Annotated in this window: 48 protein-coding genes, 4 tRNA genes, 2 rRNA genes and 1 pseudogene (2 of these 55 running past the window's edge); 18 read left to right on the top strand and 37 right to left on the bottom strand. The window is 67.8% G+C overall.

What is annotated here, in order from left to right:
• Both J2S53_RS00955 and pdxR read right to left on the bottom strand, forming a co-directional pair.
• Positions 1–47: the beginning of a D-alanine--D-alanine ligase family protein gene (locus J2S53_RS00955; protein WP_456239346.1), read on the bottom strand. It extends 1,045 nt beyond the left edge of the window; 47 of the gene's 1,092 nt are visible here — the first part of the coding sequence; its start codon is at positions 45–47; its stop codon lies beyond the left edge, outside the window.
• Positions 48–94: 47 nt separating this feature from the next.
• On the bottom strand, positions 95–1,507 hold the full coding sequence (gene pdxR, locus J2S53_RS00950) for a MocR-like pyridoxine biosynthesis transcription factor PdxR (protein ID WP_456239345.1): 1,413 nt from the start codon (positions 1,505–1,507) through the stop codon (positions 95–97).
• Positions 1,508–1,603: 96 nt separating this feature from the next.
• On the opposite strand from pdxR, the gene J2S53_RS00945 reads away from it, so the two are divergent.
• Complete coding sequence (locus tag J2S53_RS00945) at positions 1,604–2,047, top strand: GNAT family N-acetyltransferase (protein ID WP_456239344.1); 444 nt, start codon at positions 1,604–1,606, stop codon at positions 2,045–2,047.
• On the opposite strand, the gene J2S53_RS00940 is transcribed toward J2S53_RS00945, so the two are convergent.
• The 4 genes from J2S53_RS00940 to J2S53_RS00925 form a co-directional block, all read right to left on the bottom strand.
• A complete protein-coding gene (locus J2S53_RS00940; protein ID WP_092981245.1) occupies positions 2,048–2,494 on the bottom strand; it encodes a cysteine dioxygenase in 447 nt (148 codons plus the stop codon).
• Between the two features lie 325 nt (positions 2,495–2,819).
• Positions 2,820–3,923, bottom strand: coding sequence for a cystathionine gamma-lyase (locus J2S53_RS00935; RefSeq protein WP_456239343.1), 1,104 nt, complete (start codon positions 3,921–3,923; stop codon positions 2,820–2,822).
• Between the two features lie 32 nt (positions 3,924–3,955).
• Positions 3,956–4,993 (bottom strand): NAD(P)H-dependent glycerol-3-phosphate dehydrogenase, encoded by a 1,038-nt coding sequence (locus J2S53_RS00930; protein ID WP_456239342.1) that lies wholly within the window; start codon positions 4,991–4,993, stop codon positions 3,956–3,958.
• On the bottom strand, positions 4,986–5,765 hold the full coding sequence (locus J2S53_RS00925; RefSeq protein WP_456239341.1) for a lysophospholipid acyltransferase family protein: 780 nt from the start codon (positions 5,763–5,765) through the stop codon (positions 4,986–4,988). Before J2S53_RS00925 ends, J2S53_RS00930 begins: the two co-directional genes overlap by 8 nt.
• A gap of 102 nt (positions 5,766–5,867) precedes the next feature.
• Here J2S53_RS00925 and cofC point away from each other — a divergent pair, with 102 nt between their 5' ends.
• The 3 genes from cofC to J2S53_RS00910 all read left to right on the top strand — a co-directional run bounded on the left by cofC (position 5,868) and on the right by J2S53_RS00910 (position 9,957).
• On the top strand, positions 5,868–6,539 hold the full coding sequence (cofC, locus tag J2S53_RS00920) for a 2-phospho-L-lactate guanylyltransferase (protein WP_456239340.1): 672 nt from the start codon (positions 5,868–5,870) through the stop codon (positions 6,537–6,539).
• 109 nt (positions 6,540–6,648) lie between these two features.
• Complete coding sequence (locus J2S53_RS00915) at positions 6,649–8,913, top strand: RNA degradosome polyphosphate kinase (RefSeq protein WP_456239339.1); 2,265 nt, start codon at positions 6,649–6,651, stop codon at positions 8,911–8,913.
• 102 nt (positions 8,914–9,015) lie between these two features.
• The gene (locus J2S53_RS00910; RefSeq protein ID WP_456242663.1) at positions 9,016–9,957 is read left to right on the top strand and encodes an NUDIX hydrolase; all 942 of its coding nucleotides are present in this window, start codon (positions 9,016–9,018) and stop codon (positions 9,955–9,957) included.
• A gap of 18 nt (positions 9,958–9,975) precedes the next feature.
• Here J2S53_RS00910 and J2S53_RS00905 read toward each other — a convergent pair whose 3' ends face one another.
• The 3 genes from J2S53_RS00905 to leuC all read right to left on the bottom strand — a co-directional run bounded on the left by J2S53_RS00905 (position 9,976) and on the right by leuC (position 13,592).
• Positions 9,976–11,034 (bottom strand): HU family DNA-binding protein, encoded by a 1,059-nt coding sequence (locus J2S53_RS00905; protein WP_456239338.1) that lies wholly within the window; start codon positions 11,032–11,034, stop codon positions 9,976–9,978.
• Positions 11,035–11,488: 454 nt separating this feature from the next.
• Positions 11,489–12,091 (bottom strand): 3-isopropylmalate dehydratase small subunit, encoded by a 603-nt coding sequence (gene leuD / locus J2S53_RS00900; protein WP_092981234.1) that lies wholly within the window; start codon positions 12,089–12,091, stop codon positions 11,489–11,491.
• 100 nt (positions 12,092–12,191) lie between these two features.
• Positions 12,192–13,592: a 3-isopropylmalate dehydratase large subunit gene (leuC, locus tag J2S53_RS00895; RefSeq protein WP_092981233.1), complete on the bottom strand. Its 1,401-nt coding sequence runs from the start codon at positions 13,590–13,592 to the stop codon at positions 12,192–12,194.
• Positions 13,593–13,679: 87 nt separating this feature from the next.
• Between leuC and J2S53_RS00890 the strand changes: the two genes are divergently transcribed.
• Positions 13,680–14,381 (top strand): IclR family transcriptional regulator, encoded by a 702-nt coding sequence (locus J2S53_RS00890; protein WP_165400580.1) that lies wholly within the window; start codon positions 13,680–13,682, stop codon positions 14,379–14,381.
• A 174-nt stretch (positions 14,382–14,555) separates the two neighbouring features.
• On the opposite strand, the gene J2S53_RS00885 is transcribed toward J2S53_RS00890, so the two are convergent.
• The 5 genes from J2S53_RS00885 to gltX form a co-directional block, all read right to left on the bottom strand.
• Positions 14,556–14,628 (bottom strand) — tRNA-Glu (locus J2S53_RS00885).
• A gap of 163 nt (positions 14,629–14,791) precedes the next feature.
• Positions 14,792–14,864, bottom strand: a tRNA-Glu gene (locus J2S53_RS00880).
• Between the two features lie 27 nt (positions 14,865–14,891).
• A tRNA-Gln gene (locus tag J2S53_RS00875) sits at positions 14,892–14,963 on the bottom strand.
• Between the two features lie 380 nt (positions 14,964–15,343).
• The gene (locus J2S53_RS00870; RefSeq protein WP_456239337.1) at positions 15,344–16,135 is read right to left on the bottom strand and encodes an HAD family hydrolase; all 792 of its coding nucleotides are present in this window, start codon (positions 16,133–16,135) and stop codon (positions 15,344–15,346) included.
• Positions 16,136–16,294: 159 nt separating this feature from the next.
• Positions 16,295–17,806 (bottom strand): glutamate--tRNA ligase, encoded by a 1,512-nt coding sequence (gene gltX / locus J2S53_RS00865; protein WP_456239336.1) that lies wholly within the window; start codon positions 17,804–17,806, stop codon positions 16,295–16,297.
• 232 nt (positions 17,807–18,038) lie between these two features.
• On the opposite strand from gltX, the gene J2S53_RS00860 reads away from it, so the two are divergent.
• The gene (locus tag J2S53_RS00860; protein WP_456239335.1) at positions 18,039–19,277 is read left to right on the top strand and encodes an FAD-dependent oxidoreductase; all 1,239 of its coding nucleotides are present in this window, start codon (positions 18,039–18,041) and stop codon (positions 19,275–19,277) included.
• Positions 19,278–19,399: 122 nt separating this feature from the next.
• On the opposite strand, the gene J2S53_RS00855 is transcribed toward J2S53_RS00860, so the two are convergent.
• The 8 genes and pseudogenes from J2S53_RS00855 to J2S53_RS00820 all read right to left on the bottom strand — a co-directional run bounded on the left by J2S53_RS00855 (position 19,400) and on the right by J2S53_RS00820 (position 29,361).
• Entirely contained in the window at positions 19,400–20,182 is a 783-nt protein-coding gene (locus tag J2S53_RS00855; RefSeq protein WP_092928960.1) for a fumarylacetoacetate hydrolase family protein, read from the bottom strand.
• Between the two features lie 68 nt (positions 20,183–20,250).
• Positions 20,251–21,936, bottom strand: a complete 1,686-nt coding sequence (gene cimA, locus J2S53_RS00850; protein ID WP_456239334.1) for a citramalate synthase — start codon at positions 21,934–21,936, stop codon at positions 20,251–20,253.
• A gap of 300 nt (positions 21,937–22,236) precedes the next feature.
• Positions 22,237–23,280, bottom strand: a complete 1,044-nt coding sequence (locus J2S53_RS00845; protein ID WP_092981220.1) for a 3-isopropylmalate dehydrogenase — start codon at positions 23,278–23,280, stop codon at positions 22,237–22,239.
• A gap of 403 nt (positions 23,281–23,683) precedes the next feature.
• Positions 23,684–25,279 carry a phosphoglycerate dehydrogenase gene (gene serA / locus J2S53_RS00840; RefSeq protein ID WP_092928954.1) on the bottom strand — a complete coding sequence of 532 codons (1,596 nt, stop codon included), beginning with the start codon at positions 25,277–25,279 and terminating at the stop codon, positions 23,684–23,686.
• A gap of 233 nt (positions 25,280–25,512) precedes the next feature.
• Positions 25,513–25,758, bottom strand: coding sequence for a DUF397 domain-containing protein (locus tag J2S53_RS00835; protein WP_092632193.1), 246 nt, complete (start codon positions 25,756–25,758; stop codon positions 25,513–25,515).
• Between the two features lie 217 nt (positions 25,759–25,975).
• Positions 25,976–26,974: pseudogene (gene ilvC / locus J2S53_RS00830) on the bottom strand (ketol-acid reductoisomerase); the annotation flags it as partial.
• A gap of 42 nt (positions 26,975–27,016) precedes the next feature.
• Entirely contained in the window at positions 27,017–27,523 is a 507-nt protein-coding gene (gene ilvN, locus J2S53_RS00825) for an acetolactate synthase small subunit (protein WP_092632302.1), read from the bottom strand.
• An 8-nt stretch (positions 27,524–27,531) separates the two neighbouring features.
• Complete coding sequence (locus J2S53_RS00820; protein WP_456239333.1) at positions 27,532–29,361, bottom strand: acetolactate synthase large subunit; 1,830 nt, start codon at positions 29,359–29,361, stop codon at positions 27,532–27,534.
• Positions 29,362–29,691: 330 nt separating this feature from the next.
• Here J2S53_RS00820 and J2S53_RS00815 point away from each other — a divergent pair, with 330 nt between their 5' ends.
• Both J2S53_RS00815 and ilvD (J2S53_RS00810) read left to right on the top strand, forming a co-directional pair.
• Positions 29,692–30,339 carry a PH domain-containing protein gene (locus J2S53_RS00815; RefSeq protein WP_456239332.1) on the top strand — a complete coding sequence of 216 codons (648 nt, stop codon included), beginning with the start codon at positions 29,692–29,694 and terminating at the stop codon, positions 30,337–30,339.
• A 158-nt stretch (positions 30,340–30,497) separates the two neighbouring features.
• Positions 30,498–32,342: a dihydroxy-acid dehydratase gene (gene ilvD, locus J2S53_RS00810; RefSeq protein WP_456239331.1), complete on the top strand. Its 1,845-nt coding sequence runs from the start codon at positions 30,498–30,500 to the stop codon at positions 32,340–32,342.
• 41 nt (positions 32,343–32,383) lie between these two features.
• Here the strand turns inward: ilvD (J2S53_RS00810) and J2S53_RS00805 are convergent, their stop codons facing one another.
• Positions 32,384–33,136 carry a DoxX family protein gene (locus J2S53_RS00805; protein WP_456239330.1) on the bottom strand — a complete coding sequence of 251 codons (753 nt, stop codon included), beginning with the start codon at positions 33,134–33,136 and terminating at the stop codon, positions 32,384–32,386.
• 124 nt (positions 33,137–33,260) lie between these two features.
• Between J2S53_RS00805 and J2S53_RS00800 the strand changes: the two genes are divergently transcribed.
• Positions 33,261–34,454 (top strand): PQQ-dependent sugar dehydrogenase, encoded by a 1,194-nt coding sequence (locus tag J2S53_RS00800; protein ID WP_456239329.1) that lies wholly within the window; start codon positions 33,261–33,263, stop codon positions 34,452–34,454.
• 71 nt (positions 34,455–34,525) lie between these two features.
• On the opposite strand, the gene gatB is transcribed toward J2S53_RS00800, so the two are convergent.
• The 4 genes from gatB to gatC are packed head-to-tail and all read right to left on the bottom strand — an operon-like array spanning position 34,526 to position 38,071.
• Entirely contained in the window at positions 34,526–36,034 is a 1,509-nt protein-coding gene (gene gatB / locus J2S53_RS00795; RefSeq protein ID WP_456239328.1) for an Asp-tRNA(Asn)/Glu-tRNA(Gln) amidotransferase subunit GatB, read from the bottom strand.
• On the bottom strand, positions 36,031–36,225 hold the full coding sequence (locus J2S53_RS00790) for a hypothetical protein (protein WP_092928938.1): 195 nt from the start codon (positions 36,223–36,225) through the stop codon (positions 36,031–36,033). The genes gatB and J2S53_RS00790 overlap by 4 nt, the downstream gene beginning before the upstream one ends.
• Positions 36,225–37,772: an Asp-tRNA(Asn)/Glu-tRNA(Gln) amidotransferase subunit GatA gene (gene gatA, locus J2S53_RS00785; RefSeq protein WP_456239327.1), complete on the bottom strand. Its 1,548-nt coding sequence runs from the start codon at positions 37,770–37,772 to the stop codon at positions 36,225–36,227. The genes J2S53_RS00790 and gatA overlap by 1 nt, the downstream gene beginning before the upstream one ends.
• Entirely contained in the window at positions 37,772–38,071 is a 300-nt protein-coding gene (gene gatC, locus J2S53_RS00780) for an Asp-tRNA(Asn)/Glu-tRNA(Gln) amidotransferase subunit GatC (protein WP_092981317.1), read from the bottom strand. The genes gatA and gatC overlap by 1 nt, the downstream gene beginning before the upstream one ends.
• A gap of 418 nt (positions 38,072–38,489) precedes the next feature.
• Between gatC and J2S53_RS00775 the strand changes: the two genes are divergently transcribed.
• On the top strand, positions 38,490–39,143 hold the full coding sequence (locus J2S53_RS00775) for an ACT domain-containing protein (protein WP_092981196.1): 654 nt from the start codon (positions 38,490–38,492) through the stop codon (positions 39,141–39,143).
• A 95-nt stretch (positions 39,144–39,238) separates the two neighbouring features.
• Here the strand turns inward: J2S53_RS00775 and J2S53_RS00770 are convergent, their stop codons facing one another.
• From J2S53_RS00770 to J2S53_RS00750, 5 genes are all read right to left on the bottom strand, one after another.
• A complete protein-coding gene (locus J2S53_RS00770; protein ID WP_456239326.1) occupies positions 39,239–39,739 on the bottom strand; it encodes a GNAT family N-acetyltransferase in 501 nt (166 codons plus the stop codon).
• A 55-nt stretch (positions 39,740–39,794) separates the two neighbouring features.
• Positions 39,795–42,014, bottom strand: a complete 2,220-nt coding sequence (gene ligA / locus J2S53_RS00765) for an NAD-dependent DNA ligase LigA (protein WP_456239325.1) — start codon at positions 42,012–42,014, stop codon at positions 39,795–39,797.
• Positions 42,015–42,071: 57 nt separating this feature from the next.
• Complete coding sequence (locus tag J2S53_RS00760; protein WP_456239324.1) at positions 42,072–42,779, bottom strand: hypothetical protein; 708 nt, start codon at positions 42,777–42,779, stop codon at positions 42,072–42,074.
• Positions 42,779–43,429 carry a DUF6461 domain-containing protein gene (locus J2S53_RS00755; RefSeq protein ID WP_456239323.1) on the bottom strand — a complete coding sequence of 217 codons (651 nt, stop codon included), beginning with the start codon at positions 43,427–43,429 and terminating at the stop codon, positions 42,779–42,781. Before J2S53_RS00755 ends, J2S53_RS00760 begins: the two co-directional genes overlap by 1 nt.
• Positions 43,430–43,520: 91 nt before the next feature.
• Positions 43,521–44,663 (bottom strand): L,D-transpeptidase, encoded by a 1,143-nt coding sequence (locus J2S53_RS00750; RefSeq protein WP_456239322.1) that lies wholly within the window; start codon positions 44,661–44,663, stop codon positions 43,521–43,523.
• Positions 44,664–45,249: 586 nt separating this feature from the next.
• On the opposite strand from J2S53_RS00750, the gene J2S53_RS00745 reads away from it, so the two are divergent.
• Positions 45,250–45,322: transfer RNA gene (locus J2S53_RS00745), tRNA-Lys, on the top strand.
• A 306-nt stretch (positions 45,323–45,628) separates the two neighbouring features.
• Positions 45,629–46,462, top strand: a complete 834-nt coding sequence (locus J2S53_RS00740) for a phosphatase PAP2 family protein (RefSeq protein WP_456239321.1) — start codon at positions 45,629–45,631, stop codon at positions 46,460–46,462.
• A 55-nt stretch (positions 46,463–46,517) separates the two neighbouring features.
• Here the strand turns inward: J2S53_RS00740 and J2S53_RS00735 are convergent, their stop codons facing one another.
• A complete protein-coding gene (locus tag J2S53_RS00735) occupies positions 46,518–47,339 on the bottom strand; it encodes a DUF1295 domain-containing protein (RefSeq protein ID WP_456239320.1) in 822 nt (273 codons plus the stop codon).
• Positions 47,336–48,613, bottom strand: coding sequence for a class I SAM-dependent methyltransferase (locus J2S53_RS00730; RefSeq protein ID WP_456239319.1), 1,278 nt, complete (start codon positions 48,611–48,613; stop codon positions 47,336–47,338). Before J2S53_RS00730 ends, J2S53_RS00735 begins: the two co-directional genes overlap by 4 nt.
• Positions 48,614–48,926: 313 nt before the next feature.
• On the opposite strand from J2S53_RS00730, the gene J2S53_RS00725 reads away from it, so the two are divergent.
• The 6 genes from J2S53_RS00725 to J2S53_RS00700 are packed head-to-tail and all read left to right on the top strand — an operon-like array spanning position 48,927 to position 54,331.
• On the top strand, positions 48,927–49,640 hold the full coding sequence (locus tag J2S53_RS00725) for an alpha/beta hydrolase (RefSeq protein ID WP_456239318.1): 714 nt from the start codon (positions 48,927–48,929) through the stop codon (positions 49,638–49,640).
• The gene (locus J2S53_RS00720; protein WP_456239317.1) at positions 49,640–50,920 is read left to right on the top strand and encodes an NAD(P)/FAD-dependent oxidoreductase; all 1,281 of its coding nucleotides are present in this window, start codon (positions 49,640–49,642) and stop codon (positions 50,918–50,920) included. The genes J2S53_RS00725 and J2S53_RS00720 overlap by 1 nt, the downstream gene beginning before the upstream one ends.
• A 5-nt stretch (positions 50,921–50,925) precedes the next feature.
• Entirely contained in the window at positions 50,926–51,666 is a 741-nt protein-coding gene (locus J2S53_RS00715) for a DUF1365 domain-containing protein (protein ID WP_456239316.1), read from the top strand.
• Complete coding sequence (locus J2S53_RS00710; RefSeq protein WP_456239315.1) at positions 51,663–52,943, top strand: class I SAM-dependent methyltransferase; 1,281 nt, start codon at positions 51,663–51,665, stop codon at positions 52,941–52,943. The genes J2S53_RS00715 and J2S53_RS00710 overlap by 4 nt, the downstream gene beginning before the upstream one ends.
• 21 nt (positions 52,944–52,964) lie before the next feature.
• Complete coding sequence (gene sigK / locus J2S53_RS00705; protein ID WP_456239314.1) at positions 52,965–53,585, top strand: ECF RNA polymerase sigma factor SigK; 621 nt, start codon at positions 52,965–52,967, stop codon at positions 53,583–53,585.
• The gene (locus J2S53_RS00700; protein ID WP_456239313.1) at positions 53,582–54,331 is read left to right on the top strand and encodes an anti-sigma factor; all 750 of its coding nucleotides are present in this window, start codon (positions 53,582–53,584) and stop codon (positions 54,329–54,331) included. The genes sigK and J2S53_RS00700 overlap by 4 nt, the downstream gene beginning before the upstream one ends.
• Positions 54,332–54,489: 158 nt before the next feature.
• Here the strand turns inward: J2S53_RS00700 and ilvD (J2S53_RS00695) are convergent, their stop codons facing one another.
• From ilvD (J2S53_RS00695) to J2S53_RS00685, 3 genes are all read right to left on the bottom strand, one after another.
• A complete protein-coding gene (ilvD, locus tag J2S53_RS00695) occupies positions 54,490–56,157 on the bottom strand; it encodes a dihydroxy-acid dehydratase (protein WP_456242662.1) in 1,668 nt (555 codons plus the stop codon).
• Between the two features lie 186 nt (positions 56,158–56,343).
• Positions 56,344–56,461 (bottom strand): 5S ribosomal RNA (rrf, locus tag J2S53_RS00690).
• Positions 56,462–56,599: 138 nt separating this feature from the next.
• A 23S ribosomal RNA gene (locus J2S53_RS00685) occupies positions 56,600–57,671 on the bottom strand (it continues 2,032 nt past the right edge of the window).

The following is a 57,671-nucleotide window of genomic DNA, read 5'->3' as shown; positions in this document are numbered from 1 at the left end:
CTGCGTCCGCCGAAAACAACCGCCACCCGGATCTTGCGTTCAGCCATACGCAGCACCATACCTCGCGTACGGGGGCCGCACCGTAAGCGGCGGATCAACCGCCGACGATCTCCGAGACCAGGATCGGCAAGGTCTCACGCAGTTCCCGTCCGCCGCACACGGCGTAGCCGAGGGCCAGTCCGTACCACTGCTGCTCGGCCTGATGGTGCCTGCGCAGACCGTCGGCGAGCACTCCCCGCCGGCGGAGGGAGGCCATGATGCGACGTTCGGTGTCACCGTCCGACAGCGGAACCACGACGTGTGCCCCGGCACGATCACCGAACAGTTCGACACCCGCCCCTTCGAAGGCGTCGACGACCAGCTCCCTGCGTCCGGAGAGCTCGCGACGCAACCGCCGCAGATGCCTGCCCAGATCCCCGTTCGCGGCGAACTCGGTGAGCAACCACTGCCCCGCCGGTGCGGGACGGGTGCCGGTGCGTTCGCGGTACTCCAGCACCGCGGTGGTCACCCATTCGGGAGCCAACAACCAGCCGACACCGAGCGTGGGAGTGAGGATCTTGCTGGTGGTCCCCAGATGCACGACCACGTCCGGTGCCAGGGCCGCCAGCACGGGCAGCGGAGCCACGTCGTAGCGCAATTCGCCGTCGTAGTCGTCCTCGACGATCAACCAGTTCGCCGTGCGTGCCCGTTCGATCAGCGCGGTTCGCCGCTGGGCGGGCATTCTGCCACCCAGCGGGTACTGGTGCGCGGGTGAGCAGTAGACGGCGTCGACGTGCTCGGGAATCCGCTCGACCAGCAGACCGGAGTGGTCCACGGGAACGGGAAGCACCTCGATGCCGCCGGCACGCAGCGCACCCACCGCTCGCTGATATCCGGGTTCCTCCATCGCCACGGTCGCACCGGAGGGCAGCACGGCGGCGGCCAGTTCGGCGAGCGCGGCGGTGGTTCCGGCCGTTGCCAGTACCGAGTTCTCGGCCGGACCTTCGACCACCAGACCGCGGTGGCGCAACAGGTGCTCGACGATGACCGCGCGGTACTCCGGCACGCCGGCCCGATAGGGCATGGTGGACGGTGCCTTGTCCCCGGCCGCACGCCAGGCGCGCCGCCAAGCGGCTCGGTCTATCCCCTGTGACCACGGCGCTCCCGGTGCCAGCAGCACTCCCCGCGTCGCGTCCGCGTCGCTCTCGACGACCGTTCCGGCCTGCGCCACCCCGTCGACTCCCGGCGGAGCGGCGGTGACGTAGGTGCCGGAGCCGTGCCTGCCCGCGATCCAGCCCTCCGCGTGGAGCTGTTCGTAAGCGGCCGCCGTGACCGTACGGCTGACGTCGAGATGCCGGGCGAGTGCGCGGGTGGACGGCAGCCGATCACCACGTCGTAGCTGGCCCCTCGTCGCGGCCCCACGCAGTCCCTCGGCCAGCTGAACCGCCAACGGCCGGGCGCTGGTGCGGTCCAGCTCCACTGCCAGTTCCAGCGGTGGCGCTCCGGACGCGGAAACCCTGGGTGGCATTTTCGAACACTCCTCGATTGGCACTTCAATGATGCCACCGCTCGGGAGAAGCTGCGGATGCGGCCCACAGGGCACTGATGCGGGAAAGGTGCTGCGTTGCTGATCAGAGAACTCGACCAGGCGGAGACGAGCACGGCGTACCCGGTACTCCGGGAACTACGCCCTCGGTTGAGCACGATGGCCGACTTCCTGGCCGCGGTGGGCAGGCAGCGGCAGCACGGGTATCGACTGATCGCGGCTCTCGACTCGCAACAGCGGGCGGTGGCAGCGGCGGGATTCCGCTCCGGTGAATGCCTGGCCTGGGGCAGCTACCTGTACATCGACGATCTGTGCACGCTGCCGCGAGCCAGGGGAAACGGGTACGCGAGCGAACTGCTGCGCTGGATCGCGCGTGAGGCGGCGGCGTCGGGGGTGGGCGAGATCCACCTCGATTCGGGAAACGGGCGTCACGCCGCGCACCGGTTGTACGCGAGCAGCGGGTTCACCGCCCCTTCCACGCACTTCGTCCGAAAGCTCTCGACCGCGAACGCGGAGTCCTGATCAACCGGTCGGGTTGAGCGCCCTGCCGGGTCGGTACACGTGAATGCTGATCGCGGGGTCCGGCCCCTCGTTGTGCACCTGATGGGCGTAGTTGGGGCCGAAGACCCGGGACTGGCCCGCGACGAGCGTGTGCAGCGCCTCGGCCTGGTGGTGCCCGGAGTCGGAGCGCACGGCGCGTTCGGTCAGCACACCGGAGACCACGGTGAAGGCACCGTCGGCACCTCCGTGATCGTGCAGCTCGGTGTGCTGGCCGGGCAACCAGCTCAGGATCCAGACCTCGTGGTCGTCGGTGCGCCGCAGCAGCGCGGACCAACGTTGTTCCCGGTCGTAACGCACCAGGTGTGCCCAACCGCGGCGATCGGTCGCGACATCGCGGGCTATCAGAGCCGGATGCGGCCGGGTACGTTCGGGCGCGTGGAGAACAGTATTCGGTGGAACAGCGAACACAGCGGAGGGTCCTTCGCGATAGTACGGGAGAAGAGCGGAAAGCGGGATCGGCGGATCAACGATCCGTGATCACGGGGAAACTCACCGCGAAGGACACAGCGCGCTCGCTACCAGGCGCAGCTCGACATGGCGGTACTGACCGGCCGGACGCCGGACCGCCGTCGGGTTCGCCTTCGTAGCGCGCAAAAACACGACGACCAGTCAACCAGGAACGAGACGCTACGGCAAGGAAATCCCCGGGGACTCGCAAGATCTCACACTGTCGTGCGACACCGACTCACGTCGCGGCGAGAGCTCTCGCCGCGCGAACCGGAACAGGGCGCCACTACCGCCGCAGTGCGGCGAGGACGTCGGCCACGAGATCGGCGGGATCCTCACAACCGGCCGAGAACCGCACGAAACCGTCCGGAACGGGATCGCCCCACTGGGCACGCCGGTCCACGGTGCTGTGCACCCCACCGAAACTGGTCGCTCCGGAAACGAGGTGACTGCGGTTGACGAACCGTTCCACCGCCTCGGCGTCCCGCAGTTCGAAGCGCAGCACACCGCCCCAACGGCGCATCTGCCGACTCGCCACTTCGTGCGCGGGATCGCTCGGCATGCCGGGCCAGCGAACTCCCTTGACGTCCGCGTGCCCGGACAACGCCTCGGCGAGCGCCGCCGCGTTCTCGGCCTGCCGGGCGAGACGCAGGTCGAGCGTCGCCATGCTGCGATGCGCCAGCCAGGTCTCGAACGGTGCCGGGATCGCACCGGAGAGGGTGCGTACCCGGCCGAGGCGTCGCGCGAGTTCCTCGTCACGCACACTGACGTGGCCGAGCAACAGGTCGCTGTGCCCGCACAGGGCCTTCGTGTCACTGGCGACCACCGCGTCGGCGCCGAGTTCCAGCGGTCGCTGGCCCAGCGGCGTGGCGGTCGTGTTGTCCACGGCCAGCAGCGCGCCGGCGGCGTGGGCACGCTCGGCAAGTGCCGCGATGTCGCAGACGTCGAGACCGGGATTGGAGGGAGTCTCCAGCAACACCAGACGGGCGTCGTCGAAAACGTCGTCCGGGAAGGGGCCCGCGGTCGGAACCTCCCTGACCCGCAGATGCAGCTCGGCGAGTTCGGTCCGCACGAACTCCCTGGTGGCGTAGTAGCCGTCGGTGGGCAGCACCAGCACGTCACCGGCGTGCAGCACGGCCCGCAGCAGAGTGCCGATGGCCGCCATCCCGGAGGGCAGCAGCAGGCACGTTCCGCCGTCGAGATCCCCGACGGCGGTTTCCAGCGCCCGCCAGGTGGGATTCCCACCCCGACCGTAGAAATCGGTGTCACCGAGGCGATCGGAGCCACCCAGGTGGTACGGGGCCGCGAACACCGGACCGGGCATGAACGACTCCCCGGCGGCCGGTTCGGTCTCTCCACCGTGTACGCAGCGCGTCCCGTCCCCGTACAACGGGTTCTCCTTCCTGTGCGACGTCTCGATCGCTATTCCGGTTTGCGGTCCCGTCCCAGCAGCTCGGCCGCGGCGGGTACCGGGTCCAACCCTTCGTGGCACACCCGGTGGACCACTTCGGCTATCGGCATCTCCACGCCGTTGGCGGCAGCGAGTTCGCACAGCGACCGGCAGGACTTGACGCCCTCCGCGACCTGCCCGTGCGCGGCACGCTGCGCCTCGGCGACGGAATCACCGCGCCCCAGCCGCTCCCCGAACGTGCGGTTGCGGGACAGCGGCGACACACAGGTGGCCACCAGATCGCCCATTCCGGCCAGCCCGGCGAAGGTCATGGGCTCGGCGCCCAGCGCTGTTCCCAACCGGGTCGTCTCGGCGATGCCCCTGGTGATGAGAGTGGACATGGTGTTGGAGCCGTACCCCAGGCCGGAGGCCACCCCGCAGGCGAGCGCGATCACGTTCTTGCAGGCACCGGCCACCTCCACACCGACGATATCGGTGTTGGTGTAGGGCCGGAAGTACCCCGTCGAACAGGCGCGCTGCAGCGCGACGGCGCGCTCGTGGTCCGGACAGGCGACCACTGTGGCGGTGGGCTGCTCGTCGGCGATCTCCTTGGCGAGGTTGGGCCCGGAAACGACGGCCACCCGAGCGGCGGGCACATCGGCCACCTCGGCTATCACCTGGCTCATCCGTTTCAGGGTGCTCAACTCGACCCCCTTGGCCAGACTGACCAGCGTGACCCCCGACGGGAGGAGGGGTTGCCATCCGGTCAGGTTCTCCCGCAGGGTCTGACTCGGAACCGCGAGCACCACCGCGTCGGCCCCGTGCAGCGCCACCGCGGCGTCGTCGGTGGCACGCAGCCCGTCGGGAAGCGGGGTGCGCGGGAGGTACTCGGTGTTGACGCGGTCACGCTCGATCGCCTCGGCCACGTGGCTCCTGCGGGCCCACAACCGCACCTCGGTGCCCGCGTCGGCGAGCACCTTGGCGAACGCGGTTCCCCAGGAACCGGCCCCCAGCACTGCCACGCGCCGCAAGGCACCGCCCTCCGGCCCGGGAACCGCGGTCTCAGACATGGTCGTCGTTCCGCTCCGCACGCCTCGAACCGGAGTAGAACGAGGACGGTGCGGGTTCCTCCCTGATCTCGGCCAGCTGATCGCGCACCCGACGCATGAGCAGCTCGGTGACCTCACGCAACACCCTGGTGTCGGCTTCCCGCTCGCGGTACTCGGAGAGGTCCACGGGGGCGCCGAACCGCATCGTGACCCGCTTGCGCGGGAAGGGGCGAAAACGTTTGTGGTACCCGTCGAGGATTTCCCTGGTGCCCCATCTCGCCACCGGAATCACCGGGACCTCGTGCTCCAGGGCGAGCCGGGCCACTCCCACCTTGGGGGTCATGGGCCAGCCCTCGGGGTCCTTGGTGATGGTGCCGTCGGGGTAGATCAGCACCACCTTGCCCTGTTCCAGAGCCCGGTGCGCGTCCCGAAGGCTCTGCTGGGCGTTCACACTGCCGCGATACACCGGAATCTGCTCGACGCCACGCAGCACACCGCGCAGCACCGGATAGTTCCAGAGCGTGTGCTTGGCCAGGAAGCGGGGAAGCCTGCCCGCCCGATGCACCGACACCGCGTCGTAGATCGGATCCAGATGTGAGATGTGGTTGAGCACCAACAGCGCGCCGCCCCGCGCGGGGACGTGCTCCAACCCGATCAGCCTGGTCCGCGCCAGCAAAGCCTTGAGCGGATAGAACACGACGATGGCGATCGCCAACCAGATTCTGCCGACCACACCGTTTCCACGCTCTTTGGTGGCGCCGCGGGAACGTCGCAAACTCCTCGGCTCGGCCACGCCAACTCCTTCCGTTTGAGCGGCTGCCAACATACCCGTTGGGGTGGGCACCGCCGATTGACCGGTCGCTGGAACCCTCCCCGCGAGGCGCAGAATGGCGGGGTGACCGTGGGAGTCCAACTGCTCGTACCGATCAAACCACTGCACCTGGCCAAGACCCGGTTGCGTACCGAGCGAACCCTTCCCGAGGAGCACGCCGAGCTCGTGACCGCACTCGCGATGGACACCGTCCTGGCGGCGGCAACGGCCGAACGAGTACGGGAAGTGCTCGTGGTCACCTCGGACCCGGCGCTGACGCACCGGTTCCGGGAGCTCGGGATCGAGGTACTGCCCGATTCACCGCGGGCCGGGCTCAACGCGGCGCTGCGACACGGTGATCACCTCCTCGACGAGCGGGGCACGAAGATCCGGATCGGCGCGCTGCAGGCCGACCTCCCCGCGTTGCGCGGCACCGAGCTGGACAGTGCGATCGCGGAGGCGGACTCGGAACGCTCCTACTGCGCGGACCGCCAGGGCACCGGGACCACGCTGTTGCTCGCGTCCGTCGGCGAAGAGCTACGCCCCGCCTTCGGCACGGACTCGGCAGCGGCTCACCGCGAGAGCGGCGCGAAGGCGCTCCTCGGCTCGTGGGCCTCGCTGCGCTGCGACGTGGACACCGAAACCGACCTGCGTGCGGCGGAGGAGCTGGGGCTCGGCGCCCACACCCGGAAACTGCCGCGGGTAAACGAATCGAAACCAAACCGTCCCGAAATCGGCTGTTCGGGAGTGATGTAGCACCACCGAAACCACTGCCGTCCGGGTGACCCCCCGGCCGGGTTGTGTAACCTCCGTCACCATCCGATCGGATGAGCGGAGCCCCCACCTCATGCGTGACAATAGTGGTGTGAGTACGGACGGCGACGATCGGCTTTCCGAATCGATGCGAGGGAACAGCCACGAGACGGTTCCCGAGAAGGTGGCTCGGAACGCGCCCGAAGCCATCACGCCCGAGGCCGAAACGGCGCCGGACGAAACGGTCACGCGTGGCGGCGAATCGGACGGCGCGCGCGTACCGGCTGCTCCTCCCGCCGTCACCAGGGCCGTGGCCAGCACGGACCTGCCGGAGAATCGGTACCTCAACCGCGAGCTGTCCTGGTTGGATTTCAACGCCCGGGTACTGGCCGTGGCCGAGGACCGGTCCCAACCGCCGCTGGAACGGGTGAAGTTCCTGGGCATCTTCGCCTCGAACCTGGACGAGTTCTACATGGTGCGCGTGGCGGGGCTGAAACGGCGCGAGGAAACGGGGCTCTCGGTACGCAGCGCCGACGGCCTATCGCCGCACGAACAGCTGACCCGCATCTCGGCACGGAACCAGGATCTGGTGGAACGGCTCGACCGCGTCTTCCTCGACGAGCTGCTGCCGGAGCTGGAGGCCAACGGTATCCGCATCCTGAGCTGGGCGCGGCTCGAGAAACGGGACCGGGAGAACCTGACGCGCTACTTCGAGGACCACGTCTTCCCGGTACTGACCCCGCTCGCCGTCGACCCGGCGCACCCGTTCCCCTACATCTCCGGGCTGTCGCTGAACCTCGCGGTGATGGTCACCGACACCGAGGCAGGGATCAAGCGGTTCGCCAGGGTCAAGGTGCCCGACAACGTGGCGCGACTGATCCGGGTGGAGGACGAGCGAGACCAGCTGCAGAGCACGTTCATCCCGCTCGAAGAGCTCATAGCCGCGCATCTGGACAAACTCTTCCCCGGCATGGAGGTCACCGAGCACCACATTTTTCGCGTGACCCGCAACGCGGACCTGGAGGTCGAGGAGGACCGCGACGAGGACCTGCTGCAGGCAATGGAGCGTGAGCTGGCTCGCAGGCGGTTCGGCCCGCCCGTACGGCTGGAGATAGCCGACACGATGAGCCGGACAATGCTCGACCTGCTGTTGCGCGAGCTTGACGTGGACCCGCACGACGTCGTGGAGGTGCGTGGCCTGCTGGATCTGTCCTGCATGTTCCAGCTGGGCAAACTACAACGCCCGGACCTGAAGGGGTCGCCGGTCGTACCCGCCACTCATCCGGCCTTCGCGGAGGGCAACACGTCCAAGAGCATCTTCGCGACGTTACGCGAGGGGGACGTGCTGTTACACCATCCCTACCACGCGTTCTCCACGTCGGTGCAGCGCTTCATAGAGCAGGCGGCCGTGGACCCGCAGGTGCTCGCGATCAAACAGACGTTGTACCGGACCTCGGGTGACTCGCCGATCGTCAACTCGCTGATCGACGCGGCCGAGGCGGGCAAGCAGGTGGTGGCGCTGGTCGAGCTCAAGGCACGGTTCGACGAGCAGGCCAACATCCAGTGGGCACGTGCCCTGGAACGCTCCGGGGTGCACGTGGTCTACGGCCTGGTGGGGTTGAAAACCCACTGCAAAACGGCACTCGTGGTGCGTCAGGAGGGGGCGACGCTGCGGCGTTACTGCCACCTGGGAACCGGCAACTACAATCCGAAAACCGCTCGAACATATGAGGATCTGGGCCTGCTCACCGCCGACGACGACATCGGCGCGGATCTGACGGATCTGTTCAACGTGCTCACCGGATACGCGCGGCACGACACTTATCGCAGGATTCTGGTCTCACCTCAGGGCATCCGAACCGGGATAGTCGAACGAATCGAGGGTGAAATAGCACTGGCGCGAACGGGAAAACCGGCAGGTATCCGGATGAAGGTCAATTCGCTGGTCGACGAACAGATCATCGATGCCCTCTACCGGGCATCGCTCGCCGGAGTTCCCGTTCGGATCGTGGTACGCGGTATTTGTGCCTTGCAGGCGGGAGTCGACGGACTGAGCGAGAACATCGAGGTCCGCTCGATTCTCGGCAGGTTCCTGGAGCATTCCAGGGTGTTTCATTTCCAAGGCGCGGACGAGCACTGGATCGGAAGTGCCGACATGATGCACCGGAATCTGGATCGGCGGATCGAGGCGCAGGTGCAGGTGACCGATCCCAGGCTGACCTCGGAACTGGACTCGCTACTGGATTCGGCACTTCACCCGCAGACGCGTTGCTGGGTGCTCAACTCGAAGGGTGATTGGGAAGCATCACCGCGACAGGACCAACAGGTGCGGGACCACCAGACGGAGATGCTGCGCCTGCACGGCGCTAAGGTATGAGCCGAGATGTCCGACACCGAACCCGCTTCCGAGATCGATTCACCCGCGACGTCGAAATCCGCGACGATTCACGGCGATCCCGCCGGTCAACGGCCCACGGTAATGGCTGCCGGGGCGGTGCTGTGGCGGCAGGGTTCGACCGAGGACACGGAGATCGCCGTGGTGCACCGCCCGCGCTACGGGGACTGGTCGCTTCCCAAGGGCAAGCTCGACCCCGGTGAGACTATCCCGCAAGCAGCCGCGCGGGAGGTCACCGAGGAGACGGGGGTGAACTGCGTACTGTCCCGTCACCTACGCAGGATCTGCTACGAGGTTCCCCACGGGCGGGACGGCCGTGTCGCCAAGTCCGTGGACTACTTCGCCGCGCGTGCGCTTCCCGGGGAGTTCGTCGCCAACGAGGAGGTCGACGAACTGCGTTGGGTTCCCGCCGCACGGGCTCACGAGTGGTTGACCTACGCGGACGACCACCACGTGGTGGACTCGTTCCTGAGCCTGCCCACCACGATGAGCACCGTACTGCTGGTACGGCACGCCGAGGCGGGCAAGCGCACGGAATTCCACGGTGACGACAACCTGCGGCCGCTCAGCGAAGCAGGATGGCGGCAACGGAATCAGCTGCACAGCCTGCTGTCGCTGTTCGGCCCCGAACGTGTCCACTCCGCGCCGAGGCTGCGCTGCGAGCAGACGGTGGGTTCCGTCGCCGGGAGTCTACGGACGAACATCGAATCCGAGCCCGCACTTTCCGAGGAGGCGTATCGAGCCGATCCGGAAGCCGGGAGGCGACGACTGCTGCGCATCGCCGCCGAGCCGGGAACCGCGGTGGTGTGCAGCCAGGGCGGTGTCATTCCAGATCTTGTGGGCTCACTGGCTCGCTCGGACGGGCTGCCGCTCGGTGAGGTCAACAGCCGTAAGGCCAGTGTCTGGGTTCTCTCCTTCCTCACCACGACGCATTCCGGCGACGGGCATTCCGGCGACGGGTCGCGTCCGGCACCGCTGTTGGCAGCCGCCGACTACTTCCCCGCTCCAACGCCGGAAAACGCGTGAAGGGTACGGCCACCGGCGTCACTTCCTGCTGTTACGTCCGGAAGTGGACTTCTTGGTCGATGTCGTGGAGGCCTTGGCCTGTTGAGTCCTGCCGGTGCCGGACTTGGAGCTCGTCGTCCTGGCGGTACCCGTCGACTTCGTGCTCCCCGACTTGGCGGTGCCGGTGGACTTCGCCGAGCCGGTCCCGGTCGAAGATTTCGTAGTGCCCGACTTGGCGGTGCCCGCCTTCGCCGCGCCCGCCTTGGTCGTGCTCGCCTTCGCCGCCGTCCCGCTCTTGGCAGTGCTCGCCTTCGCCGCCGTCCCGCTCTTGGCAGTGCCCGACTTGGCCGCCGTCCCGCTCTTGGCCGCCGTTCCCGTCTTCGCGGTGCCGGCCTTCGCGGTACTGGCCTTCGCGGTACTGGCCCTGGTGGCGGTGGCAGCGCTCGTCCGGCTCGTCGCCGTTTTCGCGCGGGTTCCACCCGTGGCACCACTCTTGGCCGTCGTCGAACGAGCGGTGGTGGACTTGGAGCTCGTCGTCCTGGCGGTACCCGTCGACTTCGTGCTCCCCGACTTGGCGGTGCCCGCCTTCGTCGCCGTTCCGGTCTTGGCGGCCGTTCCCGTCTTGGCGGCCGTTCCCGTCTTGGCGGTGCCCGTCTTCGCCGTGGAGGTACGGCTGCTCGTCCCACTCGTGGTGGCAGCGGTGGTGCGGGATCCCGTCCTACCGGCACGGGTCGTAGTTCCGGTACGGCTGGCACCGGAAGTGCTCGTGGTGGTGCTACGACTCGCCGTACCGGTCTTGGCCGCCGCCGCGCGGGGAAGTTTTCGTTGGCCGCCCACTACTTCCTTGAACTGTGTACCGGCCCGGAAAGCGGGCACGTTGGTCTTGCGGACCTTCACCGCCTCACCGGTACGCGGATTGCGGGCGGTGCGGGCGGCACGAGCTCGTTTCTCGAAAACGCCGAAACCGGTGATATTCACCTTCTCGCCTTTGTTGACGTTGCGGACGATGAGATCCACGACGTTGTCCACTGCCTGACTCGCGGTTTGTTTGTCACCGAGGCGTTCGGCCAATGCCTCGATTAGTTGCGCCTTGTTCACGTCAGTCCCTCCCAGGACAACTACGGCCCGTCCGGGCCGACTCAGGGGCCACGGTAAATCTCCGCGGGAGTGGATGCCATTCGCCACGCCCGCTTTTCGCGTGGTGGCGCGCCATTGGCAGCCGGAGAAAACCGATGTGGCCCCGGCAGGGCTTTGTAGCCCGGTTTTCCGTGGGGGAACGACGGACGGAAACCACAACCCGCTCCCGGCCGCGGTGAACCGACATCGAGCGTGCTTCCGTACCGCGTAGCGGTGAGTCCCGGGAGGGAACGATGCGGGAACACGAGGCGGGGAATGCGCCGGGGCGGCGCCCCGCGGGCCCGGGCGCATCGAGCACCGATTCCCGGATGTGCCTCGTGGCCTCGCGGTGCGTCCGAACCGCGTCCTCGGGGACGAGTCCGCCCGTCGCCCGGAACCGAACGGCCGAGTTACGACGGAACTCGAACGGACAACCTCAAACGGTGGGAGCGGGCTGCGTGTTGGGCAGAAAGCCCGGCCTGGTTCGTTCGAAGGCGTCGATGCTGTCCTCCGAACGCATCGTCAGGCCGATGTCGTCGAAGCCCTCCAGCAGTCGCCAGCGCGTGTACTCGTCGACCTCGAAACCGATGGTGAGTTCCTTGGCGCTCACGGTGCGGGCCTCGAGATCCACCGTGACCTCGGTTCCGGGCTCGGACTCGAGCAGCTTCCAGAGCAGTTCCACATCGGACTGCTCGCACCGCGCGGCGAGAAGCCCCTGCTTCCCCGCGTTACCTCGGAAGATGTCGGCGAACCGGGAGGAGATGACGACCCGGAAACCGTAGTCCTTCAGCGCCCAGACGGCGTGTTCCCTGGAAGAACCGGTCCCGAAATCGGGGCCGGCCACCAGCACGCTCCCCCGGTTGAACGGTTCGGCGTTGAGGATGAAGTCCTCGTCGGCACGCCAGGCCGCGAACAGGGCGTCCTCGAAACCTGTTCGCGCCACACGCTTGAGGTAGACGGCGGGGATGATCTGGTCGGTGTCTACGTTGGACCGCCGAAGTGGCACTCCGATGCCGGTGTGCGTGGTGAACGGCTCCATGAGGTACTCCGTATCTCGGGTTGGTTGGGTGGCTTCCCGACTGGTCCGGGCTTCCGCGAACCTGCCGGGCCGAGCGCACCGGTGTCGCGACGCGGCTCGGTTACAGGTCCTCCGGCGAGGAGAGCGTGCCGCGCACCGCCGTCGCCGCCGCGACGACGGGCGAGACCAGATGAGTGCGCCCGCCCTTGCCCTGTCTGCCTTCGAAGTTGCGGTTGGAGGTCGAGGCCGAGCGTTCCCCGGGGGTGAGCTGATCGGGGTTCATCCCCAAGCACATCGAGCACCCCGCCTGGCGCCATTCGGCACCCGCCGCCTCGAACACCTCGTGCAGCCCCTCCTCCTCGGCCTGCTCGCGTACTCGCATGGACCCCGGAACGACCAGCATCCGCACGTCGTCGGCGACCCTGCGATCGCGTAGTACCCCCGCGGCGCTGCGCAGGTCCTCGATCCGCCCGTTGGTGCAGGAGCCGAGGAACACGGTGTCCACCGCGACATCGCGGAGCGGAGTACCGGCGCGCAGCCCCATGTACTCCAGCGCCTTCTCGGTGGCGGCCCTGCTCTCCTCGTCGGCGATCGACTCCGGATCGGGAACCCGCTCCCCGAGCGGCAGTCCCTGCCCGGGATTGGTTCCCCATGTCACGAACGGCGTGAGTGAGTCCGCGTCGATCGTCACCTCGGCGTCGTAGACCGCGTCGGAGTCCGTGCGCAACGATTTCCAGTGCTCCACGGCGGCGTCCCAGTCCGCTCCGGCGGGCGCGTGCGAACGTCCCCTGAGGTACTCGAAGGTGGTCTCGTCGGGGGCGATCATGCCGGCCCTGGCGCCGGCTTCGATGGACATGTTGCACATGGTCATGCGTGCTTCCATCGTCATGGACTCCACCGCCGAACCGCGGTACTCCAGCACGTAGCCCTGACCACCACCGGTTCCGATCTTGGAGATGACGGCGAGGATGACGTCCTTGCTCGTGACTCCCGGACGCAACGTCCCCTCGATGTTGATCGCCATAGTGCGGAAGGGGCGCAGCGGCAGTGTCTGCGTGGCCAGTACGTGCTCGACCTCGGAAGTACCGATGCCGAACGCGAGCGCGCCGAAGGCACCGTGGGTCGAGGTGTGGCTGTCGCCGCACACCACGGTGGTTCCGGGCTGGGTCAGCCCCAACTGCGGTCCGACCACGTGGACGATCCCCTGCTCGGCGTCGCCCATCGGGTGGAGCCGCACCCCGAAGTCGGCACAGTTCTTGCGCAGTGTCTCGACCTGTGTGCGCGAAACCGGATCGGCGATCGGCAACTCCACGCCCTCGGTGGGCACGTTGTGGTCCTCTGTCGCCAGCGTCAGATCCGGACGGCGTACGGCACGGTCGGCCAGCCGCAGACCCTCGAAAGCCTGCGGACTGGTCACCTCATGCACGAGATGGAGGTCGATGTAGAGCAGATCCGGTTCATCGCCCTCACCGCGACGTACCAGATGCTCGTTCCAAACCTTCTCGGCGAGCGTGCTACCCATCGCTCCTCCCCATCGAAGTCGTGGGATCCGAGTGGTACGGCTCCCACGTTGTGGACTTCCCAGATAACGAGACGTTAGTATCGCCCCGTGGGAGAGCATAGCGGTATCGGAGTTCTGGACAAAGCGGTGGCCGTGCTACAGGCCGCCGCCGAGGATCCGTGCGGGCTGGCGGAGCTGTGCGAGCGTACGGGATTGCCCAGAGCAACGGCACACAGACTCGCGGTCGGCTTGGAAACGCACCGGATGCTGCGACGCGGCTCGGACGGACGCTGGCGTTCCGGTCCGGCGCTGGGAGAGCTGGCGGGTGGCGCGGTGGATCCTCTGCTGGAGGCGGCGGCCGCGGTGCTGCCCAAACTTCGCGACATCACCGGCGAGAGCGTGCAGCTCTATCGCCGCGACGGGATGCAACGTACCTGCGTGGCCACCGCGGAACCGCCCAGCGGACTGCGTGACACGGTCCCGGTCAACACCGCGCTGCCGATGACGGCCGGATCCGGCGCCAAGGTGCTGGCCGCGTGGTCCGATCCCGCCACCCAGCGAGCCGTGCTGGCAGAGGCCGTCTTCGGGGAACGCACTCTGATGGAGGTGCGCCGCCGGGGATGGGCGCAGAGCGTCGCCGAGCGGGAATCCGGAGTGGCCAGCGTCTCGGCGCCGGTGCGGGACTCGGCGGGCACCGTGGTGGCCGCCATCTCGGTATCCGGACCGATCGATCGGATGGGACGCCGTCCCGGAAGTCGTTGGGCCGCCGATCTGCTCGCGGCTGCCGACGGGCTGCAGAACAGACTCTGACACCGGGCGAACACGTGGACGAGGGCGGTACGGTCCCGATGAGCACGGGAAGCCGTACCGCCCGGGGTCCTTCCGCACCGGACACGAGACGATTCGGCGCTCGTCGGAGCCGGTAAGACCGCGTGAATACGAATAAAGCCGGTGTGCGAGCACACCGGCTTCGTATCTCTCGTGTAGTCCCGATGGGATTCGAACCCACGTTACCGCCTTGAGAGGGCGGCGTCCTAGACCACTAGACGACGGGACCGCGTAAGCTATCGAACGCTTTCGAGCGGACCATAACCCACGAACATGCCGATTGATAACCCGATGAGACACGAAACACGGCCTCCAAGGGGCGCACAACGCTGTCAACACCAGCGTCGGCCACAACCGGGCACCACCGGAAAGCGGGAACTCTCCGGTTATCGTAGTCCCGATGGGATTCGAACCCACGTTACCGCCTTGAGAGGGCGGCGTCCTAGGCCACTAGACGACGGGACCATAAGAGAAGCATCGAAGCTTCCTCAGCTGGGGTACCAGGATTCGAACCTAGACTAACTGAACCAGAATCAGTCGTGCTGCCGATTACACCATACCCCACCGGCACCGATGAACATCGTATCATTCGGCGGTTTTCTCTTTTCCGCTTCGATGACCTCTGTTCATCGCGTTGATGAATATACTAGACCATGCCCGCGAACGGCTTCGCACCACCCCCCTGCTCGAGGCGATTCAGCAGGTGAGCGGGCCTTCCACCGAAGCTATCGGGCCGTTGCCCCGATTCCGCCCCGACGGGGACCGAACAGCCGCCGGAAACTCCCGCACCACGTTCGTGGGGCTCCCCGCACCGATGCTGTCGGAATCCCACGCGAGGAGGACGGCCCGCGACGAAGCACCACGGGGATTCCACCCGGGGAACGACCCGTCGAAGCGAACGAGCCCGCTCCGAACGGTTCCATTCCCCGAACGGACAGCATCGATCAGGCAGAGCCGGCCATGCTCGCTTGGCACGCGGGCAGTTCGTCGTCCGCGCCGCGGAAGGGAAGATCACACACCAGAACTTCGGGCAACTCGTACAGACTCGTGATCACCGACACCCCGTCGGCGGGAACCACCGCACTCGTCGAACCGCCGCTGTCCCGGTCCAGCCAGATGCCGTGCATGCCCGCGCAAGCGGCCCCGTTGGCGTCGATCTCCAGGTTGTTGCCGACATGAGCCACTTCCGCGGGCGAGAACCCCAGCGCGTCGCAGGCAGCCGCGAAGATTCCGGAGGACGGCTTGGCCACCCCGCACTCGCCCGATATCACCGTCGCGTCGAAGGTCGCGGCCAACCCGGTGACGGCGAGCTTGTGTCGCTGGTACCCACCCGGGGCGTTGGTTATGGCAGCGACGCGCAGTCCACTGGCGCGCAGCCATTCCAGGCAGCCGGTGGCGTCCTCGAAGAGTTCCCAGGAATCGCGCAACGCCACCATTCGCCGGTGCTCCCTGGCCAGCACCTCGTCCTCGCTGAGCCGTTCACCGAAGGCGGCGAAGAAGTCACGGGTGCGGCTACGACACATCGTCTCGAAATCGATCTCACCCGCCATCATGCGCGCGTTGTACTCGTCGGTTATCCGCCGCCACACCGGCCATGCCGCATCGTTGCCGGTCAATGACGCGAAAGCCCGTCGAGCCGAGCCCCGACTGTCCAGCAGTGTGTCGTCGATATCCAGGCAGACAGCTCTGATGCCGCGAGGCCGTTCCGAGGCGGATACTTCAAGTGCGGATTTCACTCCGTGAGGCTAGGACTCCACCCGGAGTGGCCGACTCGTCCAACATGGTGATACTTACATCACTGACACGGTTTAGCTCGCCGCGTGCAACAGCACATGAACACACGTGCCGTGCCGGCCGCCCGACTTCCGTCGTGGCGACCGACACGGCCGTGGTGCTCACTCCTCAGATGCGTTCCGCAGCGCCGTGCGCAACCGATCCAGGCAGGACCGCCTGTCGAGCAGTTCCATCGACTCGAACAACGGCGGTGAGACCGTACGCCCCGTGATGGCCACACGGACCGGCGTGAACGCCTTCCGGGGCTTGATGCCCAGCCCTTCGACAATCGCCTGTTTCAGGGCGTTCTCGATGTCGGCGGCACGCCACTCGGGCAACGGATCGAGAACTTCCAGGGCGGCCGAAAGCACCGGCCGCGCGTCACTGCCCAGCGCCTTGGCCGCGGCCGCTGGTTCCGGTTCGAAGTCCTCGCCCGCGAACAGGAAGCCCATCATCCCGACCGCGTCCGACAGCACGGTCAATCGCTCCTGCACCAGTGGAGCGGCCGCTCGCACCGTCTCCAGCTGCCGCTCGCTCGGATCGGCGGGCAGTACATCACCGGCGACCAGGTACGGCACGACCCTGTCGACGAAATCGTCGAGCTCCAACGCGCGCAGGTGCGCGGCGTTGATGGCATCGGCCTTCTTCTGGTCGAACCGCGCCGGATTGGCACTGACCCGGCGAATGTCGAACGCACTGACCATCTCGTCGAGGTCGAACACGTCGCGGTCGTCGGAGATGGACCAGCCGAGCAGCGCCAGATAGTTGAGCAGCCCCTCGGGAAGGAAGCCACGCTCGCGATGGTGGAAGACATCGGACTGCGGATCCCGTTTGGAGAGCTTCTTGTTTCCCTCTCCCATCACGAACGGCAGGTGTCCGAACTCGGGCGTGAAGTCCGTCGTGCCGATCCGCCGCAGCGCCTCGTACAGCGCGATCTGGCGCGGCGTGGAGGACAGCAGGTCCTCACCGCGCAGCACGTGAGTGATCCCCATGAGGGCGTCGTCGACGGGATTCGTCAGCGGGTACAGCGCGTCCCCGTTGCCACGTACCAGGACGGGGTCGGGCACGCTGCCCGCGGGGAAGGTGACTTCGCCGCGAATCAGGTCGGTGAATCCGATGTCGCGGTCCGGCATCCGCAACCGCAGGACCGGACTGCGTCCCTCGGCGCGCAGCTCCGACTTGCGCTGCTCGGTCAACTCGCGGTCGGCGTTGTCGTACCCCAGTTTGGGGTCCCGACCGGCGTCTCGGTGGCGCTGTTCGACTTCCTGCGGCGTGGAGAAGGACTCGTAGAGTTCACCGGCCTCCAGCAGTCTGGCGGCCACGTCCGCGTAGATCTCACGCCGTTGGCTCTGCCGGTAGGGACCGTACTCACCTCCCACGTCCGGCCCTTCGTCCCAGTCGAGGCGCAACCAGCGAAGAGCCTCCAGCAGTGCCTGGTAGGACTCCTCGCTGTCCCTGCTCGCGTCGGTGTCCTCGATGCGGAACAGCAACGACCCGTTGTTGTGCCGGGCGAACGCCCAGTTGAACAGCGCGGTGCGGATCAGTCCGACGTGTGGCGTGCCGGTGGGTGAGGGGCAGAACCTGGCTCGTACCGGACGGTCGGACTCGGCGGTGGTGACATCTGACGTGCTCATGACTGATTCAGCTTATCCCGCGCGCCGCCCCTCTTGACCGGCGCGTCCCTTCGGCGCATGCTGGCGTTATTCAACGTTTGTTGAATTCTTCTGCGGCGGTACTCCTCGGCTCGCGAGGTCCCCGTTCCGACCGCCGGAGCGGGAAGTCGTTCGGCGCGGCTCGCGCCGAGTGGCCACCCACGCGAGCGACAGGACGGCCGAGCCGAAGAGTTCCTACTCGGGAGGGATCGCGATGAAGCGGACCACCTGCTGCGTCGTCGGTGGCGGCCCCGCGGGGATGGTGCTGGGGCTGTTGCTCGCCCGCTCCGGGGTATCCGTGACGGTGCTGGAAAAGCACGCGGACTTCCTGCGGGACTTCCGCGGTGACACGGTGCACCCCACGACGTTGGCGCTGCTGGACGAGCTCGGCCTCGCCGAGCGGTTCGCCGAACTGCCGCAGCGAAGGGTCAGCACGGTGATGTTGCCGGTCGGGCCGGACGGCGAGTTCTACACGCTGGGTGATTTCGGTCGGCTACCGATCAGGTACAACTACATCGCCATGGTGCCGCAGTGGGACCTGCTCAATCTGTTGGCGGCGGAAGCGGCGAAGGAGCCGAACTTCGAGCTGCGCATGAACACCGAGGTGAACGGACTGATGCGGGAGCACGGCCGGGTGACGGGGGTCGACTACCGCGCCGCCGACGGGGAGCACGGTCGACTCCGGGCCACCATCACGGTGGCCTGTGACGGCAGGGACTCCCTGGTCCGGCGTGAACTGGCCGACCAGCTCCGGGTCCGGGACTTTCCGACCCCGATGGACGTGCAGTGGTTCCGGATTCCACGGCGGGAGGAGGATCCCGCCGGAGCCGTGGGCAACATCGGGAACGGCGCGTTCACCGTGCTGCTGGACCGGGGGGACTACTTCCAGGTCGCCTCGGTCATAGCCAAGGGCTCCGACGCCGCCGAGCGCGCCAACGACATCGGGAGGTTCAACGAATCGCTGCGGGCACGACTCGGCTGGCTCGACGACGGACGGGAACTCGTCCGGAGTTGGGAGGAAGTGAAGCCGCTGCACGTCACCCTGGACCGGCTGCGCCGCTGGCACGTTCCGGGACTGCTGTGCATCGGGGACGCGGCACACGCGATGTCACCGGTCGGCGGGGTCGGTATCAACCTGGCGGTGCAGGACGCGGTGGCCGCCGCTCGTCACCTCGCGAAACCGTTGCGGCGTGGCGGACCGCGGCGCAGGCACGTCGCGGCGGTCCAACGCACCCGCTGGCCCACGACCGCGCTCATCCAGGGACTGCAACGCACCATCCACGCCAACGTGGTCGAGCCCGCGCTGCGAGGGGAAATCGACTTCGGTCGACGCGCCGGACTGCCCTGGTTGCTCAAGCTGCTGCCGAGACTTCCCTGGCTGCGCGTCGTTCCGCCGTACATCCTCGCCTACGGGGCCCGGCGGGAGCGCCCGCCGAAGGAGGCACTCCGCTGATTCCCGGAGAAGCTCGTTTCACCCGCGGTTCGGTCGACTCGCGGGTGAAACGAGCGCACTGCCGGTGGCGCCGTCGACCGGGGCCGAAACGCGCGGATCGCGCCGCGACTCGACAGCGGGAGTCAGGCCTGCTGCACCGGGTTGGTGAGTGTGCCGAGGCCGTCGATGGAGACCGAGACCTTCTGTCCGGCCCGCATCGGCCCCACCCCGGAAGGGGTTCCGGTCAGGATCACGTCACCGGGCAACAGGGTCATGACCCGGGAGACGAACGAGATCAGCCCGGCCACATCGTGCGTCAACAGCGAGGTGCGGGACTCCTGGCACAACTCGCGGTCGAGTTCGGTGCGCAACCCCAGGTCGGAGGGATCGACAGTGGTGTCGATCCACGGCCCCAGCGGACAGAAGGTGTCGTAGCCCTTCGCCCTGGTCCACTGGCCGTCGGCCCGTTGCTGATCCCTGGCCGTGACGTCGTTGGCGATCGTGTATCCGAGCACCACGTCGGTTCCCCTGGCCTCGGGCACGTCCTTGCAGGGCTGGCCGATCACCGCGGCCAGCTCGCCCTCGTAGTCGACCCGTTCGGAGTTCGGCGGCATCTTGATCGGGGCGCTCGGGCCGATCACTGATGTCGAAGGCTTCATGAACAGCACCGGATTCTCCGGCACCTCTCCACCCATCTCCCGCGCGTGCTCGGCGTAGTTCTTACCCACGCAGATCACCTTGGTCGGCAGAATGGGCGCCAACAGCCGCACGTCGGCCATCGGCCACTTACGACCGGTGAACGTCGGCTCCCCGAACGGATGCTGGTCGATCTCGACGGCGAGCACCTTCTCACCGGGGGATTTGGGGTCCGGCTCCAATGCCACGAACGAGACCCCTTCGGGCTGAGCAACACGTGCCAGGCGCAAACGAAACCTCCGTCATCAACTGTCCGCCGAACAGCTTACGTGCGGGGGGACCACGCCCCAGTTCCTGGTCACCTCGTATTGGAGGTGCCGACCTCCGCCGTCTCACCCCGGTGGATCGCCTTGTGGGCGAACGCGTCGCACAGCGCGTACCAGCTCGCTTCCACGATGTTGCCGTGCACACCAACGGTGCTCCACTCACGGTGTTCGTCCCGCGACTCGACGAGCACCCTGGTGACGGCATCGGTCCCGGAGGCGTCGGTGAGAATCCGCACCTTGTAGTCCACCAGTTCGACCTCGTCCAACCACGGCAACCGAGGCACCAGTGCCTTGCGCAGTGCGGCGTCCAGCGCGTTGACGGGACCGTTCCCCTCGGCGGTGGCGATGACGCGTTCCCGCAACACGTGCAACTTGACCGTCGCCTCCGAGACCACCTGACCGTCGGGACGGTGGTCGAGCGATACCCGGTAGGACTCCAGCTCGAAGGGAGCGCCGAACGACACGTCGTCCGAGGCGTCGACGTCCGCTTCCGCCGCGGTGCCGTCGGCCAGTTCCATCTCACGACGCAGCATCAGTTCCAGCGAGGCGTCGGCCCCTTCGAAGGACCATCCCCGTGCTTCCAGTTCCTTGACCCGCCGCACGGCACCGGTGATGGCGTCCGGAGCCGCACTCAGGTCCAGTCCCAGTTCGGCTGCCTTGAGCTCCAGGCTGGCGCGCCCGGACATCTCGGTGACGAGCACGCGCATTCCGTTGCCGACGCGCTCGGGGTCTATGTGGTTGTACAGTTCGGGGTCCACTTTGATCGCGCTGGCGTGCAGCCCGGCCTTGTGGGCGAAGGTGGAGCCTCCCACGTACGCCTGGTGCGTGTCCGGCGCGATGTTGGCGATCTCGGCGAGCGCGTGCGATACCCGGCTGAGCTCGGACAGGTTTCCCTCGGGCAGCACGGGCAGTCCCAGTTTCGTCTCCAGATTGCCGATGACGGGGAACAGGTCGGCGTTGCCTGCCCGCTCTCCGTAACCGTTGGCGGTGCACTGCACGTGCGTAACCCCCGCCTGCACCGCGGCGAGCGTGTTGGCGACGGCGCAACCGGTGTCGTCCTGGCAGTGGATCCCCAACCGGAAACCGGTACGACGGCCGATCTCCTCCACCGTTTCGGCCAGCGCTGTCGGCAGCTGCCCGCCGTTGGTGTCGCATAGGCACACCAGATCGGCCCCCGCGTGCACGGCCGCGTCGAGCATCCGCAGGGCGGTGTCCGGATCGTGGGCGTAACCGTCGAAGAAGTGCTCGGCATCCAGGAACACGCGTCTGCCGTGCTCGGTGAGGTACCGGACCGTGTCGGCGATCATGGCACCGTTCTCGGCCACGTCGGTACGCAACGCGCGTTCGATGTGCCTGCTGTCGGACTTGGCGACCAGCGTGACCGCGGGAGCTCCCGATTCGAGCAACGCGGCTACCTGGTCGTCCTGCTGCACGGGAACCCCGGGGCGGCGTGTGGAGCCGAACGCGGTGAGCACGGCGTGCCGAAGGTCGAGCTCGCCGGCGGTGGCCCGGCGAAAGAACTCGGTGTCCTTCGGCAACGCACCGGGCCAACCGCCTTCGATGAATCCCACGCCGAGACTGTCCAGGATGCGGGCGACCGCGAGCTTGTCGGCCACCGAGTAGGAGATGCCTTCGCGCTGCGCGCCGTCGCGAAGCGTCGTGTCGTAGACGTGAAACGTGTCCGCCTGTGGGGTCCCTGCCGGGCTGGTGCGGGTCACTGTCCCTCCAGAAGGGCGGTGATGATCGGGCCGGTCGGGGCTGGAACGGCCCGTTGTGGCTGTCGTGGACATAAAAAAGACCCCCCGCGAATGCGAGAGGTCTGCGCGCCGGGTCCGCGGAGTCGAGTCACCCGGCGCGCTTGCCAATAATGCCCGTCGTGTACTGGAGCATGCCGCAATGCTCGCACATCGCGGACACACTCCAAGCAGTGGGCCTTTCTTCCCACGATACGGACAACCGGGGTGTCCGTGCCACGGTCCGTCAGCGGCGCGGCCGATCCGGCCGGACGTTGCGGGGAATCACGCCTGCTGCACGACTTCCCGCGCCGAAACCAGCGCGGCGAGCCGATCACCGATGGCGTGCGTGGCCCCCGGCGCGGAGTGATCGCGCGTGGCCAGATCGAAGGCGACCGAGGCCTGCACCCTCCTCGCCGCCTCCGCGTAACCGACGTGGTCGAGCAGCAGCGCGACGGACAACACCGCCGCGGTGGGGTCCGCGATGGCCTGCCCGGCGATGTCGGGCGCACTGCCGTGCACCGGTTCGAACATGCTCGGATTGCGCCGCGTGGCGTCGATGTTCCCGCTGGCGGCCCTGCCGATACCACCGGTCACCGCACCGGCCAGATCGGTGATGATGTCGCCGAAGAGGTTGTCGGTGACGATCACGTCGAACCGGGCGGGATCCTGCACCAGATGGATCGTGGTGGCGTCGACGTGCTCGTAGTTCACCGTGACGTCCGGGTACTGCAACGACAGCTCCTCGACCACCCGGGACCACAGTGATCCGGCGTGGCTGAGCACGTTGGTCTTGTGCACCAGGGTCAGATGCTTGCGCGGACGCGCCGCGGCCCTCGCGAACGCGTCGCGGACCACACGCTCCACGCCGAAGGCCGTGTTGAGGCTCACCTCGGTCGCCACTTCCTGTGGCGTGTCCTTTCGGAGCAGACCCCCGTTGCCCGCGTAGGGGCCTTCGGTGCCTTCCCGGACGACGACCATGTCGACCTCACCGGGATCGGCGATCGGACTCTGCACTCCCGGATAAAGCCGCGCCGGACGCAGATTCACGTGGTGGTCGAGTTCGAAACGCAGCCGCAACAGCAATCCGCGTTCCAGAATCCCGCTCGGCACCGACGGATCACCCACCGCACCGAGCAGAATCCCGTCGTGCTCGCGCAACTCACCCAACACGGATTCCGGAAGTAGCTCCCCGGTGTTGTGCCAGCGAGCGGCGCCCAGATCGTACCGAGTGATCTCGGTTTCGGGGACCACTTCCCCGAGCACCTTCAGCGCCTCGGCCACCACTTCCGGCCCGATCCCGTCACCTGGGATCACAGCGAGCCGCATGCACACCTCCCGAGTCCTACCCCCGATTTGGGGCTGAAACGTTGTGCCGCAGGCTACCGTGCTTCGATGTCGCTCAGGCACGCCGGACCCCAATACTGGACGTCACCTCCCGAACAGTGGGACACCCGATCGGGTGATTGTCACCCGCACAGGGGGTGTTCGGAGGTCGAAAGCGTGCCGCTGACCAGCCGGTACAACCTTCGGACACCGTGCCGAGAACTCGTTCCGGGCTGTTGTCCGCGCCCCGCGCGCACAGCTTCCGCGCCCCGGAGAACGAGAAACGGGGGCCGCCGCGTGCAGCGGCGACCCCCGGAGGATCCAGCGGAAGGGCCCACCGGTCACACGAGGTGATCCGGTACGGAACCCGGGTGATACGCGGCCCGAACGGGACCGCTGAACCGGCTCACTCGAAACTGACGGTACGCACGGTCTTGGCTCCGACGGCGGCACCGATCGGCTCGAGCACGCCCGCGTCGACCGGACGGTCCACGCGCAGCAGCATGATCGCGTCCGAACCGTCCGAGGTCTGGCTGATCTGCGCGGCCTCGATGTTCGTCCCGACCTCGCCGAGCAGCGTCCCGACCTTGCCCATGACACCGGGCCGGTCCGGGTACTCCAGCAGTAGGACGCTGCCCTCGGCGCGCAGGTCGAAGTGCCTGCCGTTGACCTCGACGAGCTTCTCCACCTGGTTCGGACCGTCCAGGGCACCCGAGACGACACCCGTACGACCGTCGGACAGCACGGCGCGCACCGAGACCACGCTGCGGTGGCTCGCGCTCTCCGGAGCGGTCTTGACGTCGATGTCCACCCCGAGGTCCTCGGCGAGTTGCGGAGCGTTGACGAAGGTGACCTGGCTCTCCACCGCACCGGAGAAGACACCGCGCAGCGCGGCCAGCGGCAGCACGGAGACGTCCTCGTCGGCGAGCTCGCCCCTGGCCTCGACCGTGACGGAGGTCGGCGTGCTGCCGAGCACCGCGGCCAGCAACGAGCCCAGCTTCTGGGTCAGCGGCAGGTAGGGACGGACCTCCTCACCGACGGCACCGCCCTGCACGTTGACCGCGTCGGGAACGAAGTCACCGCGCAGCGCCTGCAGCGTGGAATGGGCCACGTCGGTACCGGCACGGTCCTGGGCCTCGGCTGTGGAAGCACCCAGGTGCGGGGTCGCGACCACGTTGGACAGCTCGAACAGCGGGCTGGAGGTGGTGGGCTCGGTGCTGTAGACGTCGATACCCGCACCACCGAGGTGCCCACTGCGCAGGGACTCGGCGAGCGCGTCCTCGTCGATGAGCCCACCGCGCGAGGCGTTGACGATGATCGCGCCCTGCTTGGTCTTCTTGAGTTCCTCCGCACCGATGAGGCCGAGCGTCTCGGCGGTCTTCGGCAGGTGGATCGACATGGCGTCGGCGCGCTGCAGCAACTCCTCGAGGCTGACGAGCTCGATGCCGAGCTGGGCGGCACGCGCGGCCGAGACGTAGGGATCGTAGGCGATCAGCTTGGCGCCGAAGGCCTCCAGCCGCTGCGCGACGAGCTGGCCGATCTTGCCGAGACCGATGACACCGACGGTCTTGTCGTTGATCTCCACGCCGCTGAGCGCACTGCGCTTCCACTCACCGGCACGCAGGCTGGCATCGGCCACGGCCACGTTGCGGGATACCGCCAGCAGCAGCGCGATCGCGTGCTCGGCGGCCGAGACGATGTTGGAGGTGGGGGCGTTGACGACCATGATGCCGCGTTCGGTGGCGGCGGGAACCTCGACGTTGTCCAGTCCCACTCCCGCACGAGCGACGACCTTCAGCCGCGTGCTGGCCGAGTAGACCTCGGCATCGACTTTCGTCGCCGAACGGACCAGCAGCGCGTCGGCGTCGGCAACGGCTTCGAGCAGTGCCGGGCGGTCGGTGCCGTCGACGTGACGGATCTCGACCTCGTCTCCGAATGCTTCCAGCACCGAAGGGGCCAGCTTCTCGGCGATCAGGACGACAGGACGGCTTGCGTTGGTCACGGGCGCGCTCCAGTAACAGAGATCAGGGTCGAAGCAAGGCACGCCATTGTGCCGGGCTGGTGCAGCAGTTTAACGCTGATATGAGAATCCGTTCACACAAGTGTTGGACGTATCACCGTAACGCTACGGCATCCCAACACGACCGTGTAGCGGAAACAACACCGAAACAGCCGCACACGGGCTCCGTGGACGGTTCGGGACCCCACCGCCTCGCGGCGGAGCGGGTCGACGGCTCACGGTTCGTCGAACTCGCCGTCCTTGGCACCCGCCACGAAGGCGTCCCACTCCTCCGGGGTGAACACCAGCACGGGCCCCTCCGGATCGGCTCCGTTGCGCATGCCGATGTAGCCGTCCACGAAGGCGATCTCCACGCCCGGTTCGTCATCGTCGTCGGTACTGGTGATCCACTCGGCGTTGGTGAAGTCGAGCTCGTCCCTGATGTGGGCTTTGTCGTCGACCGGTTGCGTTTCCTCACTCACGGTGTGGATATTAGCGCGCCGCGCGAGTTCCCCGTGACGCCCGGGATCCCTCCGGAAAAACCGTGGGGCGGCCCCGAGTCGCTTCGGGGCCGCCCCACGAGGCGGCGAATCGCCCGAACGGCCCCTCATCGGGGTTCTCCGGTCGGGTCGTCGAGCTACTCGCTCGGCGGAACCTCCCGACGGCTCTCGCCGCGGGGGCCCGGCATCGGATGAGCACTCAGCCCTTGGTCCAGGACATCAGGGAGCGAAGCCGCTTGCCGACCTCTTCGATCTGGTGCTCGTTGCCCGCGGCCTGCAGCTTGTTGAACTCGGGCCTGCCCGCTTCGTCCTCGGCCACCCACTCCTTCGCGAAGGAACCGTCCCGGATCTCGGAGAGGACCTGCCGCATCGAGTCCTTGACGTGCTCGTCGATGACCCGGGGACCGCGGGTGAGGTCACCGTACTCGGCGGTGTCACTGCAGGAGTACCGCTGTCCGGCGATACCGCCCTCCCACATCAGGTCCACGATCAGCTTCAGCTCGTGCAGCACCTCGAAGTAGGCGATCTCCGGCTGGTAGCCGGCCTCGACCAGAACCTCGAAACCGGACTGCACCAGCGCGCTCGTTCCACCGCAGAGCACGGCCTGCTCACCGAAGAGGTCGGTCTCGGTCTCCTCGGTGAAGGTGGTCCTGATGACACCGGCCCGCGCGCCGCCGATACCGGCGGCGTAGGCGAGTGCCAGCTGCTGCGCCTCGCCGCTGGGATCCTGCTCCACCGCGATCAGGCACGGCACTCCCTTGCCGTCCACGAACTGGCGGCGCACCAGGTGGCCGGGCCCCTTGGGGGCGACCATGGCGACATCCACGTCGGAGGGCGGCTGGATCAGCCCGTAGCGGATGTTGAACCCGTGCCCGAAGAACAGCGCGTCCCCGCTGTTGAGATTGGGCGCGATGTCGTCGGCGTAGATCCGACGCTGCTTGGTGTCCGGCGCGAGGATCATGATCAGATCCGCCTCGGCGGCCGCCTCCGAGGGAGTGACCACCCGCAGCCCCTCCTCGGCGACCTTCTCGCGCGACTTCGAGTTCTCCGGCAGGCCGATCCGGACGTCGACACCGCTGTCCCGCAGGCTGAGCGCGTGCGCGTGCCCCTGGCTGCCGTAGCCGATGATGGCGACCTTGCGCGACTGCACCCGGCCGAGGTCGGCATCCGCCTCGTAGAAGATCTCAGTTGCCATTACCGTTCGTGTTCCTTTCTGTAGCGAATCCGCGCCGTACGCGGGTCAACGCACCGCGGTTGCCGTGATGGAGCGCGCTCCCCGACCGATGGCGACCATGCCGGACTGGACCATCTCGCGGACGCCGTAGGGCTCGAGCATGCGCAGCAGGGCGTCGAGTTTGTCGGTGTCCCCGGTGGCCTCGATGGTCAGCGCCTCCGGGGAGGCGTCGACGACCTTGGCCCGGAACAGCTGCACGGTCTCCAGGACCTGACTGCGCACCGAGGCATCGGCCCGCACCTTGACCAGCAGCAGTTCGCGCTGCACCGAGGACTCGGGCTCCAACTCGACGATCTTGATGACGTTGATCAGCTTGTTGAGCTGCTTGGTGACCTGTTCCAGCGGTTGCTCCTCCACCGAGACCACGATGGTCATCCGGGAGATCTCCGGGTGCTCGGTGGGGCCGACGGCCAGGGATTCGATGTTGAAGCTGCGCCGGGAGAACAGTCCGGAGACTCGGGAGAGCACACCGGGGACGTTTTCCACCAGCACGCTGAGTGTGTGTCGACTCATCGGTGTGTTCACCCCTCGTCGTCGAACAGTGGGCGGATTCCGCGAGCGGCCATGATCTCGTCGTTGCCGGTGCCGGACGCGACCATCGGCCAGACCTGGGCGTCCTTGCCCACAACGAAGTCGATGACCACGGGTCGGTCGTCGACGGCCATGGCCCGCTCGATGACGCTGTCCACGTCGGAGGCGGCCTCACACCGCATTCCCACCCCGCCGAGCGCCTCGGCCAGCATCGCGAAATCGGGAATCCGGTGGTTGTGGGTGCCGAGGTCACTGTGTGAGTAGCGCTCGGCGTAGAACAGGTTCTGCCACTGCCGAACCATACCGAGATTGCCGTTGTTGATGACGGCGACCTTGATCGGCAGCTGTTCGATGGCGCAGGTGGCCAGTTCCTGGTTGGTCATCTGGAAACAGCCGTCGCCGTCGATGGCCCACACCTGCCGGCCGGGGCTACCGGCCTTCGCTCCCATGGCAGCGGGCACCGCGTAGCCCATCGTTCCCAGGCCGCCGGAGTTGAGCCAGCTGCGGGGCCGCTGGTAGCCGATGAACTGGGCGGCCCACATCTGGTGCTGTCCCACACCCGCGGTGTAGACGGCCTCGGGCCCCGCCAGAGCACCGATGCGTTCGATCACGTACTCCGGCGACAGCGTGCCGTCCTCCGGCCAGTCGTAGCCCAGCGGGAAGCGGTCCCGCCAGTCGCCGAGCTGGCTCCACCACTGCGCGAGGTCCGGGGCGCCGTGCTCCGCTTCGGCGGTGTCCACGGCGTCGATGAGTTCGGAGATGACCTCCTTGCAGTCCCCGACGATGGGCACGTCGGCGACCCGGTTCTTGGAGATCTCCGCCGGATCGATGTCGGCGTGCACGACCTTGGCCTCCGGAGCGAAATCCGACAGCCGACCGGTCACCCTGTCGTCGAACCGGGTTCCCAGCGCGAGCAGCAGGTCGGAACGCTGCATCGCGGCGACCGCCGAGACGGTGCCGTGCATACCGGGCATGCCGAGGTGCAACGGGTGCGTGTCCGGGAAGACCCCGCGCGCCATCAGCGTGGTCACCACCGGAATGCCGGTGCGCTCGGCGAGCTTGGTCAACTCCTCGGCGGCGTCGGCCTTGACCACACCGCCCCCCACGTACAGCACCGGCCGCTGCGCCGAGGCCATCAGCCGTGCCGCTTCCCTGACCTGCTTGCCGTGCGGTTTACCGACCGGGCGGTAACCGGGCAACCGCTGCTCGGGGGGCCAGGAGAAGGAGGTGGCGAGCTGCTGCACGTCCTTGGGGACGTCGACCACGACGGGGCCGGGACGACCGCTGGAGGCGATGTAGAACGCCTCCGCGATGGTCCGCGGGATCTCCTCGGGATCGGTGACCAGGAAGTTGTGCTTGGTGACCGGCAGCGTGATGCCGCAGATGTCGGCTTCCTGGAACGCGTCGGTACCGATCTGTCCGGTGGACTGCTGTCCGGTGATCGCCACCAGCGGCACCGAGTCCATGTGCGCGTCGGCCAGCGCGGTGACCAGGTTGGTCGCCCCGGGACCGGAGGTCGCCATGCAGACCCCGGTCTTGCCGGTGGCCTGGGCGTATCCGGTAGCGGCGTGTCCGGCCGCCTGCTCGTGCCGAACCAGTACGTGACGAACCTTCGTCGAGTCCAGCAGTGGATCGTAGGTGGGCAGGATCGTACCGCCCGGGATACCGAACACCACTTCGCAGCCCACCGCTTCCAGCGAGCGGACGAGGGACTGCGCACCGGTGGCTCTTACCGGCGCCCCGTTGGGCGGAGCTGGTTTCGGACGCTGCCCCGGTGATGCCTCCGGGGCTGGATTCTGCCTGGTGTTGGCGCTGGTCATCGATTCTGCCTCGTGGTCGATGAATGGGGCCGGGCACGAAAAAACCCCCGCCGGCACAGGGCCGAACGAGGGTTGGCGCGTCGACGTTTCGTACTCCTCAGGCGTCGACGCGCCCGGAAAGTACGAGAATGTCGTTACTGCGCTGCATGGCTCGAACATTAGACCCGGCACGACAGTCACGTCAAACCTACGGGAAGAACTTCCCGCATGGTGGACACCAACGGGTGACAGGGCGCGCGAAACGAGCGGTCCCGGCGCACGGACGGAAGGGCTCCACCGGTAGCACCCACTCCCCGGAAAGGCTAACTGCGCAGCTGAGACCATCGAACGGTGAACGACTCCCAGGAAAACGACCGACCTTTCGGCCCTGAGGCACGGGAGGAACCGCCCCGGCCGGAAACCACCGGGGCGGAGGAGCAGCGAGCGGACTCCCCGAACGAGTCCCGGACCGAGTCCGAAGCCGGACACGAGGCCGACTCCGAGACTGAGAGCGCCGGCGGGACCGCGGCAGCGGCACCGGACGCCACGACCGAGCGGGAACCGGAGCCCACCGAGAGCGACCTCGACCCGGCGGAGCACTCCGAACTACCGCCTCGCCTGGTTTTCCGGATCACGCGGGTGAGTCTGCTGGTGATCCTCGTGGTCGCGTTCTGCATCAGCCCGATGGCGGCGTCGCTGCCCCCGCTGTCGGTGCTGTACCTGATACCGCTGGGCCTGATCGTCTGGTTGGTTCGGACGCGCACCGTCGTCGACGAGTCCGGCATCACGGCGCGGAGCCTCACCGGAACAACTCGGATGGACTGGTCCGACATCAGGGCGCTGCGACTCGACGAACGACACTGGGTGCGCGCGGTGACCACTTCGGACCGCGAGGTTCGGCTGCCCGCGATTCGGGTCCGGGACGTCCCCCGGCTGGCCGTGATGAGCCGCGGCCGGATACAGGACCCGAGCCGCCCCAAGGACGCCGACGGGGATTGACGCCGTACGGCTTTCTCACTCTGCGGACACAACCAGGGCGCTCACGAACACGAGCGGCACCGGAGTAGTGTCGTGCTCACCGCGAACTCCCGGCGCCCACAAGGCGTGACCGCGTCCGCCCGCGCGGCGGCATTCCCATGAAGTGAGAGCTTTCAATCATGCCCGAGTTGCGTTCCCGAACGACGACACACGGTCGAAACGCCGCAGGCGCCCGCTCGCTGTGGCGTGCCACCGGAATGACCGACGACGACTTCGGCAAACCGATCGTGGCGATCGCCAACTCCTTCACCCAGTTCGTACCGGGCCACGTCCACCTCCGCGACCTGGGCGAGGTGATCGCCGGAGCGGTCCGCGAGGCGGGCGGTGTCCCTCGGGAGTTCCACACCATCGCGATCGACGACGGCATCGCCATGGGACACAGCGGAATGCTGTACTCGCTGCCTTCCCGCGAGATCATCGCGGACTCGGTGGAGTACATGGTCAACGGGCACCAGGCGGACGCGCTCGTCTGCCTGTCGAACTGCGACAAGATCACCCCGGGAATGCTCAACGCCGCCATGCGGCTGAACGTCCCCACGGTTTTCGTCTCGGGCGGGCCGATGGAGGCCGGCAAGGCGGTCGTGGTCGACGGTGTCGCCCACGCTCCTACCGATCTGATCACCACGATCGCCGCGTCGGCGAACTCGGGGGTGGACGAGGAGGGGCTGAGCGAGGTGGAGCGCTCCGCCTGTCCCACCTGCGGTTCCTGCTCTGGCATGTTCACGGCCAACTCGATGAACTGCCTGACCGAGGCGCTCGGGCTGGCGCTGCCCGGCAACGGTTCGACACTGGCCACCCACCGGCTCAGGCGCGACCTGTTCGAGCGGGCGGGCCGCACGGTGGTCGAGATCGCCGAGCGGTGGTACCGGCACGACGACGAATCCGTGCTGCCGCGTTCGATCGCCGACGAGCGGGCGTTCGAGAACGCGTTGGCGCTGGACATGGCCATGGGCGGATCGACCAACACGGTGCTGCACACCCTCGCCGCCGCACGCGAGGGCGAGATCGACTTCACGCTCTCCGACATCGAGCGGATCAGCCGCGACGTCCCCTGCCTGGCGAAGGTCAGCCCGAACTCCAACTACCACATGGAGGACGTGCACCGGGCGGGCGGTATCACGGCCATCCTCGGTGAGCTCGACCGCGGCGGGCTGCTCAACCGGGAGGTCCGTTCGGTGCACAGCCCGAGCCTGGAGTCCTGGCTGTCCGAATGGGACGTGCGCGGCGAGAGCCCCGCCGAGCACGCCTCGGAACTCTTCCACGCCGCTCCCGGCGGAGTCCGCACCACGGAGGCGTTCTCCACGGACAACCGTTGGTCCACACTGGACACCGACGCGGCGGAGGGGTGCATCCGCGACGTCGCACACGCCTACACCGCCGACGGCGGACTGGCCGTGCTGCGGGGCAATCTGGCCGAGGACGGTGCTGTGGTCAAAACGGCCGGTGTCGACGAGGAACTCTGGATCTTCCAGGGGACGGCCCGGGTTCTGGAGAGCCAGGAGCAAGCCGTCTCGGCGATCCTGAACAGGGAGATCGAAGCGGGCGACGTGCTGGTGATCCGCTACGAGGGTCCGTCGGGTGGCCCCGGTATGCAGGAAATGCTGCACCCCACCGCTTTTCTCAAGGGCGCCCGGATGGACCGCGAGTGCGCACTGATCACCGACGGGAGGTTCTCCGGGGGAACCTCGGGCCTGTCCATCGGGCACATCTCCCCTGAAGCGGGCAACGGCGGCACGATCGGGCTGGTCCAGGACGGTGACGAGATCCGCATCGACGTGGACGAGCGGAAACTCGAACTGCTGGTGGACGAGCGCACCCTGGCCGAGCGCCGGGCCAAGATGGAAAGCTCCGAAAACCCCTGGCAACCGGTGGACCGACAGCGCCGGGTCAGTACGGCGCTGCGTGCCTACGCGAGCCTGGCCACCTCCGCCTCCTACGGAGCCGTTCGGAGCATCGGCGGCTGAACCGGACGTGGCCGGCGGGTCCGGTGCCCGCCGGCCACGGTTCACCGGAACACGAAGAACACCACCGCGGCGGCAACCACCGCCAGCAGCAGTCCCACGAAACCACTGGCGACCGGGCGTCGGAACCAGAAGCGCCCGTTGTCCGCCGCCACTCGTCCAGGCCCCGCGAACAGCAGAGCCAGGGCCACGGCACCGAGCAACGCCGGATACTCGACACCGCCGTCTTCCAGGAAGAACCCGCTGGAACGCTGGACCACCACCACGTTGAGCATCACACCGAGCACCCCCGCCGCGGCCAGCGGCGTGAACAGCCCGAGCAGCAACAGGATCCCCGCGCCGAACTCCACCCCACCCGTGACGGTGGCGAGCAGTTGCGGTTCTCGGAAGCCCATGCCGGAGAGCATGTCCGCGGTTCCCTCCGGGCCCTGCCCACCGAGCACGCCGAAGAGCTTCCGCGCACCTCGGGTGATGAACACGACCCCCAGCGCCAATCGCAACACCAGCAGCGCGAAGTCCGCACCGCCGTTCCAGCGACGCCGATTCACCGAGTCGGCGAACTCGTCGTAGAGGTCGAGGTCGCGTTGCGAGGCGGGGTCTCCCACGTTGGTGTAGGCATCGTCGTCGTAGTAGTCGAGTTCGACGGATCCGGTACCGGTGGAACCGCCGTACGTGCGTGTCGAGACCTGTTCCCGCTCCGGAACGGTCCAGCCACCCTGCGGTTCCCGGACATCACGGTGATACTGATCATCGGGATACCCGCCCGCGGAATCGGGGCGGTCATCGTGGATTCGCACGGCGAAAGGCTAGGACATTCTCCACGAAATGTGCGAGCTTTTCGGAAAAATCGACGGCGGAAGCGCCGGGAGTGCTCGCGGCACTCACTCCGGGTTAACCGGTGACGCGATATGGTCTGCGACCGTGGCAGTCCGAACCGGCGACCGACACCAGCGCTTCCGTGCGCCGCGCCGATACGCGGTGGTCGGGACGGCGTTGGTCGCAGCCGTCCTGGCCGGTGGTTGCGCGGAGTTCCCCGACCAGCACCCGAAGCAGTGGCAGGAACAGCCCTCGTTGCGGCCGCAGGCCGGGCCGCAACCGCGCGCCGAAGGAGGTCAACAGCCTCCCGGGGCGGAGGACACCGAGACCTCGCCCTCCGAACAGGCCGAGCCGGACGGCTGCGACGACCCCGACCCCGCCGTCGTGGCGACCTGCCTCGGGGCGGTGGGGGACGTGGCCGTACTGCCCGGTGGCCGGGGTGCTCTCGTCGGTGAGCGCAAGACGGGCAGGATCATGCTGGTCGAACGGGGCTCCGATCCCCGGCAGCTGGCCAGTGTCGACGTCGACGCCACCGGCGGTGGCGGACTCACCGGCCTGACTCTCTCGCCGAGCTATGCCGAGGACGGCCTCGCCTACGCCTATGTGACCACCCCCACCGACAACCGGGTGATCCGCATCGCGTCGGATGATCCTCCGGACCCCATCCTGACCGGTATTCCGCGCGGCCCCAGCGGCAACGCGGGCGCCATCACGACGAGCGGCTCGGACGCGCTGCTCGTCGCCACGGGCAACGCGGGGTCCCCGGACAGGACGGACGAACGCTCCGCGCTGACCGGCAAGGTGCTGCGGATCGACACTTTCGGCGAGCCCGCCCAGGACAATCCCGACCCGGGTTCACCGGTGATCGCGGAAGGGCTGAGCTCGCCCGGCGGTGTGTGCACCCAACCGAACAGTCCCACTTTCTGGGTGACGGATCGGCGTGCCGAGCGGGACGTGCTGCTGCGCGGCTCACCCGACGAGGAACTGAGCGGCCCCAAGTGGTCCTGGCGGACGAGCCCCGGCGTGGCGGGCTGCGCCGCCGGCGGTGGGCTGATCGTGGTGGCACTGACCGACGCCTCGGCCGTCTACACCATGCGTCCCGGGCCGGAGGGAACGTTCACCGGCGAACCGGAACGGGCGCTGGAGGACACCTACGGTCGGCTGCGCGCGGCCAGCAGCGGACCGAACGGACTGCTGTGGCTCGGCACCGCGAACAAGGCGGGCGGTGATCCCGTCTCCAGCGACGACAGGGTGATCCGCATCGAACCGCCCAACGGGGGGACAGCGGGCAAGGAGTGACCGTCTCCCGCGCCACGTGCGGCGGCGCAGGAAACGGTCACGCCGGTGCGCGCGTCACACCGGCCCGGTCCTCACTGCTGACCGCAGGCGGCCAGCACCAGTTCGCGGACCCGCTTGGCGTCCGCCTGCCCCTGGGTGGCCTTCATGACGGCCCCCACGATGGCGCCCGCGGCCTGCACCTTGCCGCCGCGGATCTTCTCCGCCGCGTCGGGCTGGGCAGCCAGGGCCTCGTCCACCGCGGCCTGCAACGAGGAGTCGTCGGAGACGACCTCGATGCCGTCGGCGGCGATCACCTCGTCCGGCTCGCCCCGGTCCTCGAGCACACCGTCGATCACCTGGCGGGCCAGTTTGTGCGTGAGCTTGCCCTCGCCGACCAGCTCGATCACCCGGGCCACCTGGGCTGGTGTGACCGAGAGCTCCGCGAGCTCCACGCCGCGCTCGTTGGCGCGCTGGCTCAGGTAGGCGACCCACCACGAGCGCGCCTCCGAGGGCGAGGCACCGGCGTCCACGGTGGCCGCGACGAGGTCCAGCGCCGAGGCGTTGACCAGATCGCGCAGCTCCTCGTCCGACAGGCCCCACTGCTCCTGGATCCGCTTGCGCCGTTCCCAGGGCATCTCGGGAAGTGTGCCGCGCAGCTGCTCCACCCACTCCCGCGAGGGGGCGATCGGAACGAGATCGGGTTCCGGGAAGTAGCGGTAGTCCTCGGCCTCCTCCTTGCGCCTACCCGAGGAGGTCTCACCGGTGGACTCGTCGAAGTGCCTGGTCTCCTGGACGATCTCGGAACCGTTCTCCAGCAGGGACGCCTGCCTGCGCATCTCGAAACGTACCGCTCGCTCGATGCTGCGGAACGAGTTGACGTTCTTCGTCTCGGTGCGGGTGCCGAACCCGCTCTCCCCCTTCGGGGTCAACGAGACATTGGCGTCGCAACGCAACGACCCCTGATCCATCCGAACGTCCGAAACGCCCATCGAACGCAGCAGATCCCGCAGCGCGGCCACGTAGGCACGAGCGATCTCGGGAGCACGTTCCCCGGCATCGGTGATCGGCTTGGTGACGATCTCGATGAGCGGCACACCCGCACGGTTGTAGTCCAGCAGCGAGTGCTCGGCACCGTGGATCCTGCCGGAGGCACCGCCGACGTGCGACGACTTGCCGGTGTCCTCCTCCATGTGGGCCCGTTCGATGCCCACCCGGAAGGTCTCACCGTCGTCGAGCACGACGTCGAGACCACCGTCGAACACGATCGGCTCGTCGTACTGCGAGGTCTGGAAGTTCTTGGGCATGTCCGGATAGAAGTAGTTCTTCCGCGCGAACCTGCACCACTCCGCCACCTGGCAGTCCAGGGCCAGACCGATCCTGATGGCCGACTCCACGGCCGAGCCGTTGACGACCGGCAGCGCGCCCGGCATACCCAGGCACACCGGGCAGACCCGCGTGTTCGGCTCGGCGCCGAACTCGTTGGCGCAACCGCAGAACATCTTGGTGGCCGTGGAGAGCTCGACGTGCACCTCCAGCCCGAGCACCGGGTCGAAACGTCGCAGAACCTCGTCGTAGTCCATGATCTCGGCGACAGCTGTCATTCCCGTTCCGCCTTACGTACCTCGCGAACGGCCAACGCCACTCCGGTGATCAACCCGAGAACGGTGACGATCGCGTCCGCCATCACCAGTCGATCGTTGTCCTCGCGCGCCTGGCGGATCTTGCCACGCAGACCGATGCCGCGGGACAGCTCCGCGCCGACGGCGAGCAGGGCTCGCAACTTGGGATTCATCAGGCGACCTCCAACCGTGGGACACGGTCGAGCAGGGAAACTTCCGAAGCCGCGTCGCGTGCCGCCTCGTAGGCGGCACCCACGCGGTAGAGCCGGTCGTCGGCCATGGCGGGCGCCATGATCTGCAGACCGACGGGCATACCGTCCTCGGTGGAAAGCCCCGACGGCACGCTCATGGCGGCGTTGCCGGCGAGATTGCTCGGAATGGTGCACAGGTCCGCGCGGTACATGGCCATCGGGTCGTCGACACGTTCCCCGATGCGGAACGCGGTGGTGGGGGTCGTGGGCGAGACCAACACGTCCACCTGCCCGAAAGCGGCCTCGAAATCCCTGGTGATCAGGGTGCGGACCTTCTGCGCCTGGCCGTAGTAGGCATCGTAGTAGCCGGACGAGAGCGCGTAGGTGCCGAGCATGATACGACGCTTGACCTCGGGGCCGAAGCCCTGCTCCCGAGTCAGCGACATGACCTCCTCGGTGCTGCGGGTGCCGTCGTCGCCGACCCGCAGCCCGTAACGCATCGCGTCGAACCGCGCGAGGTTCGAGGAGCACTCGCTGGGCGCGATCAGGTAGTAGGCCCCGAGGGCATACTCGAAGTGCGGGCAGGAAACCTCGACGACCTCGGCACCGAGCGAGGTGAGCGTGTCCACGGCGGTGCGGAACGAGTCCCGCACACCCTGCTGGTAGCCCTCGCCACCGAACTCGCGGACGACTCCCACGCGCACCCCGCGCAGGTCTCCGTCCGCTCCTTCCCGTGCTGCCGCGGTCACCTTCGGAACCGGAGCCTCCACCGAGGTGGAGTCCATCGGATCGTGCCCGGCGATGACCTCGTGCAGCATCGCGGCGTCCAGCACCGTACGCCCGCACGGCCCCGCCTGGTCCAGCGAGGAGGAGAACGCGACCAGCCCGTAGCGGGACACCCCGCCGTAGGTGGGTTTGACCCCCACGGTCCCGGTGACCGCGGCGGGCTGCCGGATGGAACCCCCCGTGTCGGTGCCGATCGCCAGCGGCGCCTCGAAGGCCGCCAGCGCGGCCGAGGAGCCTCCCCCGGAACCGCCGGGGATCCGGTCGGTGTCCCACGGGTTGCGGGTCGGGCCGAACGCGGAGTTCTCGGTCGACGAGCCCATGGCGAACTCGTCCATGTTGGTCTTGCCGAGGACCACCACACCCGCGTCGCGGAGCCTGGCCGCCACGGTCGAGTCGTACGGCGGTGTCCAGCCCTCCAGCATCCTGGAGCCGCAGGTGGTCGGCATGTCGGTGGTGGTGAGCACGTCCTTCAGCGCCAGCGGCACGCCGGCCAGCGGAGAGGCGGGAGTGCCGTTGGCACGCTGCTCGTCGGCCCGCCGGGCGGCGTCCAGCGCCGCTTCGCGGTCGACGTGCAGAAAGGCGTGCACCGCCGGTTCGATCGCCTCGATACGGTCCAGGTGCGCGCGGGTGACCTCGACGGCGGACACCTCGCCCGCGGCGATCTTGGCGGCCAGTTCGGAGGCGGCGAGACCGGTGAGTTCGGTCGAACCAGGCCCGTCCGGGACTGATGTGGTCGAGGACATCACGCCTCCTCGTTGAGAATCCTGGGTACTCGGAACCTGTTTTCCTCGGTGGCGGGCGCCCCGGCGAGTGCTTCCCCGCGGGACAGCCCGTCGCGCACCTCGTCCGTTCGGAAAACGTTGGTGACCGGTACCGCGTGGGACGTGGGCGGTATCTCGTCGGCGGCCACTTCGCCGACCCTGGCTACCGAATCGAGGATCACGTCCAACTGGCCTGCGAACGTGTCGAGCTCCTCCTCGGATACGGCCAGCCGGGCGAGGCCGGCGAGGTGAGCCACCTCGTCACGGGAAATCGTGGACAATGCGCGGGCCCCCTGATCGTGTCCGGTTCGTTCGGGTATCCGGTCGTTTCCGGCTACCACGCGTGTTCGAGTCGAATGCCTGTACGCCACCCGCGCGGCGCGGAACGATCTGGGACGCGGGAACGGTACCGACCGTCCCACTCCCGCTGATCACTGAACCGATTCGCTCGGGGCGCCGCACAGGCTTCGAAAGGTGACAACGAGTCTATGGGCAGCGACCACGACCACCAACGGGTGGTCACACCCGGGCATCGGGATCGTTTCGGGCCGGTGTGCATCCAGCGGTGTCGTCCCCGGGGAGCGTCGTGTCTGCCACAATTTGGCCGGTCCGCTCCACACGAGGGCCCGAGCCGCTCGTGCGAACCGGTCCGGCGCGGACGGCGAGGTGCCGCGCACGATGCTGGAGGCGTGAGAACCGGTGTCCTTCCTCATCCGGGTCCAGGTTCCGGACCGTCCCGGCGCACTCGGGTCGGTGGCGAGCGCGCTGGGCGAGATCGAGGCCGACATCCTCAGCGTGGATGTGGTCGAGCGGAGCAGCGAGGCCGCCATCGACGACCTCATCGTGGAGCTTCCCTCCGGAAGGCTGCCGGACGTGCTGATCACGGCCGCGGAGTCGGTGGAAGGCGTTCGTGTGGACGCGGTGCGGCCCTATGCCGGCATACTGGACACCCATCGCGAGCTGGAGCTGGTCGAGGAGATCGCCGCGGAACCGGCGCGGGGACTCCAGCTGTTCGCCGAGGGCGTACCCCGGATCATTCGCTCGGGATGGGCGATGATCTTCGGTAACCGCGCGGGCGGGGCGGAGCACCTGGCGGCCAGCACATCGGCCCCGGAGGACGAGTACCTGCGGTTACCGTGGATGCCGTTACCCAGGGCCACCGTGCTGGACGGGGACGAGTCCTGGGTACCGGACACCTGGAGGGAACTGGGCACCGAGCTGGCGGCCACGCCGATAGGCAAACCCGACCTGGTGCTGCTGGCAGGCAGGCCGGGCGGGCCGATGTTTCGCACCTCCGAGGTCGCCCGGCTGGCGCACCTGGCGGGCATCGTCTCGGTGGTGCTGGACGGCTGAGCACGACCGTACCGCCCGGAGGGGACCACGGACGGTCGTGCGGAGGCACCGGTGATCCGGGCTCGCACACGCCCGGGGACGCGGGGGCGGAGGCCTCACCGGGCCTGATCAAGGGCGTAGGCGAGCAACCTGACGGCCGGGAACGGCTCCCAGTCGTGCTCGGGAAGGCGGTGGAATCCCTTCCGCTCGTACAACCGGTGCGCGACCGTCATGGACCGGTTGCTGTACAACACGACCCGCTCCCAGGACTCCGCGGCCGCCAGCTCGATCACCCGGTCGACCAGAGCGGCACCCACACCGCTGCCCGCTGCTTCCGGGGCCACGGCCAACATCCGGAACTCCAGTTCGCCGGGACGCGCGAGCTCGGTGTACTCGCTGCCGTGGCGGGCCACCGTCACCGTGCCGCACACCTTGTCGCCGTGCACCGCCACGAGCAGTTCCGCCTTGGCGGCGCGGTCGGCGGCGTCGCGGAGCGACGTGAGGTAGTGCGTGTTCTCGGCGGGAATGTGCCCGCCCTCCAGGTAGGCACGCGCCGTCAGCTCACCGACGGTGTCGAACTCGGCCGGCAGCGCCCGTCTGATGGTCACGCTCTCCATGCGGTCGATACTAGTGACGCCCACGACGGTCGAGCGGCGGACACCGCACCACTCGCTACTCCGGCTGTAGTGCCATCTCGGCCGCGGCCTCCGGCCCCTGCTCCAGCAGCACCCGAAATCCCTCCTCGTCCAGCACGGGGACACCGAGTTGGACCGCCTTGTCGTACTTGGAGCCGGGGGCATCGCCCACCACCACGAAAGCGGTCTTCTTCGACACGGAACCGGCGGCACGCCCGCCCCGGTTCATGATCCACTCCTTGGTCTCGTCCCGCGAGTAGGTGGGCAACGAACCCGTCACCACGATCGACAACCCTTCCAGGTTGCGCGGCACGGAGGTGTCACGCTCGTCGGCCATCCGAACCCCGGCGGCACGCCACTTGTCGACCACTTCGCGGTGCCAGTCGACGGTGAACCACTCCCGCACGGCACCGGCGATGGTCTCCCCCACGCCGTCCACGGCCGCGAGATCCTCCTCCGCCGCCGCGTCGATCGCGTCGACGGACCCGAACTCGCGCGCCAGTGCCTGCGCGGCGGTCGGGCCGACGAACCGGATGGACAGTGCGACCAGCACCCGCCAGAGCGGCTGCTGCTTGGCGTTCTCCAGACTGGTGAGCAGTTTCGCCCCGTTGGCCGTCAGACTCCCGTCCTTGGCCCGGAACTGCTCGGTACGCAGCAGTTTGTCCTCGTCGAGCAGGAAAACGTCCCCCTCGTCGACGACGACCCCGGCCTCGAGCAGCGCGGCGGCCGACTCGTAGCCGAGCACCTCGATGTCGAACGCTCCCCGCCCCGCCAGGTGGAACAACCGCTCGCGAAGCTGTGCCGGGCAGGAACGCGCGTTGGGGCAGCGGATGTCGACGTCGGTCTCCTTCTGCCGGTACAGCGTCCACCCGCACTCCGGACAGGTCTCCGGCATCACGAACGGGTACTCGTCGCCGTCCCGGGCATCGACCACCGGCCCCAGCACCTCCGGGATGACGTCACCGGCCTTGCGGATCACCACCCGGTCGCCGACCAGCACACCCTTGCGACGCACCTCGTCGGCGTTGTGCAGCGTGGCCATCGACACCGTGGAACCTGCCACCTTCACCGGCTTCATCTCCGCGAACGGGGTGACCCGCCCGGTACGGCCGACGTTGACCCGGATGGCGACCAGCTCGGTGGTGGCCTGTTCCGGCGGGTACTTGTACGCGATGGACCAACGGGGGGCGCGGGAGGTGGTGCCGAGCCTGCGCTGCAGGACCACGTCGTCGATCTTGATGACGATGCCGTCGATCTCGTGGTCCGCCTCGTGCCGCTGCTCTCCCCAGTAACGAACGTGCTCGGTCAGTTGCTCCAGCGAGGAGAGCACCACGGTGTGCGGGGACACCGGCAGGCCCCAGGTGCGCAGCGCCTCGTAGGCCGCCGACTGAGTGGGGGGCTCGAACCCCTCCCGCCTACCGAGGCCGTGGCAGATCAGCCGGAGCGGGCGCTGCTTGCTGATCCGCGGATCCTTCTGCCGCAACGAACCGGCGGCACCGTTGCGCGGATTCGCGAAGGCGGTTTTGCCCGCCTCCACCAGCGAGGCGTTGAGTTCGGCGAACTCGTCGAGCCGGAAGTACACCTCGCCCCTGATCTCGACCAGTTCCGGGACCGGGTAGTCCGCGCCGCCGGTCAGCCGGTCCGGCACGTCCCGCATGGTGCGCACGTTGAGCGTCACGTCCTCGCCGGTCCTGCCGTCCCCTCGGGTCAGCGCCCGTTCCAGCCTGCCGTCGCGGTAGAGCAGGTTGACGGCCAGTCCGTCGATCTTGGGTTCGCAGAGGAAGGCGGGGTGGCTACCGGTCTCCCGTTCGACGCGGTTCACCCAGGTCGTGAGTTCGGAGATGTCGAAGGCATTGTCCAGACTCAGCATCCGTTCCAGGTGGTCGACGGCGGTGAACTCCGTCGAGAAGGTGCCGCCGACCTCCTGGGTCGGGGAGTCCGGGGTGCGCAACGCCGGGTGTTCGTCCTCCAGCCGCTGCAACTCGACGAACAGCTCGTCGAACTCCCCGTCGGTGATCACCGGAGCGTCGAGCACGTAGTACCGGAACTGGTGAAAACGCACCTGCTCCACCAGCTCGTCGTGCCGCTTCCTCGTCTCACGCGGGACGTCCTCGAGCCCCTCGGCCCGTTCGTCGGGCGCAGGCTCGGCCCCGGACTTTTCGACCCCGGCCTCTTCGGCCCGGGAGCCCGAAGGTTCCGTCTCCCGCGAAACGGCGGCGTCCGGTGCGGCGTGCTCGTGCGTGCGTTCCCTGGTCACGTCCCGAGACTAACCAGCACCGCCGACAACGGCGCGTTCGACCGGTGCCGCGTCCGCCTACTGCTCGGTGTCCGGTTCGGCGGAATCGGTCTCCCCGATATCGAAAGCACGAACCCGCTCACGGAACGCGACCAGATCGACCGCGTTGGCGGGAAGCAGGTCGGCCGTCTCGACCCTGCCGATGCGATCGGCCGCCAACTTCTCCCCCAGCGCGGCGTGCAACGGCAGGAAGGTCAACGCCTCCCGTTCCTCATCGGCCAGCTCGGAGAAGCCGGGGTGGTAGACCGCGACGTCGATCAGGTTCCTGGTGTTGTCGAACTGCGCAGCGACACGCACCTCATCCAGCGGGTAGCGCTTGCCACGGAGGGTGACGGTGACTTCCCTCGGATCGGGGACCGGAGGCACCGCGTCGTGGTACTCCCACAGTGAATCGGCGGCGGGCGCGGCCGCCTTCCAGGCATCGGTGTATACCCGCAGTTCGGGATCCGCCTGGGCGGTGATCACCAAGGCGTAGATGGCCTCGCTGCCGCGCTCGATCGAGAAGTTCAGTCTCGGATGCAGCAGCCCGACCGCTTCCGCGAGCTGGTGGTCGACACGTTGCGGCACACCGTCACCCAACGCGGAGCCCACCCGCGGCAGTAGCTCTTCCCAGCGGCGCCAGAACAGCTCCGCACGGCGAGCGGCCTCGGCGGACTCGTCCCCCACCCGCGACGTCGCTTCCGCGGCCCGCCGTTCGAGCCCGAACAGCCGACGCAGCAACCCCATCAAACTCTCCATCCCGCCGAACCGTGGAACAGCGAACCGATCTGGTGGGAGGCGGGACCGAGAACCACGTTCCCGCCCGTTCCCACCACCGGGCAGGTCAGGAACTGTCCGACGAACCACTCCGGGTCGGGCACGCATCCCGTGACACGCGCCGACAGCGCCAGCATGAGCGGAACACGCTCCGCCTCGTGCCAGGGTAGCCCGACGCGTAACGACTCCAGATCGTCCGGGCGGGTTCCGGAGCGGTACTCGGGAAGCACAGGTTCGAAGAAGGTGCGCAACTGGCCGCCCACGGCGTGGGCGAATCCACCGGAACCACCGACGTCCCAGTACACCGAGACCAGTTCGCCGCCGGAACTGGCCTCGGCGAGCACCCCGTGCCGGATCCCCTCGAAACGGCTCTCCTCGGCGACGAGTGTCCACTCGCCCACCCGGCGGAGACCGATCAGGGACTGCTTGTCCGCACAGGCGAAGGACTCCTCGCAGAACTCCTCGAAGTTCCAGTGTCTGCCCCGGGTCGGATCGGCGCCGAAGGCTCGTGCCACCCGGAACACATCGGTTCCCCGAACCAGGGTCAGGCACGCCGCGTCCCGTACGGCGCTGTCGTGGATCCAACCGTGCCGATCGACTTCCGCGTTCCCGCTACCCACAGCTGATTTCCTATCACCATCGGGCGGTTCCGCGCGGGCGTTCGAACGAATCGGCCCCGCACGAGAGGCGGAGCCGAACGCGCGACCTCGGTCAGCTGTTGCCACTGGTCCACTCGCTCCACGGAACCTGCCAGTCGCCGAAGCCGTCCCAGGAAGCCAATTCCCCGCCCTTGGAGTTGGTCACCTCGACGACGTCGCCCTTCTTGAGCAGGCCGTAGACCCACTTCGCGTCGGCGGTGCTCATGTTGATGCAGCCGTGGCTGACATTGCGCTCGCCCTGGTCCCCGACCGACCAGGGGGCGGCGTGCAGGAACTCACCGCCGTTGGAGATCCGTACGGCCCACTCGACCTCGGTGCGGTAGCCACCCTCGTCCAGCCCCAGGCCGTAGGTGGTCGAATCCATCATATAGGTGTCGTGCTTGCGCATCACCACGTGCGTGCCGTTGTGCGATGGGTAGGAGGGGCGTCCCAGCGAGACCGGAATCGTGCGTTCGAGCTCGCCGTTGACCGTGACCTTCATCCGGTGGGAGGCCGCGTCGGCACGCACGATCACCTCGTCACCGATCTTCACGGTGGCGTGGCGGTCGGACTCGCCGTAGACACCGTTGCCGAGGTCCTTGCCGTATATGTTGACGTCGACGGTGATCTCGGTGCCCGGTTCCCAGTACTCCTTGGGACGCCAGTGCACCTCGCGGTCGTCGAACCAGTAGAACTCGCCCTTGACCTTCGGGTCGGTACTGATGTCGATGGCCTTCTCGGCGCGTTCCCTGACGGGAGCGGGCGCGTCCTCGCTGAAGTAGAACGCCAGGGGCTGACCGACACCCACGGTTTGCCCGTCGAGCGGGTTCATGGACACGTAGGTGAGGTTCTCGGGGGTCAGCGTGGTGAACCGGGAGCGTTCGGTCAGTTTCTCGCCGTCCGCGCCGGTGGCCTTCGCCACCACCTCGTAGGTCTTGCCGTAGCCGAGCGGCTCCTGGACCGACCAACCTCGGCCGTCGTCCTCGAGCGAGCTCTCGACCTTCTCACCGGAGGCGTTGGTCATCACGACCTCGGTGAACGTGGCATTCTTCGCCCGGGCCCCGACATCATCCACCGGGGAGGCGGACGAGGCTCCCGACTTCGGGGTGAACTCGATCGCGGGCGGGCCGGTGCTGCTCGACTCCGAACCCGAGGTCTGGGTGCGGGAGTCACCACCGGCCCCCGTACCGCAACCGGCGACCAGTAACGCGACCAAGCAGAGCAGGGTCGTCCGAAGTCTTTGCCGTGGGGAAACCATGGATCCCCCGGAAGAGCGACTCAACAGTTCCATCCGTGGCGTTCCGTTCCGCTCGATTCGCCATTCCCCACAGTCGTGTCCCCCGTGAGTTCGAGGCTCACCCGGCGCCGCCCCGTACCGGACGGCGAAACGTGAGTCCGCACAACTGCTGTCCAGGATGACGCCTTCTCACCCGAAAGGGTTGTCATCGCGTCTCAGCCGTAGTACTTCCGTAACCTCGGGTGGACATCGAGCTCGGTGGACATCGAGCGGCTCACTCCCGGAGATCGAAGTCGGGTGAGACGGCCGCCCGAACGACGAAGCGGATGACGAGAAGCGCCGCCCCATGATGATCCGTCCCGACGAGCCGCACCGCCGCCGGCGAACGGACGATCCGACCGACCGCGCCCCAGCCCAGCGAAGAAGCGACGAATCCGCAGCGCACACCACCCACGCCACGCAATCGACCCCCCTCGAATCACACCTCCGGCAACCGTGCTAAAGTTTGTGTTGTCGCCAACGCGAGAGTGAATTCGAGCGAGGCGGAAAAATTTCACACGGCAACGCGCCAATAGCTCAAGCGGCAGAGCAACTGACTCTTAATCAGTGGGTTCGGGGTTCGAGTCCCTGTTGGCGCACCGAAGTCCCGAGTCGTTCGACTCGGGACTTTTTCGTTTTCAAGGCATTCCCGACCGGAACTCAACCAGAACGAAGCGGATCGCGCACGGGACGGATTGTCGAGCACTTCCGCCGCCGAACGATTCCTGCCCCTCCGACGGGGAGACAGCTCCCGGCGCGGTGGCAATCACGAATTCCTCGGATTCCGTGCCGCGAGTCACGCCACCGGAATGCCTCTCGCCCGACATCCGGGCTCGAAAGTCCGAGCGCACGTAGAATCCACGGGGACCGAGCAATCACGGCGACCGAGGCCGGGAGTGTGATCCATGACAATGGCCCCCACCGGCGAGAGCCCGCGCTCCGGTGACGGGTACAACCCCGAGGAACGTCTCACCGAGTCGCACGCGAGCTGGCGTGACCTCGCGAGTTGGTACCCCTGGTTCACCCCCGTGCTTGGGCTGTTACTCGTGGTGGCCGGGATCAACGTGTTCGGCGAGCTCGCGGAACAGGTCTACGAGCACGGCGCGATCCTCGGGCTGGACCGTCGGCTACTGGAGATGATCGCCGAACTGCGCACTCCCACCGTGATCGCGGCGTTCAACATCATCACTCACCTGGGCGAGGGAGCGGTGGTGTTCTCCGTGGCGGTCATCGGCGCCGTCTGGTTGGGAACCAGCACCCGCGGTTGGAGTCGTCCGATGCTGTTGGTGCTGACCTCCACCGGAACAGCGCTGACGGTTTTCCTGCTCAAACTCACCATCGCGCGCCCCAGACCGGTTCCGGCCCCCAACGCGCTCACCGAGGACAGCTTCGCCTTCCCTTCCGGGCACTCCGCCCATTCCGCGGCGGTCTACCTGATGCTGGCGATTCTGCTGCTGGGAGTGCTGCGCGGGCGCTGGTCACGCGCGGGTGTCGTGGGACTGGGCGTACTGCTGGTGCTGATCACCGGGTTCTCCCGACTCGTGCTGGGCGTGCACTCCCCCTCCGACGTCGTGGCGGGCTGGATCCTGGGAGGGATTTTCACGATCGGTCTCGTCAGCGTCCATACCCTGTCATCGCGGCTGGCACCGCTGCGTTCCAGGCTGGTGGAACGCGCGAAACGAACCGATCGGGGACGGGAGGCCGATCCTCGCGAGGAGGATCGGCGCCACGAAACGTGAGCCGGAATAAATTCCGATCGGGAGAGCGGGGAACCCGACCATCACGGCGTGGGCGTCAATCCCGCTTCGGTGGCAGGGGCACGAACCCGCTGGTTCGCCGGACGTAGTCCGCGTAGTCCGGCCGACGTTCGACGATGTCGCGCTCCAGCAACGGTTTGCCGCTGCCCCGGGCCAACAACCAGGTCATCAGCACGGGGGACAGCAGCGTGAGAACGCCGACCTGGTAATAGCAGGCGATCAGGTACAGCCCCCACCAGACGCAGGCGTCGCCGAAGTAGTTGGGGTGGCGCGTGTAGCGCCACAGCCCCGTGCGAAGCACCGCCCCCGAGTTCTCCGGCCGGTTCCGGAACCTGCGCAACTGCTCGTCGCCGACGGTCTCGAACGCGAACCCCACCAGCCAGACGAACACCCCCACCCAGAGCACCGCCGCCGACAAGGGGTGCCGGGCGGAACCGCCGAACTGGGCGAGCTGCACCGGAAGGGCGACGAACCACATCACCAGGGCCTGGGTGAGATACACCCGGAAGTACATCCGCCCGACCGGGAACCGGCGCGCCTTGGCGAGCATCTCCCGGTAACGGGGATCCTCCGGCTTGGCCCGATTGCGCAGGTGCAGGTGCAGCGCCAACCGCACCCCCCACACGACGGTGAGCACCGTGGCGAGCCACCCCGCCACCCCGGGCTGCTCCGAGTCCCCGAACACCGGCCGGACCAGTGCCAGTGCGCACACCGCGATCAGCGCGAACCCGGCACCCCAGGCGGTGTCGATGGTGTCGTAGCGATTCCGCACCCGCGCTACCAGGAACGTGACGGTGACCGTGGCCCACGCCACACCCAGCCCGATCGCGAGCACACCGGACACGGCACCCGGGGTCAACGCCGGACCTCGGACAACGCGAGGGTGCCGTCGTCGATCGAACCGTCCTCGCGGGGACGCACCCCGAGAATCTGGTGCACTCCCATCCGGTTCTCCTCGAAGGCCAGCCCGCCGCCTGCCAGGTACAGCCACCACACCCTGGCCTGTTCCGTACCCGCCAGCGCGATCACCTCGTCCCACCGGTCGAGCAGGGTCCGCAACCAGGCCCGAACCGTGTACACGTAGTGCTCGCGCATAGCCTGGACATCGCGAACCTCGAAACCGGCCCGTTCCAGCTTCCACAGCGTCGTACCGATCGGAACCATGTTCATGTCCGGCGCGATGTAGGACTCGATGAAGGCACCACCGCCGGGTGCCGAATCACCGCGCGACATCTGCTGCAGCAGCAGCCTGCCGCCGGGCCGGAGCATGCGGTGCAGGGTGGCGACGAAATCCGGATAGTTGGTCGAACCCACGTGTTCACCCATCTCCACCGAGGCCACCGCGTCGTAATCGCCGGAGTCGGGCACCGCCAGCTCGCGGTAGTCGCAACGCCGGACCTCGACCAGCTCCGCCAGCCCGAGTTCGTGTGCGCGCCGTCGGACGTGATCGGCCTGCTGCGCAGAGAGGGTCACGCCGGTAGCGGAGACACCGTAGTGCTCGGCCGCGTAGAGCAGCAGCGAACCCCAACCACAACCGACGTCGAGCAGGCGGGTGCCGCTGTCCAGACCGAGCTTGCGGCAGATCAGGTCGAGCTTGGCCTCCTGTGCGGCCGCCAACGTGCGCTCGGTGCCGTCGTCGGGCCAGTAGCCGCAGGAATAGGCCATCCTGGGATCGAGCAACAGCCCGTAGAACTCGTTGCCCAGGTCGTAGTGATGCGCGATGACCTGGGAATCGCGTCGTCTGCTGTGCAGCCTGCCGGTGGGCCGTGCCTCACTGCCGGGAGGGTCGGGACGGGGGCCGAGAGCTCCCAGCACGGCGGCGTCCCGGAGCAACCCCCACAAGTGCCCGGGGCCGAACCGTGGGACGGTCACACCCTCGCGCCGCGCGAGTGCCCGGCACCGCCGCAGTGCCTCGGTGAGATCGCCACGCACGTCCAGATCGCCGGTGACGAACGCTCGGGCCAGTCCCAGTTCCCCGGGGCGGTAGAGCAGGTGGCGCAACGCGCGCCGACCGCGGAGCAGCACGCGCGGGTTTCCGGGCGGTCCGTGACCGCTGCCGTCCCAGGCGCTGATCCCCAGCGGGGGCTCGACGCCGAGCACCCGCTCCACCAGGTCGGCGATACCGTCCGCCACGCCGCTCGCGTCGCCGGTCGTACGACCCCGCTTCCTGCTCCGTCCCGACAGGACGAGCGGCGTGGCACGAACGCGCCGCTCCGAGCCGCGGACAGGGCTCCGGAACGACGCGGGAGAACCCCTGCGAACTCGTAACACCCGACCTCCCACACGATCGTCGTGATCAAGTGCCGCACGCGCGTACGAATCCGGCACGTCGTGCGGCGGTTTCGGGCGATTCGCGGCCGAGAGCGAAAGCGATTGCCCGAACACCCGGACTGTGCGGGCCGCCACACCGACCAACCCCGATGCCCGGCGGTTCCGAACAACGGGTATGCGAGATCACGAGGCAGCCGACCGGGTGATCCGGGGCGGGGAGAACCGCGGAGCCGTACTGCACAGCATCCGGCGATCCGCCGAGGCTGACGTGGCCGTACTGGTGCTGCACGGCGGACGCTCCCGCAGCGAGGAGCCGATGCGCCCCTGGCGGCTGGCCTATCTGCGCATGTGGTGGCTCGCGCTGCGAGTGGCCCGGCAGCACGGCGGAGCACCGGCGGTGTGGTTGCTGCGGAACCGACTGCGCGGGTGGAACGAGCCGGACCGGGATCCGGTGGTCGACGCCCGCTGGGCACTGCGGCAGATCCGACGACGTTCACCGCACGCCCGGATCGTGCTGTTGGGACACTCGATGGGAGGCCGCGCGGCCCTGCTGCTCGCGGGCGAGGACGGCGTGGGTGACGTCTGCGCGTTGGCGCCGTGGATCGAACCGTCGGATCCGGTGGAACAGCTCGCGGGCACCCGGACACTGCTCGCGCACGGCGATCGTGACGGCATCACTTCGGCACCCGCTTCCGCCGAGTACGCACGGCGGGCGAATCGCGCCGGACACACCGCGCGGTACCGGCTGGTTCCGGGCAGCGGGCACGCGATGCTGCGTCGACACCGGGAATGGACCCGCCTGGCCCGCGAATTCGTGGCCGAGGTCGGGCCGAGCCGCGCCGCGGGCAGGACACCGTCCCACCTCGAAGGACACGCCGGAGGGCAGTGATGGAGAACGGATCCGGCCGACCGCGAGTGGCCGTCATCGGTTCCGGGGTTTCCGGACTGACGGCGGCGTACCTGCTGCAACGGCACTACGAGGTGACGCTGTTCGAAGCGGCGGACCGACTGGGCGGTAACGCGCACACCCACGACGTGCCCACCGACGATGGGCGAAGGATAGCCGTGGACAGCGGCTTCATCGTGCACAACCGGAGCACCTATCCGCAGTTGTGCAGGCTGTTCGAGGAGCTGGGCGTGACGACCCGGCCGACCGAGATGTCGATGAGCGTGCGCTGTGAGGGGTGCGGGCTGGAGTACGCCGGGGCGAAACGACTGCGCGGGCTGTTCGCCCAGCCCCACAATCTGGGCAACCCGGCCTACCTGAACCTGCTCAGGCAGGTGATCCGGTTCCACCGGCGATCCAACTCGTTGCTGGACACACCGGTGGCGGACGAGTCGCTGCCCACGCTGGAAACCTTCCTTCGGCAGGGGAACTTCTCGGAGTACTTCGTCAACCACTTCGCACTACCGCTGGTCTCCGCGGTCTGGTCGGCCGACGGGATCAGCAGCGGCCAGTACCCGGCGCGTTACCTGTTCCGCTTCCTGCGCAACCACGGAATGCTGAGCGTGCGCGGATCACCGAGCTGGCGGTTCGTCCCCGGGGGATCACGGGAGTACGTGACGCGCATCGCCGAGCGACTGCGAGCGGTGCGCCCCACCACCCCGATACGAACGGTACGGCGCTCCACCGAGGGGGTGACGCTGTGGGACGCGGCGGGACAGCGGTACCGAGCACGGCACGCCGTGCTGGCCAGTCCCGCGGACACGGCCCTGGAGATGCTGGCCGATCCGGAACCGCTGGAGAAGGAACTGCTGGGGGCCTTCGGCTACAGCGAGAACGAGACCCTGCTGCACACCGACGCCACGGTGCTGCCGCGAAGCCCGGCGGCCGTGGCCAGCTGGAACTACACGATGCCCTCCTGCGACCGGGCCGGGACCGGGGCGCGGATCAGCTACCACATGAACCGCCTGATGCGACTGGCCGAGCCGGACGACTACCTGGTCTCGCTGAACTCCGGTGAGCGAGTCCGATCGGACAACGTGCTGGCGAGCATGACCTACCGACACCCGATCTACACTCCCGAGGCGGTGGCCGCGCAGCGGCGGTTGCACGAGATCGGCGACGACCGCGTCCGCTTCGCGGGGGCGTACCAGGGTTGGGGCTTCCACGAGGACGGCTGCGCCTCGGGGGTACGTGCCGCCGCCGCACTGGGCGCGGGCTGGTGAGCCGGATGAGCGATTCGACAACGGCCGCCCTGTACGACGTGACGGTCGGCCACACCAGGCACACCGAACCGAGCGGCGGATTCCGGCACCGGCTCTACACCTGGCTGGTCGATCTGGACGACCTGCCACGGCTGCCACTACCGCTACGACCGTTCGCACGGTTCGAGGCACGTGATCACCTCGGGTCTCCCCACCGCTCCATCCGGGCCAACCTGGACAACTGGCTGTCCCGCAACGGCGTGGAACTCGAAGGCGGTCGAGTGCTCATGCTGGCCCACGCACGGGTGCTGGGCTACGTGTTCAACCCCGTCACGTTCTACTGGTGTCACCGTCCGGACGGGGAGCTGGCATGCGTGGTGGCCGAGGTCCACAACACCTATGGAGAGCGACACTGCTACCTGCTGCGGCCGGATCCACACGGGCACGCCACGGTCACCAAGCGGTTCTACGTCTCGCCCTTCCTGCCACAACGGGGAAGCTACGAGATGCGGCTGAGTTATCCGGGTGAACGGGTGGGCGTGAGCGTCCGGCTGCTCGACGAGGTGGGGAAACCGTTGTTGACGGCGGAGATACGCGGTCGCCGCGTTCCGGCTGAACCGCGACGCCTCGCGCGGTTGCTGCTGGGCAACCCGCTGGTGCCACAGCGTGTGGCGGCCATGATTCGCGCGCACGGGATCTCGCTGTGGCTGCGCGGACGCTCGCCGAACCCCCGTACTCCCCATGTTCACCAGGAAGGTGTCAGATGACCACTGCCATGTCGTTACCCGCCCCGGCTAGCCCCGCCCCGGCTAGCGTGGCGGTGTGGGACGCGGTGGACCAACCGCCGCGCTCCCCGATACGCGCCGGGCTGGCCGAACGACTGTTCCGCCACGCCGTACGTGAGCTGCCGGTGCGGGTGGTGCTCGCGGGCGGCGAGCGCCTCGGCGCGGGCGGACCGGACGCTCCCCTGATGCGAGTGATCCGCCCCGAGGAGTTCTTCCACCGCCTCGGGGCGGACGCCAAGATCGGCTTCGGCGAGGCCTACATGACCGGTGACTGGGACAGTCCCGATCCGGCCGAGCTGCTGACCCCGTTCGCACGGCGGCTTTCCGTACTGGTACCGCGCCCGCTGCAGTCCCTGCGCCGCTGGGTGGATGCCTCCAGGCCCGCGGCCGAGCGCAACACCACCGCCGGAGCGACACGCAACGTACAACGGCACTACGACCTGTCCAACGAGGTCTTCGCCGCTTTCCTGGACGAGACCATGACCTACTCGGCGGGACTGTTCCGCCCGGGGGTCACGGATCTGGCGACCGCGCAGCGGTGCAAACTCGACCGGGCGCTCGACGCGGCCGGTGTGGTGGAGGGGACCAGGCTGCTGGAGATCGGCAGCGGCTGGGGATCGCTGGCGATCCGAGCGGCGCGGCGCGGCGCACGGGTCACCACGCTGACCCTTTCGGAGCAGCAACGTGCGCTCGCCGTGGAGCGCGTCGAGCGAGCGGGGTTGGCCGATCGCGTCGACGTCGAGCTGCGCGACTACCGGCAGGCCGACGGAGAGTTCGACGCGGTGATCAGCCTGGAGATGATCGAAGCCGTCGGCGCGGAGTACTGGGACAGGTTCTTCACGAAGCTCGACCGGCTGCTGACGCCCGGGGGTCGTGCGGTTGTCCAGGCGATCACGATGCCGCACGAACGGATGCTGGCGACCCGGGACTCCTACACCTGGATCCACAAGTACATCTTCCCGGGCGGGCAGCTGCCCTCGATCCCGGCCATCGAGCGCATCGTGTCCGAGCACACCGGTATTCACCCTGTGGAACGACACGCTTTCGGGCAAAGCTACGCCGAAACCCTGCGGCAATGGCGCGCGGAGTTCACTCGGCAGCGCGAGCACATCGCCGGGCTCGGATTCAACGAGCGGTTCCGGCGCATGTGGGAGTTCTACCTGGCATACAGTGAAGCGGGATTCCGCGCACGATATCTGGACGTGTGGCAGCTCGCCTTCGCCAAACCCACCACCGACGGCGCCCGGGACAGCGGGTAACGCGCAGAAAGGAGCGGCGCGATGGAGAACCCCGCGAGTCACCGATCGAAACGGTGGTTGCGCGATTCCGAGGAGCTCGAGGAGGCCTCGGAGCACGGCCCGGACACCGAGGCGTTGCTCGCCGAGGTGGCGAAGGGGGACGAACAGGCCTTCGAGCGGCTCTACGACCTGATCGCCGGCTCGGTGTTCGGCCTGGTGCAGCGCATCGTGCGCGACACCGCCCAGTCCGAGGAGGTGGCGCAGGAAGTCCTGGTGGAGGTCTGGCGCAGCGCCACGCACTACAGCGCTGGCAAGGGCAGCGTGCTCACCTGGGTCCTGACGTTGGCACACCGCCGCGCGGTGGACCGCGTGCGCTCGGCGCAGGCCGCCACCGACCGTGAGAGCCGTGCCGGCTCGCGGGAGCAGAGTCGCCCGTTCGACGAGGTGTCGGAGACCGTGGCCTCCCGCTGGGAGCAGCAACAGGTACGCAAGTGTCTGTCCACACTGACCGAGATTCAACGTGAGTCGGTGATGCTGACCTACTACCGTGGCTACACCTACCGGGAAGCGGCCGGATTGCTGAGCACACCGGCGTCCACGCTGAAAACGCGGCTGCGGGACGGGCTTATCCGACTCCGGGACTGCCTGGGGGTGGGCAAATGAACACGGACATGGCCACGTTGACGGGGGCCTACGTGCTGGACGCGCTGTCGGAGACCGAGCGGGTGGCCTTCGAACGGCACATGGCCTCGTGCTCGGACTGTGCGGAGGAGGTGCGCCAGTTCCGGGAAACGGCCGCTTACCTGGGGAGAACCACCGCTGTCGAGCCTCCGGAGGAGTTCAAGCAGCGGGTGCTGTCGGAAGTCTCGCGCACCCGGCAGGAGTCCCCCGCCACAGCGGAACGACCACGACGCCGCGGTAATCGGGGGGTGAACCGTCGGGCGTCGTGGGGCACGCGGCTGGCGACGGCGGCGGCGATCGTCGGTGTCGTACTGGCCGCCGGTTTCGGTGCCCTGGCGTGGAACACTCAGCAAGAGTTGCAGCAGGCACGCGCGGATCGTGACGCGGCGGTGGAGCGACTCGTACGAGCACCGGACGCCAAGGTCGCCACCACCAGTACGGGTGACATGGAAGCCGTCACGGTGATGTCCGAACGCATGGACAAAGTCATGTTCCTGGGCTCCGGTATGGAACCCGCACCGCCGGAACGGGTTTACCAACTGTGGTTCCTCGGCGATTACGGCGCGGAGTCGGCCGGACTGCTGCGGCAGGAGTCCAGCGGCAACATGTCGGCGATGACGGCCGAGATTCCGCCGAACACCCGTGCCATCGGCATAACCGTGGAACCGGCGGGCGGCAGCGAGCAGCCCTCGAACAATCCGCTGCTCGAGATGAGCATGCCGACCTGACCCACGAGGCACGCCGACAGCCCGCCGGGGAGTGTCCCGGGAATCCGGCACGTTCCCCGGCGGTCCGGTCGAACCGGCCGGGCGTCAACTCGATCGAACGTCCCCTGCGAAGTCCGGTTCCGATGACGTCGGGCGAGACCGCGACGCGGGCGATCGGGTCAGCAGACCGCACCGTTGGCAGCGGAACCGACCAGCTTGGCGTACTTGCCCAGCACGCCACTGCGGTACTTCGGCTCCGGCGGCTGCCACCGCTGCTCGCGACGCGACAGCTCCTCGTCCGAAACCAGCAGGTCCAGTTTCCGGTCCGCCAGATCCAGTCGGATCGGGTCGCCATCGGCGACCAGGGCGATCGGACCACCGTCGGTGGCCTCCGGTGCGACGTGGCCGATGCACAATCCGGTCGTCCCTCCGGAGAACCGGCCGTCGGTGAGCAGCAGAACGTCCTTGCCCAGGCCCGCGCCCTTGATCGCACCGGTGACGGCGAGCATCTCGCGCATGCCCGGACCGCCCCTGGGCCCCTCGTAACGGATGACCACCACGTCCCCAGCGCTCAGGGTGTTGTTCTCCACGGCGTCCATCGCGGCCTGCTCCCCGTCGAACACCCTGGCCGTGCCCTCGAAGCGTGCGGTGTCGAATCCCGCGCTCTTCACGACGGCGCCTTCCGGAGCCAACGAGCCCCGCAGCACCGTCAGACCACCGGTGGGATGTATCGGGTCGGAGAGTCGATGAATCACCGAGCCGTCCAGCTCCGGGGGTTCGAGCTCGGCGAGGTTCTCTGCCACGGTACGACCGGTCACGGTCAGACAGTCGCCGTGGATGAGCCCCGCGTCCAGCAGTGCCTTCATCACGACGGGAACACCACCGATACGGTCCACCGCGGTCATCACGTATTCACCGAACGGCTTCACGTCGGCGAGATGTGGGGTACGGTCCCCCACACGGTTGAAGTCCTCGAGGGTCAGCTCGACGCCCGCCTCGTTCGCTATGGCCAGCAGGTGCAGTACCGCGTTGGTGGAACCGCCGAACGCCATGACCACCGCGATGGCGTTCTCGAAGGCTTCCTTGGTCAACACGTCGCGGGCGGTGATGCCTTTCTCCAGCATCCCCACCACGGCCTCACCGGCGGCCCTGGCGCCGGCGTCACGACGACGGTCCACCGATGGTGGGCTCGCCGAACCCGGCAACGACATGCCCAACGCCTCCGCGGCGCAAGCCATCGTGTTCGCGGTGTACATCCCACCGCACGCCCCTTCGCCGGGGCAGATCGCGCGTTCGATGCGGTCTACCTCCGAGCGTGGGATGAGCCCCCGCGAGCAGGCACCCACCGCTTCGAAGGCGTCGATGATCGTGACCTCGCGCCCGTCCACCTTTCCAGGCAGGATGGATCCCGCGTAGATGAACACCGACGCGAGATCCAGTCGGGCCGCGGCCATGAGCATTCCGGGCAGACTCTTGTCGCAGCCCGCCAGCAGCAGCGAACCGTCGAGTCGTTCGGCCTGCATCACGGTCTCCACCGAGTCCGCGATCATCTCGCGGGACACCAGCGAGTAGTGCATCCCCTCGTGCCCCATCGAGATGCCGTCGGAAACGGAGATGGTTCCGAATTCCAGCGGGTAGCCGTTGGCCGCGTGCACTCCGTCCTTGGCACTTCCCGCCAGTCGCTGCAGCGAGAGATTGCAGGGGGTTATCTCGTTCCAGGAGGAAGCCACGCCGATCTGCGGTTTGGCGAAGTCGCCGTCCTGCATACCGACAGCGCGCAACATGCCGCGAGCGGCCGCGCGTTCCATACCGTCGGTCACCTCGTGGCTGCGCGGTTTGGGCGGCATCGCGCGGGAAGACTGTCCGGGGCCTGCGCCGTGGTCGGCCCCTGATTCCGTCGAACTGATGTTTTCACTCACGATACGAGGATAGAACGAGGAATTCCGCGGTCCGGAGCAGTGGGGACGAGCCGTAAGGGGCTGGGTATGGGTCCGGCCCCACCCTGGTGGGTGGGGCCGGTTTGGGGGGGGTTGGGTCGGCGGTGTCCGTGTCTCCCACACCCGTGGGGGTGCAGTACCTGGGGCGCTGGAGGGCTTAGCTGCCGGGTTCGGGATGGATGCCGGGCGTGTCTCCTCCGCTGTGGCCACCGACCCAAAAAACCATTGGGGGCTGATGGGGGTTCAGCCGGTATTGAATTGTCCAGGGGGTGGTGGCTGTGTTGGGAGCCGTATAGTGGTGGCGAGATCGCGGGTGCTTGCGGGTTGGTGCGTGTGTGGGCGGTGTGTTGGGGGGGTGTCGCCGTTCGGCGGGTTAGTACCCGTCCACTGAACACATCGCTGTGCGTACATGTCGGGCCTATCAACCCAGTCATCTGCTGGGTGCCTTATCCCCCCTTACGGGGGGTGGGAGACGTCATCTTGGGGTGGGCTTCCCGCTTAGATGCTTTCAGCGGTTATCCGTGCCGAACATGGCCAACCAGCCGTGCCCCTGGCGGGACAACTGGCACACTAGAGGTTCGTCCGTCCCGGTCCTCTCGTACTAGGGACAGCTCCCCGCACGTCTCCACACGCGCGCGGCGGATAGGGACCGAACTGTCTCACGACGTTCTAAACCCAGCTCGCGTGCCGCTTTAATGGGCGAACAGCCCAACCCTTGGGACCCACTCCAGCCCCAGGATGCGACGAGCCGACATCGAGGTGCCAAACCATGCCGTCGATATGGACTCTTGGGCAAGATCAGCCTGTTATCCCCGGGGTACCTTTTATCCGTTGAGCGACACCGCATCCGCATGCCGGTGCCGGATCACTAGTCCCTGCTTTCGCACCTGCTCGACCCGTCGGTCTCACAGTCAAGCTCCCTTGTGCACTTACACGCGCCACCTGGTTTCCGTCCAGGCTGAGGGAACCATTGGGCGCCTCCGTTACCTTTTAGGAGGCAACCGCCCCAGTTAAACTACCCACCAGGCACTGTCCCTGATCCGGGTCACGGACCGAGGTTAGACGCCCGGAACGACCAGAGTGGTATTTCACCAGCAACTCCCCACACACTGGCGTGCGTGGTTCACCGTTTCCCACCTATCCTACACAAGCCGAACCAGACGCCCATACCAAGCTGTAGTAAAGGTCCCGGGGTCTTTCCGTCCTGCCGCGCGAAACGAGCATCTTAACTCGTCCTGCAATTTCGTCGGGCCCGTGGTCGAGACAGCGCCCAAGTCGTTACGCCATTCGTGCAGGTCGGAACTTACCCGACAAGGAATTTCGCTACCTTAGGATGGTTATAGTTACCACCGCCGTTTACCGGCGCTTCGGTTCGCAGCCTCACCCCGAAGGGTTCACCACTCCCCTTAACGTTCCGGCACCGG

Origin of the sequence: Actinopolyspora lacussalsi (assembly GCA_030803735.1) — a bacterium.
GTDB lineage: Bacteria > Actinomycetota > Actinomycetes > Mycobacteriales > Pseudonocardiaceae > Actinopolyspora > Actinopolyspora lacussalsi.
This window is presented reverse-complemented; position numbering and strand designations above follow the sequence as displayed.

Excerpts from the sequence above, each read along its gene's own strand:
- pdxR (WP_456239345.1), bottom strand. The coding sequence starts at position 1,507 with ATGCCACCCAGGGTTTCCGCGTCCGGAGCGCCACCGCTGGAACTGGCA.
- J2S53_RS00930 (WP_456239342.1), bottom strand. The coding sequence starts at position 4,993 with ATGTCTGAGACCGCGGTTCCCGGGCCGGAGGGCGGTGCCTTGCGGCGC.
- J2S53_RS00910 (WP_456242663.1), top strand. The coding sequence starts at position 9,016 with ATGGCTGCCGGGGCGGTGCTGTGGCGGCAGGGTTCGACCGAGGACACG.
- leuD (WP_092981234.1), bottom strand. The coding sequence starts at position 12,091 with ATGGAGCCGTTCACCACGCACACCGGCATCGGAGTGCCACTTCGGCGG.
- leuC (WP_092981233.1), bottom strand. The coding sequence starts at position 13,592 with ATGGGTAGCACGCTCGCCGAGAAGGTTTGGAACGAGCATCTGGTACGT.
- gltX (WP_456239336.1), bottom strand. The coding sequence starts at position 17,806 with ATGAGCACGTCAGATGTCACCACCGCCGAGTCCGACCGTCCGGTACGA.
- J2S53_RS00860 (WP_456239335.1), top strand. The coding sequence starts at position 18,039 with ATGAAGCGGACCACCTGCTGCGTCGTCGGTGGCGGCCCCGCGGGGATG.
- J2S53_RS00845 (WP_092981220.1), bottom strand. The coding sequence starts at position 23,280 with ATGCGGCTCGCTGTGATCCCAGGTGACGGGATCGGGCCGGAAGTGGTG.
- ilvN (WP_092632302.1), bottom strand. The coding sequence starts at position 27,523 with ATGAGTCGACACACACTCAGCGTGCTGGTGGAAAACGTCCCCGGTGTG.
- J2S53_RS00820 (WP_456239333.1), bottom strand. The coding sequence starts at position 29,361 with ATGACCAGCGCCAACACCAGGCAGAATCCAGCCCCGGAGGCATCACCG.
- ilvD (WP_456239331.1), top strand. The coding sequence starts at position 30,498 with ATGCCCGAGTTGCGTTCCCGAACGACGACACACGGTCGAAACGCCGCA.
- gatB (WP_456239328.1), bottom strand. The coding sequence starts at position 36,034 with ATGACAGCTGTCGCCGAGATCATGGACTACGACGAGGTTCTGCGACGT.
- J2S53_RS00790 (WP_092928938.1), bottom strand. The coding sequence starts at position 36,225 with ATGAATCCCAAGTTGCGAGCCCTGCTCGCCGTCGGCGCGGAGCTGTCC.
- gatA (WP_456239327.1), bottom strand. The coding sequence starts at position 37,772 with ATGTCCTCGACCACATCAGTCCCGGACGGGCCTGGTTCGACCGAACTC.
- J2S53_RS00770 (WP_456239326.1), bottom strand. The coding sequence starts at position 39,739 with ATGGAGAGCGTGACCATCAGACGGGCGCTGCCGGCCGAGTTCGACACC.
- J2S53_RS00760 (WP_456239324.1), bottom strand. The coding sequence starts at position 42,779 with ATGGGGTTGCTGCGTCGGCTGTTCGGGCTCGAACGGCGGGCCGCGGAA.
- J2S53_RS00740 (WP_456239321.1), top strand. The coding sequence starts at position 45,629 with ATGACAATGGCCCCCACCGGCGAGAGCCCGCGCTCCGGTGACGGGTAC.
- J2S53_RS00725 (WP_456239318.1), top strand. The coding sequence starts at position 48,927 with ATGCGAGATCACGAGGCAGCCGACCGGGTGATCCGGGGCGGGGAGAAC.
- J2S53_RS00720 (WP_456239317.1), top strand. The coding sequence starts at position 49,640 with ATGGAGAACGGATCCGGCCGACCGCGAGTGGCCGTCATCGGTTCCGGG.
- J2S53_RS00715 (WP_456239316.1), top strand. The coding sequence starts at position 50,926 with ATGAGCGATTCGACAACGGCCGCCCTGTACGACGTGACGGTCGGCCAC.
- J2S53_RS00710 (WP_456239315.1), top strand. The coding sequence starts at position 51,663 with ATGACCACTGCCATGTCGTTACCCGCCCCGGCTAGCCCCGCCCCGGCT.
- sigK (WP_456239314.1), top strand. The coding sequence starts at position 52,965 with ATGGAGAACCCCGCGAGTCACCGATCGAAACGGTGGTTGCGCGATTCC.
- J2S53_RS00700 (WP_456239313.1), top strand. The coding sequence starts at position 53,582 with ATGAACACGGACATGGCCACGTTGACGGGGGCCTACGTGCTGGACGCG.
- ilvD (WP_456242662.1), bottom strand. The coding sequence starts at position 56,157 with ATGCCGCCCAAACCGCGCAGCCACGAGGTGACCGACGGTATGGAACGC.